We start from the raw sequence: 47,731 nt of genomic DNA, 5'->3' as shown, positions 1-47,731 counted from the left end.
CGCAAATGCCTTGGATGGAGGACCCCGGCCGAGGTCTTTCGAGAAAAGATGATGGAGGAAATCGGCCGACGCCCCTACTCTCGCAGGTCATGGGAGTCGCGCTTCGGGTAGCGCACACACGAACAGCGTAAGATCATCAAGGCCCTGAGGCAGCGCGCGGCGCTGGGACAGAAGACGGGCGGTCTTCTCGCGTCCTTTCCGAGCAAGCCGAAAGGCATGCATCAACGCACCTACGACCGGCTTCGCCGCGATGCAAAGGTTCTGGAAGCCGAGATCTGGAGAGACACCGGGGCATTCTTGGAGCGGCTGACCGGGCAGGAAAGCTGAGGTCGTTCGGAGCTGGCCAGAGCAGTTCGGCGACATCGCTGCATCCAGACCGCTCCGAGAGCCACCGGCCTCCGGCCCGCCGACCGACCTCAGCCGAACAGGACATGCCCCGCATCCAGAAAGCCCGACGGGGAGATCCCGTCATCGGCCAGCCCGTCGAGAATGATCCGTCCCCCCGGCAGGTCGATGATCACATCCCCATCAGAGCGCGACATCATCAGATCACCGGGGCCGAGATCCGGCGTGCCGATCCTGATCCGGTCCAGCCCCGGCTCGAAATCGGCGACCCGATCGATCCCGATATTGCCAGCAAAGACGAAGAGGTCCGCGCCATCGCCGCCATGGAGCAGGTCATCGCCGCGCCCGCCGCGCAGCTCATCCTCCCCGGCCTCGCCATCCAGCGTGTCATTGCCATCGAACCCGGCAAGAAGATCGTCGCCCTCCCCGCCGCGGCCGCTGTCATCCCCGGTATTGCCCCAGATGCTGTCATTGCCGTCTCCGCCCTTCAGAGTGTCATCACCGGTGAACCCTCCGACGGTGTCATCTCCATCCCCGCCCATGAGGCTGTCGCCCGCATCGCCCCCCCAGACGACGTCGTTGCCGGCCTCGCCCCGAAGGGTATCGCTGCCGGTTCCGCCGCCGAGCCGGTCGTTGCCCTCCCCGCCCCAGCCCAGATCGCTGCCGGCATTGCCCCAGAGCTCGTCATCTCCGTCCCCGCCATAGAGCAGGTCGTCGCCGAGATAGCCGCCGAGCCGGTCGTCTCCGTCACCCCCGTCCAGCCTGTCGTCGCCCTGCCCTCCGCGCAGCGTGTCCGCACCGTCGCCGCCATAGAGTTCGTCGTCACCGTCGAACCCGGCGAGGAAGTCGTCGCCCTCCCCGCCCCAGGCGGTGTCATTGCCGGTGTTGCCCCAGATCACATCATCCCCGGGACCGCCGCCCATCCGGTCGTCGCCGACATAGCCGCCGAGCGTGTCGTTGCCCTCTTCCCCCCAGAGCCCATCCGAGGCTTCGCCGCCGTTCACCCGGTCATCCCCTGGGCCTCCCAGGAAGGTATCGGATCCCTCGCCGCCGCCCATCAGGTCATCCCCGGCACCGCCCCCGGCAAAATCCGCACCGTCATGCCCCCAGATCTCGTCCGCGCCATCGCCCCCGAGCAGGCTGTCATCCCCGATGAACCCGCCCAGCGTGTCGCTGCCGGCACCGCCCTCGAGCGTGTCCGCCCCGGCAGCACCCCAGATCGCGTCATCTCCGCCCATGCCCGACAGCCGGTCATCGCCGCCAAGCCCGATGAGCGTATCGTTGCCCTCGCCGCCGGTCAGCCGGTCGGCGCCGTCCCCGCCGCGCAGGACACGCCCGGGCACCGGTGGTGGTGCCGGGTCGTCTTCGGGCTCAGGCTCGGGATCGGGAAACTCGCCAACGACCGGCAAGCTCCGGTCGGCCCAGTCGAACCGCTCTGCGAAGATATCCGCCAGGGTCAGCGGCGCGGCGGTGGCAGAGGTCACCACGATCACCGTGTCCCGGTAGCTCAGCCGGATCCCCGTCGCCGTTTCCCGCGCCTCGATCTGTGCCGGGTTGCGCAGCCACGGCACGTCCGAGAGATCGAGCCTGTCGCGCCCCGGCTCGAAATCGCGGATCCGTACCGTGCCCGACGCGGCGCCGAGGACGAAACGGTCGGCCCCGTCCCCGCCCCGAAGGTCGGCATTGGAGCCGGCGGCGACGAGAATGTCGTCTCCCCCGCCCCCGGAGGCGGATCCGTCCGGGCCGGAGAGCGCGATCAAGTCACCGCCGGCGCCCCCGAAAAGGCTGCCCCTGCCCCGGATCACCCGGCCCAGCCCCACCAGCGGAAGCGAGAACTGCCCCAGCCCGGGTGCCCCCTCGCCGGCGACGAAGATCTGCCCGGCCTCCCCGGCTCCGATCGCCGCGAGCGCAGTGACATTGCCGATGTCCTGACCTGCCTCGAACGCCAGGTTCTGCAGTGAGAGCAGCCGCCCGTCAGGCAGCAGCGTGAACAGGCTGAGACCGCCATCGCCACCGCCCGCAACCACGAAGACCCAGCCTTCCGATTGCAGCACGGACAGGCTCTGAACCTGCCCGAAACGCGTGACGGCGGTGTCGAGCACGTGATCGGCGACCTCCATCGTCCCGTCGGCGGCGAGCCGCAGCACCGCGACCGAGGAGCTGCCCGCCGCGGCCGCGAGCACGAAGGTCGTGCCGAAGGCCGAGACGGTCTCAAGCGCGGTGGGCTGCCAGATCCCGAGCCCGGTCTCGGCGCCGACCATGCCGGCGGGCAGCAGCGCCCCGGTCTCGGGCGAGATCCGGTAGCTGACGATGCGCGAGGCCTCTGTCTCCGCGACCAGCAGGAAATCCTGGCCGCCGATCCTGGCCGCGGCCAGTGCGCGGGGGCCATCGAGCGACATCCGCCCCTCCGCCCCGGCCGCCCGGTAGCTGCTGCCCTCCGGCAGATAGGCCACCACCCGACCGGGCGCGGTATCGGCGACGTAGAGCGCCTGCGCCTCCCCGAGCGCGACGCCGAGCAGCGCGCTTGGCGGACCGGATCCTGGCAGCAGCCGCCCCGCCGCCTCGAGGTCACCGAACCGGCCGCTGCCAGTCAGCCCGTATCCCGCCAAAAGGCCGCCTGCCGCGGCGCCGGTCAGCAACAGCGGCCCCCCGGGAAGGTCGAGGAGTTCCAGCATGCCAGCCGCCGCGGCGGGCGCATCGCCCGGGAAATAGACCCTGTCATGGAGGCTGGCGGCGCTGTCGGCGGTCACCCGGTAGGCCGTGATGCCGCCATTGCGCCCGGTCCCCGCGTAGAGAAACGGGCCGTCCGGCAGGGCGGCAAACGCCAGGTCGCGGATATCCACATCGAGCAGATCCTCCCCGGCGGCGAGCCGCCCGACCCATTGCACCTGCATCAAGCCGCGCTCCATCCAGTGGTTCCGCTCGGCACCATAGCCCCCAGGTCCTAAGGGCGGTTAAAGGCCCGGCTTGGCTTTCACCGGCAGGACGGTTGCAGTAAGAGGGTCCAAACGGCCCGGCCACCCCGGCACGGACCGGACGGGGCAAGACGAAGGCAGGCGACGACATGCGGATTTTGATTGTGGGCGCCGGGCTCAGCGGCGCGGTCGTGGCCCGGCAACTGGCCGAGGCCGGCCGGCAGGTGACGGTGCTCGAGGCCCGGTCGCACGTGGCGGGCAATTGCCACACCGAGCGCTGCCCGGAGACCGGGGTCCTGGTGCATGTCTACGGCCCCCACATCTTCCACACCGCCGATGCAGGCGTCTGGGACTATGTCAATCGGTTCACCCGCTTCCAGCCCTATCGCCACCAGGTCCGCAGCCGCTCGGGCGACGCGGTCTACTCGATGCCGATCAACCTCCACACGATCAACCAGTTCTTCGGACGCTGCTTCCAGCCCGACGAGGCCCGGCGCTTCATCGAGGAGGACCAGGCAGACCGGAGCATCTCCGAGCCGCAAAATTTCGAGGAGCAGGCGCTGCGGATGGTCGGCCCGGCGCTCTACGAGGCCTTCTTCAAGGGCTATACCGAGAAGCAGTGGGGCTGCTCGCCGACCGACCTGCCCGCCTCGATCCTGAAGCGCCTGCCGCTGCGCTTCAGCTACGATGACAACTATTTCGCACATCCCTTCCAGGGCATGCCGGAGGCGGGCTACACCGCCATGGTCGAGGCGATGCTCGACCACCCGGCGATCGACGTACATCTCGACACCCCGTTCTCCCGCGAACAGGCCGACCGGGCCGACCATCTGTTCTGGTCCGGCCCGCTCGACAGCTATTTCGGCGAGCGCCTCGGCCGGCTCGGCTACCGCACGCTGGATTTCGAGCGCTTCACCTATGATGGCGACTACCAGGGCTGCGCGGTGATGAATTATGCCGACCGCGACACCCCGTGGACCCGGATCACCGAGCACAAGCATTTCGCCCCGTGGGAAAGCCACGCGGGCTCCGTCTGCTACCGCGAGGTCTCCCGCGCCTGTGCCCCCGGCGATACCCCCTACTATCCGATCCGTCTGGTGCGCGAGATGAAGATGCTGGACGCCTATGAGGCTCTGGCGCAGGCCGAAGAGGGCGTCAGCTTCCTCGGCCGGCTCGGCACCTATCGTTATCTCGACATGGACGTGACCATCCGCGAGGCGCTGGACCGCGCCGCCGCCTTCCTCGACCGCACCGCCTGACCGAACCACCAAATGGCAGGGATGCAACCGGCAGCGCACGCTGCCGGAAGGATTTGGCAATCCTCTTTCAGAAGAGTCTGGGCAGACGTTCCTCCGGAGGTTTCCATGTCGCTCTCTGCCCGGCTGTCCCTGCCCTTTCTTCTGCCCTCGCAGGCGCAGAAGCATGTCACCCACAACGAGGCGCTGCAGCGGCTCGACGTGCTCGTGCAGTTGGTCGTCGAAGAGATCGGCACCCAGGAGCCGCCCGAGCTGCCGCAGGACGGCCAAGTCTGGGCGCTGGGGCCGGCGCCGACCGGGGCCTGGGCCGATCAGGGCGACATGCTCGCCGCCTGGCTGGACGGCGCCTGGCTGTTCATTGCGCCGCAGGACGGCTGGCAGGCGCTCGAACGGGCCGGCGGCAGCCTGCGCCTGCGCCGCGACGGAGCATGGCAGGCCCCGGTCCTGAGCGACCTGCCCGGCCTCGGGATCAACGCGCCCTCCGATACGATCAACCGGCTTGCGGTCGCCGCGCCGGCGACGCTGCTCAGCCACGAGGGCGCGGGCCATCAGCTCAAGATCAACAAGTCCGCCGCCGGCGACACCGCCAGCCTGCTGTTCCAGACCGGCTGGTCCGGCCGGGTCGAGCTGGGCACCGCGGGCTCGGACGATTTCGCCATCAAGACCAGCACCGACGGCAGCAGCTGGACCACCGCGCTGAGCGTCGACGCCGCCAGTGGTCAGCTCGGTGGCAGCGCGGTCACCCAGAGCGCCACCGACACCACCGCCGGGCGGCTTCTCAAGGTCGGGGATGGCGGCCTGCTTGGCGAGGCCCCGCTGCTGGCCGGCCCCACCGGACTGACCGAGCGCGGCCTGCAGGGCGGTCAATATGCCGCCGATGCCGGCACCACCGCCGGGCTGCCGGAGACCGCCGCCCATGTGCATGCCCTGTCCTTGCTGCAGCAGAGCGGCCAGTATTCCGCGCTCTCGATCCGCGCCGTCGACACCGCCGCGGCGCAACGGATCTGGTTCGGCTCCGGTGGCAGCGCCGCTGCGCCGATCCACTGGACCGAGCTCTGGCACCGCGCCAATACCACTGTGGACACCAATGGCTTCGTCAAGGAAGCGAGCCCGATCGTGCGGCTGTTCGACGACCATATCGAGGAGCCGGCGGAGCCGGTGGGCGCGGCATTCGGCAAGACAGGTCTTGGCCATTACACCCTCGATGGTGTTCCGGGCCTTGCCTGCGCCGGCTGGCAGATCGAGCTGCCCCGGGATGACACCGGCACGCCGCTGGTGCTGATCGCAACCGATCATGACGAGGATGCCGCCCGCCTCACCCTGCGCTGCCACCGCCCGGTCTGGGACGGCGGCTGGACGCAGGGGGCGCCCTGCAACATCCCGTCCGACCGCTGGATCGATCTGCGTCTTGCCGCTGGCTGACAGCCGCAACCGAGCTTCCACCTTGCATAGAGGCCCTGTTTCCCGCAGAACCTTCGGGCAATTCCGCGGAGGCGTTTATGAAGATTGCAATGCTCGGCACCGGCTATGTCGGTCTGGTTTCCGGAGTCTGTTTCTCCGATTTCGGCCACGAGGTGGTCTGCGTCGACAAGGATCCGCGCAAGATCGAGATGCTCGAGCGCGGCGAGGTGCCGATCTTCGAACCGGGGCTCGACGCGCTCCTGGCGAAGAATGTCGAGGCCGGCCGCCTCTCGTTCACGCGCGATCTGAAATCCGCCCTCGACGGCGCCGAAGCGGTGTTCATCGCCGTCGGCACGCCGACCCGCCGCGGCGATGGCCACGCCGATCTGACCTACGTGATGGCCGCCGCCGAGGAGATCGCGAAGACCGCCGATCACTACATCGTCGTGGTGACCAAATCGACCGTGCCGGTCGGCACCAACCGCAAGGTCCAGGAGGTGATCGCCGCGGCCAATCCGGCGCTCGAGTTCGATGTCGCCTCGAACCCGGAGTTCCTGCGCGAAGGTGCGGCGATCGATGATTTCATGAAGCCCGACCGCGTCGTGGTCGGGGTGGAATCCGAGCGTGCGACCGGGGTCATGGAAGAGATCTACCGCCCGCTCTATCTCCGCGATTTCCCGATCGTCACCACCGATCTGGAATCCGCCGAGATGATCAAATACGCGGCCAACGCCTTCCTCGCCACGAAGATCACCTTCATCAACGAGATCGCGGCGCTCTGCGAGAAGGTCGGCGCCGACGTGAAGCAGGTCTCCAAGGGGATGGGGCTCGACGGCCGCATCGGCAACAAGTTCCTGCATGCCGGGCCGGGCTATGGCGGCTCCTGCTTCCCCAAGGACACCAAGGCGCTGGCCCGGATCGGGCAGGAATATGCCAGCCCGATGCGGATCACCGAGGCGGTGATCTCGATCAACGAGGAGATCAAGCGCCGGATGATCGAGAAGCTGCGCGATCTCTGCGACGGATCGTTCAACGGCAAGGCCATCGCGGTGCTGGGCGTGACCTTCAAGCCGAACACCGACGACATGCGCGATGCCCCGGCCCTGACCATCGTTCCGGCGCTGGTCGGCGGCGGCGCAACGGTCACCGTGGTCGACCCGGAAGGCCGCCGCGAGGGCGAAGAAGCGCTGCCCGGCGTGCACTGGGAAGAGGATGCCTATGCCGCCGTCGACGGCGCCGACGCGGTGGTGATCCTCACCGAATGGAACGAGTTCCGCGCCCTAGACCTGAAACGCATGGCCGGCAGCATGCGCCACGCCCGCATGGCCGACCTGCGCAACATCTACAGCGCCTCCGCCGCCCGCAGCGCCGGGTTCGAGAGCTACGCTTCCATCGGCCGCGGCCGCGAAGACGAGATCCTGTCCTCGTAATCGCCCCGAGGCGTCCTGCCGGAGCGATCCGGCAGGTCAGGAAGGCTCGAAGAGCGGCGGCGACTTTGCGGCGGCCTCTGCCAGGGCCGTCCGCGCTTCGGAGATATTGGGCACCGAGGACAGGATCCGCGCGGAGTTCTGCCCCCGGTTCAGCAGCGCATCGGTGAGCCGCGCCTCGTAATCCGGGTGCTCCGCCGGATCGATGCCGAGGAAGGCAAGCAGGCGGCCGACCCGCTGCCGACCCTGTGCGGGATCCGAGTAGATGTCCTCGAAATAGACCACGAACGGGGTCTGCCGGCTCGCCGCCAGCAGGCGCTCGAGCGCCTCGCGATGGCGGCGGCACTCGTGCAGATGCGCCACCGCGCTGCCGACCTCCACCGGGGCGAGCTCCTGCTCGCCGGCGGCGATCCGGCCATAGATCCGCTTGGCATCCTTGCCGCCCCAGGCCCCGGTGATCCGGGCCAGCTCCAGCGACAGGATACGGTCGCTCTCGGCCCGGCGATCAAGCACGATATGGCGGTATCCCAACTCCGTCGCCACCTCCATCAGCGTGCGGTTCAGCTCCGGCGGCATGATCTCGTAGCAATGCTTGATGACCGGCCGTTTCTCGAGCGCGGCGGCGATGTCGGCGCGCAGTCGACGCCGGTTCCGCCCCTCCCGCCAGGCCGCGGTCACCGCTCCGAAGACACGCCCCTGGTTGAAGGGCTCGTGCTCGACATTGGGATGCTCGGACAGAGAACTCAGAAGCGCCGCGAGGGTGGTCCCCCCGGTCCGGCGCATGGCCCAGATGATGTAGGGGTCACTCAAGTCTTTCGATCCTCGCATGGCTCGGGGCTGAAATGCAGCTAGCACCTTGCCCCAAAGCGGACAAGGGACGCCCCCCGGGCGACAGGCAGGGGTTTACCCCGGCTACCAGCTGCGAAACAACAGGGCATGTTTTCTCCCCTGCCCTGTCCAGGACCCAAATGCCCGCTTCCGACACTCCGCTGATCTCGGTCATCGTCCCCGTCTACAACGTCCGTGATCACGTCGCCGCCTGCCTCGCCAGCCTGCGTGGCCAGACCCTGGCGGATTTCGAGCTTCTCGTCATCGATGACGGCTCCACCGACGGCAGCGGCGCGCTGGCCGCCGAGGCCATCGCCGGGGATCCCCGGGCCCGGCTGATCCGGCAGCAGAACCGCGGGCTTTCGGGAGCACGCAACACCGGGCTGGAGCATGCCCGCGGCACCTTCATCGCCTTCGTCGACAGCGACGACCGGGTCAGCCCCGACTACCTGATGCGGCTCTGGCAGGCCCTGGAAGAGAGCGGCGCCGACTGGGTCTCCTGCGCCCTGCGCTCGGTCTTTCCCGATGGCGGCTCGCATGTGCACTCGACGATCCACGATGCCCCCGACCTCGCCAGCCACCCGGTGCGCCGGCGCTTCGCCCTGCGCAGCTGGCCAGAGGTCATCCGGCATTTTCCCTCGGCCTGGAACAAGCTCTACCGCCGCAGCCTGATCGAGGGGCTGCGCTTCGACGAGGGCACCTGGTTCGAGGACCACGCCTTCTTCTACCGGGCCGCGGCGCGCACCGATCACCTGCTCTACCTGCCCGAACCCCTCTACCTGCAGACCCGCGGACGGCCCGGCCAGATCACCGCCGCCGATGACGACCGCGCCTTCCAGCAGATCGACGTGCTGCGCAGCCTGCGCCCGCTCTTCGACGAGGCCCTGAAACCGCAGGCCGGGATCGGTTACTCGCGGATCGCGACGCGGCTGCTCTACGAGCGCAGCACCGCCCTGCGCGAGCCCGCGAGACGGGCGCGCTTCGCCGCCGCCGCCGCGGCTTTCCTGCAGGAACAGGGTCTGACTTTCGATGCCGAATGGGATCCGGGCATCGCCCGCAGCTGGGCGCTGGAACTGGCCGGGGAGCTGCCGCTCAGCCTGGTGATCGCCTGGGATGGCAGCGTGTCCGGGGCGCTTTCGGCCACGCTCGAAAGCCTGGCCGCGCAGCACGGGCCCGGCCGCGAGGTGCTTGTGGCCTGCAGTGGCGCGGAGAGCCTTCGGACCGCCAGTGATCTGCTGCAGCGGCATCCCGACAGCCGCGCCTTCGCCGCCCCCGCTGCGGACATCGCCTCACGCTTCGAGGCCGGTCTCGGAGAGGCCCGCGGGCGCTTCGTGGTCTTTCTGCAGCCGGGAGACCTGCTGCGCCCGGTGGCGCTGCATGACTGGTGCGACACCATGCTGGCGACGGGCGCCGAGACCGGCATAAGCCAGTACCGGGTCGGCACCGGGCCCGACGGGCATCCCCATACCGGCTTCGAACTGCACCCGCTGCCCGGCGGCACCCCGGCCACCGGCGCGCTGGAGGTCGATGGCCACACGGCCCTGACGCTGGCCTCCGAGCTCTCCGCGCGCATCTTCCGGCGCGACCTGCTGCAAAACCCGGCCCTCGGGTTCACCCCCGGCCCCCGCCCGCACTGGGCATTGTGCCTCGCCGCGCCGCTGCTTGCCGAACGCTGCGCCTACATCGCCTGGGACGGGGTCGCGGTGAACACAGCGCCCGACAGCGCCCGCGGCCAGCCGCTCTCCCTGCGCGCCTTCCTGCGCGGTCACGATGCGCTGGTGCGCGGCCTGCCCGCCAAGCTGGCCGCACAGTTGCCCGAGGGTTGGCAGCGCCGGCTCTTCGCCCGCGCCTTGCGGCTGCAGGTCGACCATGGCGGCATGTCCCGCACCATGCTGGCCGGGGTGATGCTGGGTGCGGCGCAGCGCGGTCTGACCGGCCCCGCCACCGCCCCTGCCGGGTTCGACTCGTCCTTCGGCCCGCGGCTCGCCCGGCTGCTCAACCCGCGCGGATTCCTGGGCGGCCCGGCGCTGCTGCCGCATCGGGCGCAGGATGGCGACGGCGCGCAGCGGCGCCATTTCTTCCCCCTGCACGAAGCGGGCCTGTTCCGCTTCCGCGCCGATTTCGAGACCGGCCCCTGCGCCAATCTCAGCTTCCTCGCCGCCGACGGGGTGCTCTGCCCGTTTCACCTCTCCCTGCGCCAGCCGGAACAGATCGCGGTCTGCAACGACCGCCGCAGCGACGGTGCCTGGCGCGCGGAACGGCGGATTCCGGTGGCGCTGCCCCATGGCGGCGTCGAGGTCACGGTCGAGATCCGGCCACCGCAGGTGCGGGTGCTGATCGACGGCACCGAGATCGTCCGGCTCGGCCGCCGCAGCCTTCTCGACCGCACCGGGCTGAGCGGGCTGGAACGCATCTCGCTGCTCGAGCTCGAGGGCGGCGTGCTGCCCGTCGACCTGATGCCCCGTCCGCCCGGCCCCGAGCTCGCGCTCGGTCCGCGGCTGCAGCTCCGGGCCGCCCGCCCGGCGGCCGGAGAGCGTCTGCGGGTCGCTCACAGCGGAGACGCCCTGCCGCTGGTCCCGTCTCCGGGTCTGGACGACCGGCCCGGTCTCCTGGCCGAGCTGTCGGGCCGCCATTGGCGGGGTCTCGCCCCCGAGGCGCCGCTGCGCATCATCGACGACGGCGACCTGCCCCTGCTCGACCTGACTCGGCAGGATATGGCCGCGCGCATCGGCCGGGTCACCGAGGCCGGGGTCAGCGCCGCCGACAGCGCGCTTGTCCTGCTCTGTCTCGAGCATGTCCGCCACGGTGCGCTGCAGCCGCTGCTCTCGCCCCTTGCCCTGTCGCGGCTGCAACGGCTTGCCGAGAGCTTCGGGCTGGACGACTACCTCACCGAGACCGCACCCTCCACGGACACAGCGCCTGTGGCACCGGCCCGCCTGGACGACGCAGGGATCCGCATCGATGCTGCGCTCGCCCGCATCGCGGACAGCCAGCAAAGCGCGCCCGCACCCGACCCGCTCGCGCTGCTGCGCGAGATGGCGCTTCCGGCCGACATCCGCCGCGGCACCTTCCTGGCGCTCACCGACAGCTTCTGCCGCGACGGGCAGAGCTTCGAGGGCCTTTACGGGCTCGCCCGCGAGCTCGGCTTCGAAGACTATCGCCCGGCGCAGGACATCTGGACCAACTCGGCCCTGCTGCCCTACCTGCTGCTGTCCGGCGGGGAGGAGACCGCCATCGCCCTGCTGCGCGGCATGGTCCGCCCCGGGCCCGGCTGGATGCTCACCCCGCCACTGGCCTGGACACTCCGTCACGCCGCCACGGTAGAGGACATGCCCGCAGAGCGAAAACAGGCTCTAATCCGCCTCGCAATGCTGGTGATCTCGCGACGCGCCGCCGATTATTGGGACCGTGCCCATTGCCGGGAGCTGACCCTCGCGGCGGTCACGCTGCTGCTCGCCCGCCCTGGTGACCTTCGTCTGCAGGGTAGGATCGAGCGCTTCTGCCTGAAGGTTTACGGACTGTCCCGGCTGTTCTGGGAGGCGCTGGAGACCCGCGCGGGAGACAAGACGCTGCCCCCTGCCCTCGCCGCCGCACGGCAGGATTTCCGCGTCGTAGCCGATCCCGGCGCCCCGTCCGGGCAGCGCGCCGCGGCGCTGGCCCGCTTCTCCCGTGCCGGCTGCTCCGACGCCTCCCGCCTGGCAATCGAGATCCTCGGCCCCGCCGGGCTGCCCCTCGCCCCGGGCGAAGGCCCTGCCCCTCAGGCCCTGGAGCATGCCCCGGAAGGCCCGGACCTCGCCGCGCTGCGCCACATGGCCTTTCCCGGCAGCGCCGCCGTGCCTCCAGAGACCGGACAGCTTGCGGCGAGCGCCCTGCCCGACCTCTACCCCTTCGTTCCGCAGTCACCGACCCTCGAGCTGCAACGCGCGGTGGCACGGCGGGCCTCCGCCCTGCTCTCCGGCGCACAATCAGGCGACGATCCGGACAGCCTCACCACCCTGCTCGACGATCTCGCGCCGCTGTCTGGCGCGGAGGCCGGGTTCCTGGGGCTCGGTCTCGCCGTCGCCCTGATCCCGGCGCTTGGCGACCCGGCCGCGCAACGCCTGGCGGAATGGCTGCGCGCCCGGCACGCCGCGATGCCCGCCGAGACGCGGCGCCAAGCCGCCGGGGCCGCGGCCCTGCGCGGCCCCCTCGCCCGGCTGCACCAGAGCGGCGGTCCGCAGGCCGAGAGCCTATGTGATGCCCTGCGTGGCGAGGTGCCCCTGCCGGCGCTGTCGCCCGCCGCGCCAGGCCTCGACGCCTCGCCGCTCTTCGACACGCTGGTCGTGGTGTTCTCCTGCAAACCCTATCTCGAGAGCCGCATCCCGGCCTTGCGGGCGGGCTGGCTCGACCTGCTCGCCCCGCTCGGCATTCCCTATATCGTGGTAACCGGGGATGGCGACGGGCAGCGCGACGGGGACATCGTCGCGCTCGACGCACCCGATGATTACGAAGGGCTGCCGCAGAAGACCCTCGCCGCCATCGCCTGGGTGCAGGAGAACACCGGCTTCGCCCACATGCTGAAGATCGACGATGACTGTTTCGTCAACGTCCCGCTGTTCTTCGAGAGCCTGAACTACCGCAAGTTCGACTATTACGGCCGCAAGCTGATCCGCCGCCCCGGCAGCATGGACCGGCTCTGGCACCAGGAAAAATCCGTCTCCGAGCGCGGCCGGCTCGAGCTCGACCGCTCCCCCGAGCCCGCCAGCTATGCCGATGGCGGCTCGGGCTACGCGCTCAGCCGCCGCGCCATGGAAGAGACCCTTGCCGCGGCGCAGAGCCCGGCCGGCCAGCAGCTCATCGCCCGCTCCTTCATGGAGGACAAGATGCTCGGCGATCTCCTCGCCCTGCGCGGCATCCACGTCGCCTGCGAGGATTACCGGGTGGCGATCCGGCGCCGCAGCCATCCCGGCGCCCTGCCGGTCTCGTCCTGGCTCAACGCCTTCTTCCCCGGCCCCTCCGCGCCGTTGCAGCTGATCCATCTCGACACCCACGAGGACCAGGCGCTGGCGCGCACCCGGCTTTCCGATCCGGCGCTGCACCCGGCCAAGATCTGGCCCAGCTTCCAGCCGCCCCGGCTCGGCTACCAGAGCAACGCCCTCGAGCTGTTCTCTCCGCCCGAGACCGTGACCCGGGCCCGTGAGGCCGAGATCGCAGTGGTCGCCGTGATGCGCAACGAGATGTTCATGCTGCCGCATTTTCTCGACCATTACCGCCGGATCGGGATCGAAAGCTTCCTGATCGCCGACAACGGCTCGGATGACGGCAGCCGCGAATATCTCGCGGCGCAGCCGGACGTCGCGCTGTTCTCGGTCGACACGGATTACCGGCAGTCACATTACGGCGTCGCCTGGCAGCAGGCGATGATGGCCTCCTTCCGCCGGGACAGGTGGTCGCTGGTGGCCGATGCCGACGAGCTGCTGGTCTGGCAGGACGAGCCTCGCCAGAGCCTGCCCGATCTGCTGCGACAGCCGGAGTTCCGGGAGGCCGAGGCGGTGCGCCTCTTCATGCTCGACATGTATCCCAAGGGGCCGCTGGAGCAGGCAGATTTCACCCGGGGCGGTCCCTTCGCCGAGGCCGGCTACTGCGACGCCGAGCCGTTCCTGACCAACACGCTCGCCCGCGGGCCCTATTCCGACGCGCCGATCTGGACCTCGGCCCTACGCCACCGCCTGATCCCCGGCTCGCGCGGGACGCTGTTCGTGGCGCAGAAGCTGGCCCTCTTGCGCTATCACCCGTTCATGCGGCTCTCGGACGGTCTGCATTTCGTCGGCGACGCGCGGATCGCCGAGCGCGAGCTGATCTTCGCGCATTTCAAGTACAACGCCGCCTTCCGCGAGAAGGCCCGCACCGAGGTCGCCCGCCGGCAGCATTTCAACGATGCCGAGGAATACCGGAAATATCTTGCGCTGGCCTCCGAGGGGCGCAGCGTGATCCATGACCCAGACCTGTCGGTGCCCTGGACCGAGTGCGCCTTCGTGCGGCGGAGGCTGGACTAGCATGGCAGAAACGGCGATCAGGATCCGCAATTTACCGCAGCACGGTCGGGGTTGCCTGCCTCGACCTCGGGTCGCAGGACGTGCGGCGCATGACGACAGCGCGACGAGGGGATAGCGCCAGATGATCTTTCGCAACAGACAGGCCTGGCCGCCAAAAGCCCTGAAGGGGACGATCTTCATCATCACCTATGGCCGCTCCGGCTCCACCTTGCTGCAGACCATCCTGCAATCGATCCCCGGGGCCCACATCACCGGGGAGAACGGCGGCGCCCTGCACGGGCTCTACCAGTCGGCATCGAGCCTGCGCCAGGCGATCCGCAACCACGGACAAAAGCCGCATCCGCAGAGCCACCCTTGGCACGGCCTGCACGAGGTCTCGGCCGAGACCTATGAACAGCGCCTGGCCCAGACCTTCATCGAGGAGATCCTGCACCCTCCCGCCAATGCCCGCTGGATCGGGTTCAAGGAGATCCGCTATCCCAGCCTGGGACAGCGACTGCCCGGGTTTCTCAACTTCTGCAGCCGCAGCTTTCCCAACCCGGTCTTCGTGTTCAACTCGCGCGACGCGGAGGCGGTGCGGAAATCGAAATGGTGGGCCGACCAGCCGGCACAGACCGTGATCGACATGGTGCAGGAGTCAGACCGTCTGTTCGAGAGCTACACGCGCCGTCACCCAGACCGCGCGCATCACGTGAGATACGAGACCCTGCTTGCGGATCCCGCCTCCCTGAAGCCGCTTTTCGACATGCTCGACGAACCCTTCGACGCGGCGCACGTGACGGCCGCGCTGGCCCGCAAGCTGACACATTGAGCCGAGGCCGAGATCACTGCGCGGCACGGGCCGACGCGGCCTCGGCATCCGCGTCATAGCAGCCCAGCAGCGCCTCGAAATGGGTGCTCATGTCCACCGGCTGCATCGCCCCCTGCCAATAGGCCTGCATGTCCACCCGGCCGTCGAGCAGCGCCGCGATCCGGTCGTGGAACGCGGCCACGTCTCCGGCCTTGAAGACCATCTCGGGGCAGTTGCCCAACTCCTGCGCCCCGCCCATGTCGGCGCAGAGCAGCGGGATGTGGCGCGCGTGCATCTCGATCGCGACCTGGGGCAGGTTGTCGTGCCACAGGACCGGGATCAGACCGACATCGACCTCGGCCAAGAGCCGGTCGAGATCGTCATGCGAATAGCCATCGGCATAGGTGAGCTCGGCCAGGTGCGGCGCGAGGTCGGAGAGCCGGTCCATGGTCTCGCGGTCGCCGCGGCGGGCCGCCACCTCGAGGCGCAGGCGCCCGGCCATCTCCGCCGGCATCTCCTCCAACGCCTTGAGCAGGAAGTAGAACCCCTTGTCGCGGCGCATGTAGCCCAGGTAGGCGAGGCGCAGCGTGCCGTCGTCCCGGCGCGGAAACGGCCTCGGCTCGGTGCGGGCGAAGGCACCGGCTTCGCGGCTGCCGATATAGGAGGTGCGGGCGATCTCGGGCGTCACGCCATGCGCCACCGCCAGCTTTCGCACCGCGTCCGAGACGCAGAGCACCGCGTCGCAGTTGCGGTTGATCAGAGACACCATTTCCGCCCGGCGGGCCGCGAACGGCGCCCCATCGGGCGCGCTGATCCGGGTCAGTTGCCCCGGCGCTGCCCGGCGCGTTCGGCTGCGCCGCCCCAGCGCCTTCACGCCGGCGACCCCGCGGGCCGCGCGCACGCCGATCCGCAACGCGCCGGAGAACAGCACGTCGAACGCCCGGCTGCCCGGCCGCACGCCGAGCCGCTTCAGCCTGTAGGACAGACCGTTTGCCAACCGCACCAGGCGGGTGTCACGCCGGTGGGTCAGGCAATGCACGCATTTCCGGCCCTCATCGTAATCGCCGCAGGTCTCGCGCTCCTGATGCCAGAAATTCACCTGCGGACAGAACGGGTAGTAATTGTGAAGCGACAGCACCACGCGCGTGTCCGGCCAACGTGCCTTCAATCCCAGGACCGAGGCTGGCAATCCTTCGAGATTGTTGAAATGCACCACGTCATAAGGGCCGGTGGCCTCGAGGAACTCATGGAACACCGCTTCGGTCGCCGCATGCGCCACCTGGGCCGGGTCGCCATAGCTGTGATGCGAGGGGGAGAGGGTTCCGGAGTTGACGATCTCGTAGCGCCGCGCGCGATCCTGATCGGTGCCGTGCCGCATCCTTTCCCATCTCGGAGCGCCGCCGCGCAGATCATAGCTGATCCCCGAAGACAGGAAGACCGTCTCGACGTCACCGCGCCGGTCCGCCTCGGCGATCAGGTTGCGCTGGTAGACCGTCACGCCGCCGCCGCGCTTCTCGTCGTCGAGATAGTCGACCCAGTTGTAATACAGGACCCGCATCGGACGGCTCATTTGCGTCCCTCCAGGCGGCGTTCGAGCGCGTCGAGCCGCGCCTCGGTCTGATCGAGCCGGCTCGTCAGCTCCCTGTTGCGGGCCTGCAGCCGCTCGCGCAGGATCTGCTGCTCGCGCAGGGCGGTGGCCATCATCCGGGTCAGTTCTCCCTGCCAGTCCGGATCCGGGCTGGGCATGTCCGCGGCGAACGCCTCCGGCGCCACCTGGTTTCCGGGCAGGTCCCTGAGGGCGTCCAGCCCGCTCTGCGTCCGCTCCACGATCGTCGCGAACCCGGGCGCAGCGGCGAGATCCGGGAGCGCCTTCTCCGCCCGGGTCCCCATCCATTTCCGGAGCTCCGGCGTCAGCCCGGCCTCCTGCATGGCCCGGTTGAGTTCGAGCAGCCGGTCGTCGAGCCGCGGATTGACGTCGCCCTCGGGCAGCACCCATCCGCCCAGCTTCGGGCGGCAGTCGAAATCCACCCCCAGAGCGGCCAGGAAATCCCGGAACAGGCCGTTGTCCAGGCGCAGATCCTCACGGTAGGGCCGCACCATCACCGCCTCGGGGCCGAAGATGTCGACCCAGGGGCGCAGCGCCTGCCCGTAATCGTAATGCACCGGCTCCATCACGCTGCGCACCGCCGCGTTGAAATCCGGCGGCGCCGCGCTCATCTTGATCAGCTGGTTGTACCAGGACCGCAGATGCGCTCCCGGAGAGCGCAGGTAGGCGATGACGCGGATGTCGAAGCGGCGCATCTCGGGCGTGACGATGTCGCGCAGGATCTCGGCGGCGCGGGGATGGGCCCCCATGCGCATGAACTCTTCCGAACTGACCAGCACCGCCGGCGCCGGCGAGGCGGAGGCGTGGTCGAACAACCGGCGCCAGATCTTCTCCGGCGGGGTCGGGTCGGCATAGCCATGCATCAGGGTCGACACACCGGCCTTGCGATAGATCGAGAAGGCGAGGCTGGAATGCTTCGCATGGTTGCGCAGCTCTTCCGCGTAATCCACGCCGCGCCGGACCAGCCGCTTCTGGTTGTTGCTCAGGAAGACCTGCAGGGCCGTTGTTCCGGTCTTGTAGTGACCGATGTGAAGATAGATCGTCTTGCGCATTCTTTCCGGCCCCAACCTTTGCGCCGGTTATCGCCCGGCCATTTCGCGGATTCAAGCAACCCCGGCCGCGCTCCGGGGGCGGGATCCGGTCAGCGGGAGCGCTTTGCCTCCACCAGCTGGAGATGCACCCGGATGGCCTCTTCGAGATCCTCGAAATAGAGCAGCTTGCCCTCCGAGAGCACGATCCCCGCGTCGCAGAATTGCCGGACCTGGCCCATTTCGTGGCTGACCAGGATGGCGCTGGCATTCTTCACCCGGTCGGCGAAATATTCGCGGCTCTTCGCCCGGAACGCCGCGTCCCCGACCGAGGTGGCTTCGTCCACCAGGTAGGTGTCGAAGCGAATCCCCATCGAGGCTCCGAAGGTCAGTCGCGCCCGCATCCCCGAGGAATAGCTGCGCACCGGCATGTGGTAATGTTTGCCCAGCTCGGCGAAGTGGGCGACGAACGCCACCAGGTCGTCGCCGTCGACGCCGTAGATCCGGGCGATGAAGCGCACGTTCTCCGCACCGGTGAGCTGCGGGTGAAACGAGCCGGCGAACCCGACCGGCCAAGAGATCGTACCGTCGCTCACCACCCGCCCGCTATCGGGACGCAGGATGCCGGCGATGATCTGCATCAGGGTCGATTTCCCCGCCCCGTTGCGCCCCAGCAAGGCCAGGGACCTGCCGGTCGGAAGCGTGAGGTCGAGGTGGTCGATCACCACCTTGCGCTCGCCGCGCACCCAGTAGCTCTTGCTGAGATTCTCGAACCGGATCATCCGTCCGGTGCCTCAGGCCCGATCGCGGATCGAGTAGTAGACCAGCGCCAGGGTGCCCCAGGCCAGCAACAGGAACAGTCCGGTCAGACCGGCCAATGTGAGGCGGCGCGGGTACTCGCTCGTCTCCGCCAGCGTCGGCGCCAGATAGGTGGCGAGGTAGCGGCTCTGACGCAGCGCCTGCGCCTTGGCGACATCGAGCGAAGCCAGCGCCGCGCGGTAGCTCTGCTCGGCATATTCGCGATCGACCATGAGCCCTTCGTATTCCGCCAGAAGCTCGGGGTAATCCCGTCCGTCGGCGCCGGTCTCGGGGTTCTCGGTCGCGACATTGCGGCGCTCTTCGGCGATGCGGCCCCGGATCGCGGCGATGGTGCGCTGAGCCTGGGTCACGCGCGGGTCGCTCTCGCTGGCCTGCTCGCGCAGCAGGTCGTACTCGATGAGCGCCTGTGCGAGCTGCTGCTGCAGGCTGCTGAGCACCCCCATGCGGCCCTCCAGGTCGGAATCGGGATCGACGATCTGGGTGCGGGAGCGGAAGGCGGTCAGCGCCTCGCGGGCGGTCTTCAGCCGCGCCACCGCCTCGTCGAGATCGGATGTCGCGTAGCGCAGCGCATCGGCGCGGGCCTGATCGTTGAGCGCGTTGATCACCTTCTGGCTCTCGTCGAGAATCGCCTGGGCGATCTGCTGCGCGGTGTCGGGGTCGAAGGCCTGGACCCGGAGCTCCGTCAGCCCCGAGCTCTGGTCATAGGAGACCCGCACCACGCGCCGCCAGAACCACTCCAGGTCCTCGATGCTGGCATCGGGCCACAGCGCGAAGGCAGGGTCGGATCCCCAGTGCGCACTGTAATGCTCGCGCAGGCCGACCCGCTCCTCCACGGTGCGGATCAGAGGCTGACTGAGAATGAACTCGTAGAGGATGTCGCCATCGGAAGACACGCTGCCCCCGGCGATCTGCGCCAGCCCCCCGAGAAGCTCGGAAGCGCTGCTGCTTTCCTCCGAGCGAACGATGAAGCCGGCGGTCGAGCCATACTGATCCTCGGCCACAAGAGAGAGGTATGATGACACCACAACGAACGGAGCGATCACCATCAGCAGGAATGACAGGGCGAGCCCCCAATGGCGCCGCTTCATCCGCGCCGCGTTGACCGGAGGCTGCAGCTTGCGGGAGCCTTTCTGCGCTGCGGGGCGCTGAGCGCCGGGATGTGCTTTTCCCGTGTCGCCTCCGCCCGGGGTGTTCCCGGGCCGAGCGGACGTCTCGTTGGGTTTCGGAGCGCTCGGCTGCTGAACCGCATCTTCCATGGGTGCTGTCCTGCCTCAGGGTCTTCGAAGTGGACCATTTGAAATCCCCGCAGCTATTACATATGAGATCGGAGGACGCCAGTAGTGGGACGCCTGCCCGTGCCTTCTGAACCCGCCTCTTCCATGCCCCCGCTGTCCCCCCGTGTCGGCACCACCCGCAGCTTCGCCACCCTGCGGGCGGTCAGCGCGCTGATGCTCCGGGAAATGGCCACCCGTTACGGGCGCTCGCCGGGCGGCTATCTCTGGGCCCTTCTCGAACCGCTGGGCGGCATCATGGTCATGGCGCTGGGTTTCTCGCTGCTGCTGCGCTCGCCGCCGCTGGGCAACTCCTTCATGCTGTTCTACGCCACCGGCTTCCTGCCCTTCTCGCTCTACCAGGGGATCGCGAGATTCGTGGGCGGCTCCATCGAGTTTTCCAAGCCACTGCTGCAATATCCCGCCGTCACCTGGGTCGATGCGGCCATCGCCCGCTTCCTGCTCAATGCGCTGACCGGCATCCTGATCGCCCTGCTGCTGATCAGCGGCATCATGATCGTCAGCGAGACCCGCGCCCTGGTCGAGTTGCCGCCGATCGTCACCGCGATGTCGCTGGCCCTTCTCATCGGCCTCAGCATCGGCGTGCTGAACTGCGCCCTGTTCGGTCTTTTCCCGGTCTGGACACAGGTCTGGGGGATTTTCACCCGCCCGCTGTTTCTCGCCTCGGGCGTGCTGATCCTCTACGACGACCTGCCGACCAGCGTGCAGAACATCCTGTGGTACAACCCGCTGATGCACGTGACCGGACTGATGCGATCAGGCTTCTACCCGAGCTACCGGGCGGATTACGTCGATCTCACCTATTGTCTCGCCACCGGGCTGATCCCGCTCTTTCTCGGTGTCGTGCTGATGAGCCGCTACCACCGCGAGATCCTCGCCAACAAGTGATGGGCCTCAGCCCCGCCGCGCCCAGCCCACCACCTCCGCGTGGCTGGTGCCGGTGCGACGCAGGACGCCATCCCGCAGCGCCCGCAGCACGTAGCCCAGGAAAACCCTCTTTTCGCCGCCATGATCGCGCACCCTGGAGAGCCATTTCAGCGCCATCATCGGAAGCACCAGAGGAAAGAATGGCCCCGAGGCGATGCGATAGACCAGCAGGAGATTGCGGTAGTAGTAGTAGCTCTTCCACAGCGGGCGGAAGCGCCGATCTGCTCCGGTCATCGAGGAGAAATCATGCTCGAAGCGCAGCGAGGGGTCGAAGACGATGCGCCCCCCTGCCCGGGTCACGCCGAGCGTGTAAAGCACGTCATCCCCGTAGATGAAGAGGCTGCCATCGGGATACCCGGCGCGCGAAATCGCCGCCCGCGAAATGAACAGCCCGACGAAGGAGGTGCCGTCGATCTCGCAGAGATGCCCGGCATCATATTCCTCGCGCCCGAGATGGAAGCCGTCCCGCCCCTTGCCGAAGATCGTGCGCAGGAACACGTCGCGGTGCCAGAACGGGTTCAGCCAGGGACGGTTCATGTCGCAGATGCGGCCATCGGGATGGTAGACCGCCGCCGCCCAGACCTCGGCAGCGCTGCGGTCTTCGGCCTGGAAGCGCTCCAGCGCGCCGGGCTCGGGGCGCCCGTCGTCATCCATCACCAGCACCCAGTCGGGATCGAAGCGCGTCACCGCCAGCCGCATGCCGGTCTCGAACCCGCCTGCCCCGCCGCCATTGGTTTCGCAGCGATGCACCACCAGCCTTGGATCCGACTGCTCTGCCAGCCAGGACGCGGTCGCGTCGGTCGAGGCGTTGTCGACCACCAGAACGGCCTCGAGCGCGTCCGGACCTGACCGCAGCAGACGCGCCACGGTGACCTCCAGCTGCGCCAGCCGGTTATAGGTCACCACCACCGCCACCACGCGGCCTGCCCTACCTTCTGTCTGCGTCACGTCGCCTCTCCGTTTTTCGCTCCACGCAAAGGTCACAATGGCCCGGTGGTGTCAAACGCCCCGCCCCCTTACAGGATGACGCGTGCCGCCGCATGTGGCAGGAAAGATCGGGAACAGACCGGGAAAGCCCATGCAGATCCAAGACACCGCCCTGCTCGGGGTCAAAATCCTCACGCCCCAACGCTTCGGGGACAACCGCGGGTTCTTTTCGGAAAGCTGGAACAGGGCGCGCATGGCCGAGCACGGGCTCGACCATGACTTCGTACAGGACAACCATTCGCTCAGCGCCACGCAGGGCACCGTGCGGGGCCTGCATTTCCAGAGCCCGCCGCATGCGCAGGCCAAGCTGGTGCGCTGCGGCCGCGGCCGGCTCTTCGACGTGGCCGTCGACATCCGCAAGGGCAGCCCGAGCTACGGCAAATGGATCGGCGTCGAGCTGAGCTTCGAGAACGGCCACCAGCTGCTGATCCCGGAGGGCTTCCTGCACGGCTTCGTCACCCGCGAGCCCGATACCGAGATCATCTACAAGTGCAGTGATTACTACGCCCCGGATTGCGACGGCGCGGTGCGCTTCGACGATCCCGAGATCGGCATCGACTGGGGCCTCGACAGCTCCGAGGCGGTGCTGTCCGAGAAAGACGCCGCGGCGCCACTGCTGAAGGATTTCGACAGCCCCTTCCTCTTCGAGGGCACGCAGGCATGAAGCTCCTCGTCACCGGCGGTGCGGGCTTCATCGGCTCGGCGGTGGTGCGGCTCGCGGTCTCGCGCGGGCACGCGGTGGTCAACCTCGACGCACTGACCTATGCCGCCTGCCTCGACAATGTCGCCCCGGTGGCCGACAGCCCGCTCTATACCTTCGAGCACGCCGACATCCGCGACCGCGCGGCGCTCGACCGGATCTTTGCCGCGCACAAACCCGACGCGGTGATGCATCTCGCCGCCGAGAGCCATGTCGACCGCTCGATCGACGGGCCCGGGGATTTCATCGAGACCAACATCACCGGCACCTACAACACGCTGGAAGCGGCCCGCGCTTATTGGCTGGCCCGGGGCAAGCCGGAGCGCTTCCGCTTCCACCACATCTCCACCGACGAGGTGTTCGGCTCGCTGCCCGACGACCCGGAGGCAATGTTCACCGAAGACACGCCCTACGACCCGCGCAGTCCCTATTCCGCCTCGAAAGCCAGCTCCGATCACCTGGTGCGCGCCTGGCACGAAACCTATGGCCTGCCGGTGGTGCTGACCAACTGCTCCAACAATTACGGCCCCTACCACTTCCCGGAAAAGCTCATCCCGGTGGTGATCCTGAACGCGCTCGCCGGCAAGCCGCTGCCGATCTACGGGACAGGCGCCAACATCCGCGACTGGCTCTATGTCGAGGATCACGCCGACGCGCTGCTGCTCGTGGTCCAGAAGGGCGCACTGGGGCGCAGCTACAATATCGGCGGCGAGAACGAGCGCAGCAATCTCGAGCTGGTGAAGACGCTCTGCGGCATTCTCGATGCGAAACGCCCGAAGGCGACCGGCTCCTATGCCGACCAGATTACCTTCGTCGCCGACCGCCCGGGGCACGATGCCCGCTATGCCATCGATCCCTCGCGCCTTCGCGACGAGCTGGGCTGGCGCCCTTCAGTAACGGTCGAGGAAGGGCTCGAGAAAACCGTGCAATGGTATCTCGACAACGAGGCCTGGTGGCGCCCGTTGCAGGCCCGAAAAGGCGTTGGCGAGCGGCTCGGGGTGCGGGCATGAGCCTGCTGGTCTTTGGCCGCAGCGGGCAGGTCGCCACAGAGCTGCGGCGGCAGGCCGAGGTCACGGCGCTTGGCCGTGAAGATGCCGATCTCACAGATCCGGACGCCTGCGCCGCAACCATTCTCGCTGCCCGGCCCTCGGCGGTGATCAATGCCGCCGCCTATACGGCGGTCGACCGCGCCGAGGAGGAGGAAGCCCTCGCGACGGTGATCAACGGGGAGGCGCCCGGCGCCATGGCCCGCACCTGCGCAAAGCTCGCCATCCCCTTCCTGCACGTCTCCACCGACTATGTCTTCGATGGCAGCGGCGACGCGCCCTGGCACCCCGAGGACACCCCGGCTCCGATCAACGCCTATGGCCGCTCGAAGCTCGCCGGGGAAACCGCGATCCGCGATGCCGGCGGGCACTGGGCGGTGCTGCGCACCTCCTGGGTCTTCTCGCCTCACGGCGCGAATTTCGTGAAGACCATGCTGCGCCTCTCGGAGACCCGCGACGCGCTTTCCGTGGTCGAGGACCAGATCGGCGGGCCGACCCCGGCCTCCGGCATCGCAGCGGCGCTGCTGAGCATGGTCGGGACGATGCAGGCGGGGCAGGGCGGCGGGCTCTACCATTACGCCGGGGCGCCCGCGACGAGCTGGAAATGTTTCGCGCGCGAAACGTTTGAGCGCGCCGGGCGGCAGGTGTCCGTCACCGGCATCCCGACCGTCGACTACCCGACCCCGGCGCAAAGGCCGCTCAATTCGCGGCTCGACTGCAGCTGCCTCGAGGCGGATTTCGGCATCTCGCCGCCGGACTGGCGAGACGCGCTTTCGCAGACTCTGAAGGAGCTCACCTCATGACAGCACGCAAGGGCATCATTCTCGCCGGTGGCTCCGGAACACGGCTCTATCCCATCACCATCGGCGTCTCGAAGCAGCTTTTGCCGGTCTATGACAAGCCGATGATCTTCTACCCGCTGTCGGTGCTGATGCTGGCCGGGATCCGCGAGATCGCCGTCATCACCACGCCGCAGGACAGCGAACAGTTCCGACGCACGCTCGGGGATGGCAGCCAGTGGGGTCTGAGCCTCAGCTACATCACCCAGCCCAGCCCGGATGGTCTCGCACAAGCCTATCTGCTGGCCGAGGAGTTTCTCGCCGGCGCCCCGAGCGCGATGATCCTCGGCGACAACATCTTCTTCGGTCACGGCCTGCCGGAAGAGCTCGCGGCGGCGGATGCGCGCGGGCAGGGGGGTACCGTCTTCGGCTACCGGGTGGCGGATCCCGAGCGCTACGGCGTCGTCGACTTCGACAGCGCCGGGCGCGTGCGCGGCATCGTCGAGAAGCCCGAGGTCGCGCCCTCCTCCTTCGCCGTGACCGGGCTCTACTTCCTCGATGGCAGTGCCCCGGAACGGGCCCGCGCGGTCACCCCTTCGGCGCGCGGCGAGCTCGAGATCGTCTCGCTTCTGGAGATGTACCTGGCCGAGGACGCGCTGCACGTTCAGCAGATGGGCCGTGGCTATGCCTGGCTCGACACCGGCACCCATGCCAGCCTCCTGGATGCGGGCAATTTCGTCCGCACGCTCTCGGAGCGGCAGGGGCTGCAGGTGGGCTGCCCGGAAGAGATCGCCTATGGCAAGGGCTGGATCGATGCCGAAGCGGTGCGCAAACGCGCCGAGAGCTTCTCGAAGAACAGCTACGGCCAATATCTTCTGAGACTGCTGAAATAGGCTCTAAACCGCTGTCTAGAGCCTATTCAGTTCCTCAGTCGCGTTCCGCGATCCAGGCCAAGAGCGCTTCGCGCAGATCCTCGGTCAGCGCCGTGCCCGAGAGCTCGAGCCGGTTCTGGTCCGGATGGAACCTGGCCTGAAGGCCGGGACGGGGGCGCAGGGTCAACGGCTCCGGTTTCGCAGCACGCGCCGGTTGCCCGGCAGACCGTTCCGCCGCTTCGGCCCGGCTGACCCAGCGCGTGAGCCAGGCCAGCTCGTCCTCGGCAGTATCGCGGGGTGCCGCGGCGCAGATCTCGGCCAGCGCCGCGGCGCGGCCGGGATCGCTCTCGATCTGCTTGGCGAGCCGCAGCCCAAGCCGCTCGCCGATGGCCTGCGGAAAGCGCAGGTGCTCGCCCAGCAGCGAAACCAGCGAAACGAAGCTGCCGATCTTCGAGCGCTTGGCCCGCGAAGCGGCCGCGAACAGGCTCTGCAACGCCTGCTTTCGGGTCTCGAACACGCCCTGGGAGACCGCGACCTCGACGATGCGGGCGCGCTCGAAATAGCTCAGCCCGGCGCGGATCTCATTTTCCTCGACCATGGCGCGATAGGCATCCGAGGCGGTCTCGGGGCGGCGCTCCAGCGCCAGCACCGTACCGTCCCCGTCGCCCTCTTCCGAGAGCCGCATCAGCGCCTGGCAGCGACGCCAGCCCGAGATCAGCCCATAGCGCCCATCGGCCAGCGGCGTGACCTCGATCGGGGTCTGCTGGCCACGGTCACGCAGCGAGGCCACCAGCGCCGCCATCTCCTCGTCATCGGCCACCATGCGGTCGCGCACGAGATAGCCCATGTCGATGCGTTCGAGTGGCAGGCTGGCGATCATCCGGCCGGTTTCGCGGGCCCGTGACAGCTCTCCCGCGACCTCGGCCAGGGCAGCGCTGGCGGAACTGTCGGCAGCCACGTCGGCGATCGGCGCCCGGGTGATCTGCGCCGGGGCAGGGGCGGCGGCCACCGGCTCGGCGGGCTGCCCGAGAAACATCGGGTTGGCGGGTGTCAGGCGCTTGCGCTTGGCCATGATCTCTCTCCTGTGCTGGCGGGCGCGCGACCCAGGGTCATTCCGCGGCCGCCGCCGCTTCGGCCCGCGCGTCGCGGCGCCAGGCGCCCACGAGCAGCTGCTTAAAGGCGGCATAGGTGGCATCGAAGGTTTCGCGGCCACGCACGTAGGTCTCGCGGTTGAAATCGCGGTAATCGGCCTCGTAGATGCCCTGCACCTGCTCGCCGGCCTGGCCGATCAGCGCGGTGAAGCCCTGACGATGCGGCGACAGCACCTCGCCGAGATAGGCTTGCATGAGGGCCGCGAGCTCGGCCTGCTGGGTGCCGTCGTAGCGCGTCACCACGGCGCGCACCGCATCCCATTCGAAGTTCAGCTCCTCGCGCCCCAGCGCCCGCGCCGCCAGGTTCTCGGCCTCCTCGATCGAGCCGAAGGTGGAGTGCAGCATGTCGAAGAAGCGCCCGGTGCTGTCGAACTCGAGGAACGAGGCCCCGAGCGGCACCAGCAGGATGTCCGCCGCCGCCAGCCCGTTGATGGTCAGGTAGCCGAGCGCCGGAGGGGTATCGAGGAAGATGATGTCATACTCGTCGAGCAGCCCGCTCTCGTCGAGCGTGTCGGTCAGCGCGTCCCAGAGTTTCCAGCCGCGTGCGCCCATGCGCCAGACCGGGATCTGGAACTCGGCCCAGTAGAGGTTCAGCTGCGCCCCGATGAGATCGATATTGGGCCAGTGGGTCGGCTGCACCAGCGTTCGAGGATCGATCTCGAGCGCTTCGGCCAGGGTGTCGTCGAGCGGCTGGGGAGCCTCGTTCCGGTCGAGCCGGCGCTGGTTCTCGGCTCTCAGGTAGCGGGCGTAATGCCGGGCCAGCAGCGGGAACACGGTTTGCCATTCATCCTCGACCTTGCCGCCGAAGATCGAGGTCATCGATCCCTGGCTGTCGAGATCGATCACCAGCACCTTGTAGCCGTCGAGCGCCGCCGACATCGCCAGATGCGCCGCGGTCGAGGTCTTGCCGACGCCACCCTTGAAGTTGGCCACAGCCACCATCTTGGCGGGTTGTCCCTTCGGTCGGTAGGGGAGGTATTCCTTGGTCTTGGAGCCTTCCTGCCCGAAATGCGCCTTCAGCCGCAGCACCTCGTCGAGGGTGAACCACTTGGCACCGCCCTCGGTCTCCGAGCTGCCCTGCGGCAGCTCGGGGTTCTGTTTCAGCACGCGGCGGAAATGCCCTGTCGCGACCGGGATCAGGTACCGGGTGATCTCCCAGGTTGAGAACAGCCGCAATTGCCGGGAACCGCTTTCCTCCAGCCCGCGGCTGGCGAGGTCGGTGCGTCCGGCTTCGCAGGCCCGGGCGATCTCGCCGAAGCGCGCGGTGGAGGCCGGCGCCCCGAGCGCGGCCTCGGCCTGGTCGGGATCGATGTTGAAATAGGGGGGCAGGGTGCCCTTGCTGTCTGCTCGCATCAGACGCCTCATGTGCGCATTTTTTGCCAAGATAGCAGAAAACCGCTCACATGGAAGGAAAGACCGAACACAGAAAGGATTTCTAAGCAAATCCGGGTGTTTCGGGAGGCGTTGAGGCGGGGGAGGTCGGCGAATGCTGATTTTTGTTGTTAGAAATTTGTTAGTTTATTCGTTACGGGGCAAGCCTGTTTGGGCAAGGATTTGAAGATATGGGTTTTTTGGCTGCCTCTTCTGCTCATGGCGACTCTGATACCACGTTGATGCGACTCCGAACCCACGATCAGGCGACTCCAATCCGCCGAAGCCGCGCTGGACGGGGGCTGTGGATAAATCTACGCTGGTGTCACTGAAACCCCGAAAGGAATCGGGGGCAGGGCAGACCCGCCGAAGCGGGCAACGAGCACGGGCAGGACAATGACGGCAGCGACACGCGGGGCAGGGGGGCTGATGCCCGATCGCCACCCCACCGGGGATTTCTTCATCTGCGACATTTTCGGGGCCAGTCCGAAGGATGATCTCGGCACCATGGAGCATCCGGTGTTCTCGCTCTCGACCCGGCCCGACCGGCGCATCCTGAGCTACGAGCACAACGGCACCGAGGTGCAGGTGACGCCGAGCGTGCGGGGCCGGGCGACGATCCACGACAAGGATATCCTGATCTACTGCGTCAGCCAGCTGGTGGCGGCGGTGAATGCCGGGCGCGAGACCTCCCGCCACCTGGTGCTCAAGGCGCATGACCTGCTGGTCGCCACCAATCGCGACACCTCCGGCGACAGCTACGCCCGGCTGCGCGAGGCCTTCGAGCGGCTGGCCGGCACCCGCATCACCACCAACATGGCCACCGGCGGCGAAGAGACGACCAGCGGCTTCGGCCTGATCGAGTCCTGGGAGATCCGCCGCAAGACCCGGGGCGGTCGGATGATCTCGGTGTCGGTCACCCTGTCGGAATGGCTCTACCGGGCGGTGCTGGCGAAATCGGTGCTGACGCTGAGCCGGGACTATTTCCGCCTGCGCAAGCCACTGGAGCGGCGGGTCTACGAGCTGGCGCGCAAGCATTGCGGGCGGCAGCCGGAGTGGCAGGTGAGCGTGGCGGTGCTGCACAAGAAGGCGGGCTCGACGGCCCCGGTGCGGGTGTTTCGCGCGGCACTGCGCAAGATGATCGCCGCCGACAACCTGCCCGACTATGCCCTCACCGAGGAGCCGGGCGATCTGCTGCGGGTCACCCGCCGGGCGCAGGTGGTGGAGCCCGACGCACCGGGCGCGCCGCTGCTGCGCCCCGAGACCCTCGACACGGCGCGCGAGCTGCTCCCGGGCGCGGATGTCTACGCGCTCGAAGCGGATTGGCGGAGCTTCTGGGCCGATAGCGGCCGCCCGCGGCTGGGCGACCCGGACAAGGCGTTCCTGGGCTGGCTGCGCAAGCGTGGCGAGGGCTGAGCCGCGCCCGGCTCAGCTGGCGTAGCCGGCCAGGGTCACCGGCGTGCCCGCGGTCAGCTCCGAGTTCGGCAGGACGAACACGCCCATGTCGCGCAGGGTCAGCGTGCCGCTTTCCTTGGGCAGATTCATGATCAACGTGTGATAGACCGCGTCTCCGGTCAGCGGAGAGCCGGGCGCGGCGGTGTGCAGCAGCGTGCGGATGGCCGGGGACGCGCCGACGGCAAGCTGGTCCATCAGCCAGGTGTCGCCATGCCCACCGCCTGGAAAGGCGGAACGGATGAAGACCGGCAGGCTTGCCGGCTGATCGCCGCTGATCTCGGCCACGAGCCCCAGAACGTCGCTGTCCTGCAGGCCGGTCTCGCCGAGGGCGATGTTTAGGGTAAACCAGGCGGGAGATTTGGCGATCTCGATCCGGGCCGAGAACAGGCTGCCGGGGCTGCTGTCAAGCGTGACGGAGACGTCACCATCTTCGGTGTCCCAGCTGAAATACAGGCCGTGGCCGAGCTTCTCGCCGCTCTTCACCGGCTGTTTCAGGCTTGCGCCGCGCAGCTGCTCGAAAGCGGCGGCGGTGGTCAGTTCGATCGGATGCGTCACAGGGGCCTCGCAGTCAATTCGTCATACGCAAGATCGCGCGACCTCCGCGTTATGGCGCAGCCGGACTGCCCTGTCGAGAATGGCGGCGGCCCGGGTGTGACCGGAGGGTGACGCTTTTCCGACGCGCCGCTCTGGCACCCGGGGGGCGGTTGTGATTTCACTGCAACCGTATTTCACCTATCCATTGGCCGTCAGACCGCCGCCACCCATGCCTTCCCGGCCGCAAGGACTTCAGCCCGACCATGCCCCAGACCCCAGCGCTTTCCCCTGCAACCCTTCCGGTGGTGATCCTGGACCAGGGGCCCATGCCCGAAACGCTGGAGAGCCTGGCCAGTGACGCCAGCCCGAAGCTGACCCTGCAAGTCCAGCCGGATCTGCAAATGGCGCTGCAAGCCGGGACGGAGGCGCCTTTCGTGCTGGTCATCCTGAGCAGCCTGGAAACCGCTCTGGTGGCGGCGCTGGGCGCAGGGATGCCGCCTTCCGAAGCGCTCGCCAGGGAAACCGCTCAATTGGAAGAGCAGCTCGTCGGGCTGCGCCCGCACCGGCGGCAGATCCTGGTCCTCGAACGCTCGGCGATGCAGGCCGACCCTGCCGCCTGTGCCGCCTTGCTGTCGGATCGCCTCGGCTGCGCTTTCGAAACGGATGTTACGGCCGACCCGTCGCTGGATCTGCCACGAGAGCGCCCGCTGCAACGGTTGATGGCCCGGGTTCTGGTGCATGAAAACAGTCTGGCCCGCCGGTTGGAAGACGAGCTCGAAGCCAGCATCGCATTGGCCGCCGACGAAACCGACAAGGTGGCACAGCTTGATCGGCTGCATGCCGCCTTGAAAGAGGATCAATCTGCCCAGGCCATCGACCTCGGCTGGGAACTCGAGCAACGCGAGGCGGAGGTCCAGCTCCTGCTCGCCAATGTCGCCCAGCTCGAGGAGCAGATGCAGGAAGACAGTCTCGAACTCGGCCTGCAGCAGAGCCTCCAGTCCGGCATGGCCGTCGAGGGCGGCCGACGCACGGTGCGCGAGGAGATCCTCGGGGCGGCGCTGCTGCGCAGCCTGAGCGAGCTGCAGCGGGGGCGCGAGGCGGAGGCCTTGCTAGACGGGGTCTATCGTTCGACGTCGTGGAGACTCACCTCTCCGATGCGAACGGTGCGCCGCGGTTTCCGGAAACCCTGATCCGCGGTGCCGGTCGGCAGGCTCTCTCCCCGGCGTGTCGCGCTGCCCCGGCAGGCGCGGCTGTTCGTCGATGTGCAGCATGGCTTGTGCAACCGCCTGCGCGCGCTGGTCTCGGCCGCGGTGATTGCCCGACGCACCGGCCGCGAGCTGGTGGTGATCTGGCTGCCGGACCATCATTGCGACTGCCGGATCTCCGACCTGCTGGACTATACCGGGGCAGTGGTCGAGGAGCCCGGGTTGGCGGCGCTGTGCCGGCAAAAGGCGCGGCGGGTCTACAATTACATGGAGGTCGAGTCGGGCGCCCGGTTCGAGGAGCCGGTGCTGGCGGAGGATCCGGGCGGCGACATCTACGTGCGCTCGGCCTACACGCTGGTTAGCCCGCATCGCAGCATGGAGGAGGAGCAGGAGATCCTGCGCGGCCTCGTGCCCTCGGCGCCGGTGCGGCGTCTGGTCGAGAGCGTGCGGCGCCCGAACGCGGTCGCGGTTCACGTGCGCATGGGCACCGGGCCGGGCTTCGACCACCTGAGCTACGAGGCCCCGGGCAACTGGCCCGAGGCGCGCCACCGCGAACTCATCGAGTGGCGGCAGAAGAGCGACGCGCGCCACTTCATCGCGCGGCTTGATGCGCTGATCGCCGAGGGACGGGCGGAGACGATCTTTCTCGCCGCCGACCTGCCACAGACCTACGCGGCGTTCATCGAGCGCTACGAGAGCCGGATGGCCTACCTGCCGCGCGATCTCTACGACCGCTCGGCACGCCAGCTGCAATACGCGCTGGCCGACCTGCTCCTGCTCACCGCGGCGCCGCTGTTCCTGGCCAGTACCTGGAGCTCGTTCTCGGACCTGGCACAGCGTCTGGCCCGGCCGGGGCGGCCCTTCGAGCGCAGCGGCACGGATTTCTAGGCCGTGTGCGACGATTGTAAAACCAAGATCGATATGGCCTTGTCATGTCGGAATGCCGGAAGGGACACATACTGCACATGTCGGTTCTTGAACTAGTGAAGGGGGGCGAGCGCCCGACCGTGATCTGTATCGGTGCGCCGGAGCGGCATGCCTGGGCGGAGCTGCTACGCGCGGACCTGAGACGGTTGATCGTGCTGGAACCCGATCCCGACAAGGCAGCCGTCCTGCAGGCCTCGGCGGAGAGCGATCCGAGGGTCGATCTGCGTCCGGTCGCGCTGGGCCGGACGAGCGGTGCAGATCTCCTGACGGTCTATAACTTTCCCGGACTGCGGGGCTTTTCCGAGCCCCAAGAGGCGTTGCAGGCCTTGTTCCCGGGCCTGAAATCGCGCCGGAGTCATCATGTGCAGACGCTGGCTGTTGCCGATCTGCTGGCGGAAATCCGTGATCTGCCGGGGCCCCTGTGCTGGGCGATCGACGACCCTGCCAGGGGGCATGAGATCCTCCTGGGCCTGTGCGAAGCAGACGCGCTGAGCAGGATCGACCGGCTTTGGATGCGCTGCGGCGTGGAGCCGATGTTCGCAGGGGCCTGGGATGCCGGGGCGGTCTCGGAGTGGTGCCGGGGCGAGGGACTCACCCTGCTGGAGACCGACGCCTCCGATCCCGATTGGCCGGTGCTGAGGTTCGAGGTCGATCCGCTGGCCCGGAAGCTGAGAGCCCTGGAGGCCGAGCTGCGGCTTCAGCGCGGCCGCCTCGAGCAGCTCGAGACCGCGCTCGGGCAACGGGGTTGAGAGGCGCGCAGGCGGGGCCGGTCACCGGGCTTCGCAAAGCGAGATCGAATGACCGGGATCCCGATGCGGGGCCATGGCGATCCGCGCCATTCTGTGACGCGGGATGGGTCCGGGGGCCCTCGGTTTTCGAGCCTAACAGGCGGCAGAAGCCGGGGTTCGAAGGTCTCCGGGCCGCGCGGGGGCTCATCTCCGTGATGCGCACGGACAACCTTAAGCAGGGTTTTGCCGGTCCGGCCTTTACTTCGGGCGCATGTCGCTTAAACGGGTCATGGCATCATACGCAAGCGAGGCATTGAAGAAGATGAAGGTTGTTATCCTGGGTGGAGATGGGTTCTGCGGCTGGCCGAACGCACTCTATCTGTCGAACCGTGGCCATGACGTGATCATCGTCGACAACCTTTCTCGTCGGGAAATCGACCTGGAGCTGGAAGTTGACAGCCTGACCCCGATCCGCCCGATCGGCGAGCGTCTGCGGGTCTGGAAGGAACTGACCGGCAAGGAGATCAAGTTCCACAACTTCACCGTGGGCGAGCACTATCATCGCCTCCTGACCCTGATCCAGGACGAGAAGCCGGACGCGATCATCCACTTCGCCGAGCAGCGCGCCGCGCCTTATTCGATGAAGTCGTCGGCGCACAAGCGCTACACGGTCAGCAACAACCTCAACGCCACCAACGATGTGCTGGCCGCGGTGGTGGAATCGGGTCTCGACGTGCACCTGATCCACCTCGGCACCATGGGCGTCTACGGCTACGGCACCGCCGGCATGAAGATCCCCGAGGGCTACCTGAAGGTGAAGGTGCAGACCCCCGAGGGCGAGAGCGAGCAGGAAATCCTCTACCCGACCAACCCGGGCTCGATCTACCACATGACCAAGTCGCAGGATCAGCTGCTGTTCGCGTTCTACAACAAGAACGACGGCGTCAAGGTGACCGACCTGCACCAGGGCATCGTCTGGGGCACGCAGACCGAAGAGACCAAGATGGACGAGCGGCTGATCAACCGTTTCGACTATGACGGCGATTACGGCACCGTGCTGAACCGCTTCGTCATGCAGGCGGCGGTCGATTACCCGATGACGGTGCATGGCACCGGCGGCCAGACCCGTGCCTTCATCCACATCCAGGATACCTGCCGCTGCATCGAGCTGGCGCTCAACAACCCGCCGCAAGCCGGCGAGCGCGTCAACATCCTCAACCAGATGACCGAAACCCACCGGGTCCGGGATCTTGCGCAGATGATCCACGACATGATGGGCGCCGAGATCGCCTATCTCGACAACCCGCGCAACGAGGCTGCCGAGAACGATCTCCACGTGGCCAATGATCGCTTCCTCGGCCTCGGCCTGAAGCCGATCCGCCTGGAAGACGCCGGGGGCCTCCTCGAGGAGGTGAAGGACATCGCGCAGAAATACGCCGAGCGCTGCGACAAGACCAAGATCCCCTGCGTCTCGCTCTGGCGCTAAGCTGATCCGGACGGGGCGCCTAAAAATTATGCGCCCCGTCCGTCCAGATATTGGAATTGCACGCGTCACGTCTGCCCTTGCCGTGGACCTCGCGCGTCTGCGGCGGCATTTCGGTTCCTGTGCACATGTGTCAGCCTTCGGGAGTTCTTCGTGTCCACTTATGAAACCAATGCCCGCCTGGAGCAGCGCGACCGTGCGCTGGATCTCGCGTCCCGTTACGAGGCGCATTCGGCGGAAGAGGTGCTTCAGGGGGCCATCCGCAGCGAGTTCCCGGGCAAGATCGGGCTGGTGTCGTCCTTCGGCACGGAAGCCGCGGTGCTCCTGCACATGGTCTCGAGGATCGACCCATATGTTCCGGTGATCTTTCTCGACACCTGGAAGCACTTTCCCGAGACCCTGAGCTACCGAGATGCGCTGATCGAACGGCTCGGGCTGTGCAATATCCAGACTGTAACTCCGCGCCCGGCGGGCGTAGCTGCCGACGACCCCGACGGCGAGCTTCACAAGCGCAATCCGGATCTATGTTGCCACGTGCGCAAGACGCTGCCGATGTTCCAGGCGCTGCGGGGCCTCGATTGCTGGATCACCGGCCGTAAGCGCGGGCAGGCCAGCACCCGCTCCGAACTCGCGCTGTTCGAGGTCCAGGACCGCTGGCTCAAGGTCAACCCGCTGCTGAACTGGCAGGCGGAGCAGGTTGCGGCCTATTATGAGGCGCATGACCTGCCCGAGCATCCCTTGAAAGGGCAGGGGTTCCTGTCGGTCGGTTGCGCGCCCTGCACACGGGCCGTCCGCCCCGGCGAGGATGCCCGCGCGGGCCGCTGGGCTGAGAGCGAGAAGACCGAATGCGGCATCCACTTCGGCGGAGGCAAGGTCGTTCGGGGGAACGGATGAAAGTGAGGCTCGGCTGCTGTAAGAGGGGCATGGAAGACGCGGTCTCGCTCTGCCGCAGAGCAGACCGGGAGACTGAAAGACAACTCGGCAGGCCCGGGCAGGCCCGCGGCCCAAGCGAAAGAGGCACAACAACATGACGCACGCTTTGATCCTGGTCGGAGGGCTTGGCTTCGTCGGGCGCAACATTCTCGACATCGTTCGGGAGACCCCGGATTTTGCAGATTTCACCCCCGTGGTGATCGACGACCTGTCCAATGCGGTTCCCGGTCACGAGGCTCTGGACGTGGCGCTGCATGTCGGCCCCTACCAAGGCGCCGAGGCGGTGGAGTTCCTCGCCGCGCGGGACGATGTCGAGCGCACCTTCGTATTCCTCGCGGGCGAGACGCGCGTTGCCGAGTCCAAGGACCGTCCGCTCGACTTCATCGCCGCGAACATCTCCCATCCGGCCAAGTTCGTGACCGAGGCGGTGCGCCCGGGCGACCATTTTATCCTGATCTCGACCGCCGGGGCGCTGTTCGATGGCACCTTCGAGGTCACCGTCGATGCCGCCTATTGCCCGAAGAATTTCTACGGGGCGTCCAAGGCCGCCGAGGAGATGGTTCTCGAGAAGTTGGTCGAGCTGCGCGGTGCGCGCTTCTCGGTGGTCCGGCTGACCAACGTGTTCGGGGTGCATTCGGTGAAGAAGAAGAGCGCGATCCACGCCTTCACGCGCGCCGCGATTGCCGGCGACACGGTCACCATCAATGGTGACGGGAAGCAGAGCCGCGATTTCATCTTCTCGCGTGACGTGGGCTTCGGGATCGCCACCCAGGCCAACCGCGTGCGGCTCGGGCAGGAGGTGGCGAAGGTCAACATGCTTGGCTCCGGCACTTCGACCACGCTCTGGGATGTCGTCGAGGCCATCGAGGCGGCCACCGGCCAGACGCTGAACTACAACCAGATCCCGGCGGCCGACCTGATCGCGACGGAACCGCGCGACGTGATCGCGAGCCCGCGAGACGTGAAGGTCCTGCTGGAGGATCACATCACCCCGTTCCTCGATGGCATCCGCAAAACCTACGAATACTACCGCGTCTCCTAACCGGGCAGAAAGAGCATCCATGACACCGAAAACGAGCGTTCTGAGCATATCGATGCCCAAGGCAGGGAGCAGTATCTGTGATCTGATCCTTCTGGATTTCTACGCGGAAGCGGGGTTCGATATCGATCGCATTGCTGAGAGATCCCAGGAATCCTCGAAATCCGAGCCCGATTTCTTCAAGGAGTATCAGGGTAAAATGAAACTGGAGGGCGTGTATTACGGCGTCGCCAGGGGGATTTACGTTCGCGATATGCCTATCCTGGACAATATGCGCCTCGTTGTTCAGGTCAGGGACCCGAGGGATTGCCTGGTTTCGGCATATTTCTCATATGCAAAATCGCATAAAATTCCTGTTGATCCTGCCAAAAGAGCGGCTTTCGAGGAAATGCGCAGCAAGACTGCCGAGAAGAGCATAGATGAATATGTTCTGGGGTATGCTCATAGTTATCGCGACAGAATGAGACTCCTGAGGCAATTCGTCGATCGTGGCGAGGGTGTTCTATTCTTGCGTTACGAGGAAATGGTTCTCGAAACAGACGCATGGCTTTCGAAAATAATCGAGTTTTCCGGTCAGCCCATGACGGACTCCCTGAAAGAGCGCCTTGGGAACAAGATAGATTTCACCGTGGATCACGAAGATCCCGAAAAGCATAAGCGGCAAGTTATTCCGGGGGATCATGCGAGAAAGCTGAAGCCTGAAACGGTAACGGAGATTAATGAGATATTAAGGGATGAAATGCAGTATTTTGGATACTCCGTGTAATTGAAGCTCTGCCGAGGTTTCCAGAATACATGTCCCATCTGAAAAAGAATTTTCACGTAGGATGCTATGCGACCTACCCCGACCTGACAGGTTCCAGGCTGGCCGAAGGCGGCAGGCGCCTGAAAGGAATGGAGGGCCGTGCAGCTTCTGATATCCCTCTGGTCAGTATCGTGACCGTCTGCTGGAACTCGGCAGCAACGATCGAACAGACCATTCGTTCGGTGATGATGCAGGGATATCAGAACGTAGAGCACATCATCGTCGATGGCGGCTCTACGGACCGGACATTGGATATCCTGAAGAAATACGAGGATGCTCTAGAGTATTACGTATCCGAGCCGGATCGTGGCCTTTATTTCGCGATGAACAAGGGGCTTGAGCTGGCGCAGGGCGATTACATCCTGATCCTCAATTCGGACGACTGGTATTCTCCTCATTGCGTGGAAACCTTGGTGGCCGCGAAGTTCGAGTCGGGTGCGGATTTCGTCTCGGGAATGGCTAATTATGTCGATGGGCGTGGAAATTTCATAAGATGCCAGCCCAGTTTTCCATATGATGACGGGGTCTATTTCAGAATGCCGCTGCGGCACGAGACCATGCTGGTTTCGCGTGATCTCTACGAGCGGTTCGGTCCCTATGACACGAGGTACTTCATCAACGCCGATCGGGATCTGACGACCCGGATGTATGCTGATGGCGTCAGCCATTTCGAGGTCCCCAAGCCTGTCATGTTCTTTAGGGACACGGGTGTTTCGAGCACCAATATGGGGAAGCTCTACGGTGAGCGCGAACGTATGGTATCGCGCAACTTTCCCGGCATGGCGAAAGACGATGTCGCCATCCTGGCCAGGTTGCATCTGCTGCGCCCGCAGCGGCTCGAGACGATTGCACGACATTACAACCGGCCGCAGTTTCTTCGCGCCGCGTTGGCCTACGGGCTGCACCGCGCCGGCGGGAATGAGAGTGGCGGCTGGGCCGGGTATCCGTTCGACGAGCTGCGCCAACTTGCCGAGGACGCAAGCGTCGAAGTGGTGCAGGAACCGCGCCTTGAGACCATCGCGACGCTGACGACCTCGGATCATGGCGGCGCGGGGATAGGCAGCCAGCGCAGGGTGGAGGCTCTGCGCCGCAAAGGGCTGAACGCTGAGATCTATTGTCTCTTCCGCAAGAGCGGGCATGCCCATGTCGACACGGTGATCCCCGACCTGCCGGGCGCACCACGGCTGAAGGAGCCGGAGGTGCGGAAGGCCTGGAAGGAGGCCGCGGTGGTTACGGCCGATGATGTGCCGGACATGAAGGCGAGCGAGATGTTCTCGAAGGCCGGCAGCATTGTCGACTTCCGGGAGAACCGGATCCTGTTCGACCGCGCCGACATCGTGCACATGCACTGGGTCGTTGGCATGATCGATCTGGAAAATCTCGGTGACGTGGTGGGCGACAAGCCGGTGATCTGGACCCTGGCCGACATGAATGCCTTCACGGGAGGCTGCCACTACTCCGAGGGCTGCGAAGGCTACACCAGAGAGTGCCGGGACTGTCCGCTCCTGGGCGGCAAGAGCGAGATCGCGCATGAGACCTGGAAGGCCCGGCGCGAGGGCTACGCCAAGATCAAGAACCTGCATGTCGTGTGCCCTTCGCAGTGGTTGAGCGATTGCGCCCGCAATAGCTCGCTGCTCGGTGATCGCCCGGTTCACATGATCCCGAATGCGCTGCCCGTCGATCGTTTCCGTCCGACCAACAGGTTGGTCGCACGCCGCAAGCTCGGGCTGCCGCTCGACAAGAAGCTCGTGGTCTTCGGGGCGGAAAGCCTCGGAAATCGGCGAAAGGGGGGGGACATCCTGGCCGAAGCCATGGAGATCCTGAAGGCGCGTGGCGAGGCCGAGGGCGTCGAAGGCGTGTTCTTCGGCTCCAGCTCGCTGGATCTCGGCGTGCCATCACACAGCATGGGGCATGTTTCGGACGAAACGAAGATGTCGTTGATCTATGCTGCGGCGGATGTCTTCGCGTTTCCCTCGCGCGGCGACAACGCGCCGCTGACAGTCGTCGAGACCCTGCTTTCCGGTACGCCGGTCGTCGGTTTCCCGGTTGGCAACGTGCCCGAACTGGTCAGCCACAAGGAGACCGGCTACATCGCCCGCTTCGAAGACGTGCACGATTTTGCCGACGGCCTTTCCTGGGCGCTGGCGGATGCCGGCAGCCCCGAGGCCCTCCGCCGCGGTCTGCGCGGACATCTCAAGGCTCATAGACACAATGATCCTGAGACGGCGGTTGCGCGGCATATTGCCCTTTACCGTGCCGCCTTGAGAGAGGCGTTGGAGAACCGCGACACGCACACCAAACTGGAGGCGTTGAGTGTACGGGCCAGCTGAGGCAAGGAGCCAGGCGCGCATTTTCCGCATGGTCTCCAGCCCGCGCCTTCACAACGAGATTTTAACGGAGAGAACATGACCAAACGTGCCCTCATCACCGGCGTGACCGGACAGGATGGCTCTTATCTCGCGGAGTTTCTCTTGGCCAAGGGCTACGAGGTGCACGGGATCAAGCGTCGCGCCTCGTTGTTCAATACCCAGCGGGTCGACCACATCTACCAGGATCCGCATGTCAGCGATCAGAACTTCAAGCTGCATTACGGCGATCTGACCGACACCTCGAACCTGACCCGGATCATCTCCGAGGTGGCGCCCGACGAGGTCTACAACCTCGGCGCCCAGTCCCACGTGGCGGTCAGCTTCGAGGCGCCGGAATACACTGCCGATGTCGATGGTACCGGCACCCTGCGGCTGCTCGAGGCGATCCGCTTCCTCGGGCTGGAGAAGAAGACCCGGTTCTACCAGGCTTCGACCTCCGAGCTCTACGGGCTGGTGCAGGAGATCCCGCAGACCGAAACAACGCCGTTCCACCCGCGTTCGCCCTACGCTGTGGCCAAGATGTATGCCTACTGGATCGCGGTGAACTACCGCGAGGCCTACGGGATGTATGCCTGCAACGGCATCCTCTTCAACCACGAGTCCCCCCGCCGGGGCGAGACCTTCGTGACCCGCAAGATCACCCGCGGCCTGTCCAACATCGCGATGGGCCTCGAACCCTGTCTCTACATGGGCAATATCGACAGCCTGCGCGACTGGGGTCATGCCAAGGACTATGTCCGCATGCAGTGGATGATGCTGCAGCAGGACACGGCCGAGGATTTCGTCATCGCCACCGGCGTGCAGTACTCGGTGCGCGAGTTCATCACCTGGACCGCCGCGGAGCTGGGCATGGAACTGGAGTTCTCCGGCGAGGGTGTCGACGAGATCGCCACCGTAAAGTCGGTCGACAACGCCATCTCGCCGCTGGTCAAGACCGGCGACGTGGTGATGCGGATCGACCCGCGCTACTTCCGCCCCGCCGAGGTGGACACCCTGCTGGGCGATCCGACCAAGGCCAAGGAAAAGCTGGGCTGGGTGCCGGAGATCACCGCGCAGGAAATGTGTGCCGAGATGGTGGCGGATGACCTCAAGGCGGCCCGGCGTCATGCCCTGCTCAAGGAGCATGGAATGGCGCTTCCTGTCAGCCTCGAAAACGGGTGAGCCGATCGGCGCCGCGCGGAGGCTCTCGCATGAGATCTGCCCCTGTTGTGGCGCTGCCGACCCAGGAGAAAGAATGCCCGCTGCGTTCCTTGTGCCCTTGTTCGCGAAAAAGGCAGCCGATACCACGTGACTGCCGGTCGCGCGGGAGCGGCCAAGCTTGCGCCTGTGCTGTAGACATAACCGGATTGGAATTGGAAAAATGACGACGAACGAGACCCAGAAGCCGCCTTCCTCGCAGGCTGACGATGCTCAGCAGGCGCTGCGGGCGAGCGTATTGGCGGCAGCTCGTACCTATTTTGACGCGCTTCCGAAGCCCGAGTTCATCCCGGGAGAGACCTATATCCCGCCGTCGGGCAAGGTCCTCGATACCAAGGATGGCCTGAACCTGATCGATGCCAGCCTCGACATGTGGCTCACCGCAGGCCGTTTCGCCGATCAGTTCGAAACCAACCTGGCCAAGAGCTTCGGACGGAAGCTCTCGAAGCTGACCGTTTCGGGCTCCGCGGCGAACCTGCTCGCGTTCACGACGCTGACCTCGCCCAAGCTGGGGGACAAGCGGATCATGCCCGGATCCGAGGTCATCACCGTGGCGGCGGGCTTCCCGACGACGGTTGCCCCGATCATCCAGAACGGCTGTGTGCCGGTCTTCGTCGATGTCGATCTCGAGACCCACAACGTCGATGTCGACGCCCTGGAAGCCGCGATCACCGAGAAGACCAGGGCGGTGATGATTGCGCATAGCCTGGGGAACCCGTTCGACGTGATCCGGGTCGCCGAGATCTGCAAGAAGCACGACCTCTACCTCATCGAGGATTGCTGCGACGCCTTCGGTGCCACCATCGGTGACAAGGGCGTGGGAACCTTCGGCGATCTTGCGACCCTGTCGTTCTATCCCGCGCATCACATCACCATGGGAGAGGGCGGCGCGGTCCTGATGGACTCGATGCGGCTGGCCCGCATCTGCGAGTCCTTCCGGGATTGGGGACGGGATTGCTATTGCAAGCCGGGCAAGGACAACACCTGCGGCAAGCGCTTCGGCTGGAAACTCGGCGATCTGCCCGAAGGCTACGACCACAAGTATACCTACAGCCATATCGGCTACAATCTGAAGGTCTCGGACATGCAGGCCGCTGTGGGTCTGAGCCAGCTCGACAAGCTCGACCTGTTCGTCGAGCGCCGCCGCGAGAACTTCAAGGGGCTGACCGATCGCCTCAAGGCCGCGGGGCTGGATGAGTATTATCACCTGCCCGTAGCGACCCCAGGTTCGAACCCCTCGTGGTTCGGCTACCTGATGACGGTTCGCGACGGGTCCGGCCTGCAGCGGACCGCCGTCACCTCCCGCCTCGAGGAGCGCAAGGTCGGCACCCGGCTGCTCTTCGCCGGCAACCTGGTGCGGCAACCGGCCTTCAAGGATCAGAATTACCGCGTCCACGGCAGCCTGGACGTGACCGACAAGATTATGAACGATGCATTCTGGCTGGGTGTCTGGCCGGGTATCGACGATGCCCGGATGGATTACATGGTGGAAACCCTGTCCGACATTACGAAAGAGCTTCTCTCATGAAAGCAGTTATTCTTGCCGGGGGATATGGCACCCGACTGGCCGAGGAAACGGCGACCATTCCCAAGCCGATGGTCGAGGTCGGAGGCCGTCCGATTCTGTGGCACATCATGAAGATCTACAGCCAGCATGGCATAAATGACTTCGTGATCTGCCTGGGATACAAGGGCACGGTCATCAAGAACTTCTTCGCGAACTACGCGATGAACATGTCGAATGTCACCTTCGATTTCGAAGCCGGCACCACCACGCTTGAAAACCCTCGCGCCGAGAAGTGGAAGGTCACGCTGGTCGATACCGGCGAGGGGACCTTGACCGGCGGACGGCTGAAGCGGGTGGGGCACCTTCTCGACGACACGTTCTGCCTCACCTACGGCGACGGGGTCGGGGACATCGACATCACGGCCCTGGTCGATTTCCACAAGAGCCATGGCCGGAAGGCAACGGTGACCGCGGTGGCCCCTCCCGGCCGTTTCGGACTGCTGGACCTCGACAATCACAAGGTCAGCGGGTTCGTCGAAAAGCCGGTCGGCGATGGCGGCCGGATCAACGGGGGGTATTTCGTCCTCGAGCCGTCTGTGCTGGACTATATCGAAGGCGATCAGACCACCTGGGAACAGGAGCCCATGCGCAACCTGGTCGCCGATGGCGAGATGCAGGCCTATTTCCATAATGGGTTCTGGAGGCCGATGGACACCTTGCGCGACAAGCAGAACCTGGAGGCGCTTTGGCAGAGCCCCGACGGAGCGCCCTGGAAAAGCTGGTAAATTGCTCTTGGGCGCCCGTGGCGCCCGACCTCCAACTGCGCTGCTCTAGTTTGTCACCGATAAGGGAGCCTCATCATGCCACTGTTCGATCGCGCGCGAATGGACGAGGCCATCAAGACCTCCCGTATGGCGGCACTGGATTACCTCGCCTCGACCTACGAGACCCGCTGGTTCAAGGCGGAGCATATCAAGTCGATCGTCAGGCAGGTCTATCCCGGCACCATCTTCCGTGACTCGATGGGACTGTGCGCGCATTTGCAGAAAGAGTTCTCCGATCGGGGCATCGATGATTTCGGCTTCGCCGGAATGGAACCGATGCCCCTGCTGGACTTGTGGTCGACCACCTTCTCGCAAAATCCGAAATTCGTTCCGGAGCTGGTTCCCTACGAGCTCGAGCGCGAGCAGCTGGTCAGACTGCGGCAACAACAAGAGCTGGAAGTGCGCCTCAGGCACCAGAGGACCGTCAGCCCCGCGCCGATGATGGTCGATGCGGTTCGGCGGCACGCGGTCGACATTCCCCTAATGCGCAATGGGCGTTTGACCCGCGTGCCCCCCGACAGCTCCTTCCTCGCGCTGGACAGCAATGGGCATGCCGCCGTCGGATACGTCTTCGAACATCCGGGCGTCCAGCTGGCGTTTCTTTTCGGAGGCAATGCGGCGGAGCCGATCCTGCGCGCCACGGTCGCGATGTTCGACGACGGGCAATTGATCGCCCTTGTCGGCAAGGACAACGCCTTCATCAAGATCCCCAACACCCTGTTCCGCCTGCTGCGGCGTCTGGAAGAGCGGCGGGAAACGCCGCGGACCGTTTCCGCGCGCGGTAGCGCCGACAGGGACGAAAGGCCGATCGTCAGTGCCCTGGGGTTCAGCCGGAACTTCGGCCATACGATCATCAATGACCTGGCGGGCTGGGAGCTGACGGAGCAGTTCCTTCGTCAAGGCATGATCGACAAGGTGCTTCTCGATGAAGGCGGCCTGGCGGCCGCCGAGACCTTCTATCGTGGCATCCGCACGTCGGAAAAGACCGAGCGGGTCCAGGTCACGATCCCGTTCTTTCACGATTCACGCGACGAGCTCTTCGTCAAATTGAGCCACCAGCTGCCCCTGGACGAGACCACCCGAAGGGTGATCAAGAGCGGCCGGGCATTGCTGCGGAAGCGCCGGGGGGATGGTCATGCCGATCTGCTCGACCTGGCCCGCACGCCCGAACGCAAGAGGATGGTCCTCGGTGTCGGGCGGCGCCCCGGGAGCCGGAACCCGATCAACGAAAAGCAGTTCGTCCTGCAGCTGAGCGACAAGATCGTCGAGCTTTTCGGTCCGGACATGACCGTGCTCGTGGATGGGATGACATCGACCTATCGCCAGTTCCGAGACGGGCAGGAGATCGAGGACGCCTATTGCGACGAAATCATCGCCGCGCTGCGCGAGCGGCATGGGCCGCGCCTGAGCCTGGTGCGCATGGCCGGTCTGACACTGCCTGAAAAGGTGGTGGTTGCGGACGGGGCACGTCTTGGGATCTACCCCTATGGGAGCGGCATGGTCGCCGGGATCTTCCTTCTCGATCTCCATGTCATGCTGCATGGCCCGGCGGGCTTCACCGACAATCGGGCCTGGGATTGGCACATCGAGCCGGCCTGTCGGTTGGGCCGCTCTCACGGCTTCGATTTCCTGCCCCGGAAATCGGCTGAAAATCGTGGGTACCATATCGATATACCGGCTGCGCTGACCCTGTTCGAAAGCCGGGCGAGCGAGTTGGTCGGCGTCGAGCGCGACAGCCAGAACGGCGACGCTCGGATCTCTACATGCAACGAGGGCATTGGAACGTGATGATTGCACATGCACAGAGCCAGGTGGTCGCTCCGGATTTCTGGGCTGGCAAACGGGTGTTCATGACCGGCCACACCGGCTTCAAGGGAGGCTGGCTGTCGGAATGGCTTCTCGAGATGGGGGCCGAGCTTTGTGGCTACGCTCTGGCGCCCGTCTCCGAGGGGACCGTTTCCGGCTTCGCTCCGTTCTTCGAAGAGCTCGAACTGTCCGGCCGGATGACCCATGTCATCGGCGATATTCGCGACAGCGAAAAGATGACCAGGGCGTTGCTCGACTTTGATCCCGAGATCGTCATTCACATGGCCGCCCAGCCGCTGGTCCGCCTGTCCTACCGCGAGCCGGTCGAGACCTACGACGTGAATGTCATGGGGACAGTGCGCCTGCTCGAGGCGTGCCGTCAGTTGAAGAACCTCAAGACGATCCAGATCGTCACGTCGGACAAATGCTATGACAACCGGGAACAGATCTGGGGCTATCGGGAACACGACCCGATGGGCGGATTCGACCCGTATTCCAATTCCAAGGGCTGCGCCGAGCTCGTCACCAGCGCCTACCGCAACAGCTTCTTTCACCCCGACGCCTATGACGACCACGGTGTCTCGGTCTGTTCGGGGCGGGCCGGGAACGTGATCGGTGGCGGGGATTGGAGTCTCGACAGGCTGATCCCCGATGCCATGCGGGCCCATTGCACCGGCAACGCGCTGACGATCCGCGCCCCCCATGCCATTCGGCCGTGGCAGCATGTCCTTGAACCTCTCTCAGGGTACCTGACGCTGATCCAGGCCAGCTACGAACGCCCCAGGGACGTGGCGCAGGGGTGGAATTTCGGGCCGCGGGACAGCGAAGCGATGAATGTCCGCAAAGTCATGACCGTGCTTCAGGAACACCTGGGAGACGGGTTTTCCTGGACGGAACAGGTTGATCCGCAGGATCTGCACGAGGCGACCTGGCTCAAGCTCGATTGCACGGCGGCGCTGGAATGGCTCGGATGGGCTCCGCGCTTCACCACGTCCGAAGCTCTCGGCATGACGGCGCAATGGTATGGATCCAGCGATCCGGCGGCGCGGCGCCAGATCGTCAGCGAGCAGATTTCACGTATGCTTTCCCCTCTGGCAGCATGACACGGCTTGTTACGGGGGCGAGTGGTTTCCTGGGCGGCAAGCTTGTCCAGAAGCTCGTGCACGAGGGCGCGCGGGACATTGTCCTGCTTACCCGCACGGGCGCGGATCTGGGCAATCTTCCCAAGGAGGCGCGCACGCAATGCAAGGTCGTCGTCGCGGACGATACCCAGAGCATCATCGAAACCGTCCGCGATCTCGCTCCGGAGATCGTGTATCACTGCGCCAGCCGCGTGCTGACGGATTACCGCATCGAGGATGTCGACGATCTGATCCGCTCCAACCTGGGTCTGTTCACGGCCCTGCTCGAAGGGCTGGCACGCAGCGATCTGCAGCAGATGCGGATCGTCAATCTTGGCACCTATCTCGAACACGATGCCTCCGGCGCGCCGGATCCCAACTCGCTCTACGCGGCGACCAAGCTCGCCCAGGCGCAGATCGCGGCCTACTACGCCCGCGGTGACCGGTTGCGGATGATCACGCTCAAACCGTCCTTGATCTACGGCCCCGGAGAACGGCGACCCCGTCTCATGCGGCTGCTGATCGACGCGGCGCTCGAGGGGCGGCGTCTCGAGCTGTCGCCCGGGGAGCAGGTTCTGGATTTCATCCATGTCGACGACGTGGTTTCGGCCGTGCTGGCTGCCGGGTCCCGTATCGAAGCCGGGGCAGGGGCCCCTCAGGAATGCTACTTCGTGCTGTCCGGAGAAGCGGCCTCGCTGCGAAACATGGTTGGCCGGATCGAACGCGTCACCGGTCTTGAGCTGGATGTCGCCTGGGGCGCCAAACCCTACAAGGCGACCGAAGTGATGCATCCCTACCTGGACGGCCCTCGTCTGCCAGGCTGGACACCATCGATCACCCTGGAGCACGGCGTCCTCGAGATGTTGCAGGCGGCGCGCTCGGACAGGGAAACTCGGGAGATTTGAACGCCATGAAAATCTACGTTGCCGGTCATCGCGGCATGGTCGGCGGGGCCATCCTGCGTCAGCTTCAGGCGCGCCAGAGCGCCGGCGAGGCGCTTGAGCTCCTCACCCGCAGTTCTGCCGAGCTCGATCTGACCTCGCAGCCCGACGTGCGGGCCTTCATGCAGGCCGAGAAGCCCGACGTGGTGATCCTCGCCGCGGCGAAGGTCGGGGGCATCCATGCCAACAACACCTACCCGGCCGAGTTCATCTACGAAAACCTGATGATCGAGTGCAACGTGATCCACGAGGCCCATGCCGCCGGGGTCACGCGTCTCCTGCAACTCGGATCGTCCTGCATCTATCCCAAGGCGGTGCCGCAGCCGATGCGCGAGGACGCCTTGCTGACCGGAACGCTCGAGCCGACCAACGAGCCCTATGCCATCGCCAAGATCGCCGGGATCAAGCTCTGCGAGAGCTACAACCGCCAGTACGGGGTCGATTATCGTTCGGTGATGCCCACCAACCTCTACGGCCCCGGTGACAATTTCCACCCCGAAAACTCCCACGTTCTACCGGCCCTGATCCGGCGCTTCCACGAAGCCGCTCTGGACGGCCGCGACGAGGTGGTGATCTGGGGCTCCGGCAAGCCGATGCGCGAGTTCCTGCATGTCGATGACATGGCCGAGGCGTCGCTCTTCGTGCTGGAGCTCGACAAGACGATCTACGAGGCCAATACCCAGCCGATGCTGAGCCATATCAACGTCGGCTCCGGCAGCGACGTGACGATCCTGGAACTGGCGCAGATGGTCGCGAAGGTCACCGGCTTCCAGGGGCGCATCACCACCGATCCGAGCAAGCCCGACGGCACCATGCGCAAGCTGATGGACGTGAGCCGCCTGGCGCAGATGGGCTGGACCGCCCGCATCGGTCTCGAGGAAGGCATTCGCGAGACCTACGAGTGGTTCCTGTCGCAACCGGTCTCGGAGCTTCGGGCGAAGTAACACACCAGATCTTTCGCACCGGTTGGGGGCCTCACTCGAGCGCCCCTGACCGGGTAGTTGCGCGAACCGAGCTTCCCGGGGGCCTGCGATTGCGTGCCGGCCTCGTCTCCGGTCTTCCCCTCAGGGTTCGCCCAGAAAGAACTGGGCGCTTTCGCATGTCTCCGGCACGATGCATATATTATTACATAATAAACATTCCGTGACTTTTTAGCGAGCAAGGGTGCGCGCTACCCTCAAGTGCGACTCCCATTAGAAAACAGATGGTTATCTAATGGAGAGAGCCTGCCATGGGAGCGGTATACACGCAACTGAGCGTCAAGGAACGTGTTCAGATCGAA

Annotated in this window: 36 protein-coding genes; 26 read left to right on the top strand and 10 right to left on the bottom strand. The window is 66.2% G+C overall.

All coding sequences use genetic code 11. The annotated features are described in order from the left end of the window. Window positions 1-416: 416 nt before the first annotated feature. Window positions 417-3,254, bottom strand: coding sequence for a hypothetical protein (locus KUV62_RS22850; protein ID WP_222605927.1), 2,838 nt, complete (start codon window positions 3,252-3,254; stop codon window positions 417-419). A gap of 155 nt (window positions 3,255-3,409) precedes the next feature. Between KUV62_RS22850 and glf the strand changes: the two genes are divergently transcribed. The 3 genes from glf (at window position 3,410) to KUV62_RS22090 (ending at window position 7,347) form a co-directional block, all read left to right on the top strand. Continuing rightward, window positions 3,410-4,519 (top strand): UDP-galactopyranose mutase, encoded by a 1,110-nt coding sequence (gene glf, locus KUV62_RS22100; protein WP_222605926.1) that lies wholly within the window; start codon window positions 3,410-3,412, stop codon window positions 4,517-4,519. Between the two features lie 105 nt (window positions 4,520-4,624). Next, window positions 4,625-5,938 carry a DUF2793 domain-containing protein gene (locus KUV62_RS22095; RefSeq protein WP_222605925.1) on the top strand — a complete coding sequence of 438 codons (1,314 nt, stop codon included), beginning with the start codon at window positions 4,625-4,627 and terminating at the stop codon, window positions 5,936-5,938. Between the two features lie 77 nt (window positions 5,939-6,015). Further along, window positions 6,016-7,347, top strand: a complete 1,332-nt coding sequence (locus tag KUV62_RS22090; protein WP_222605924.1) for a UDP-glucose dehydrogenase family protein — start codon at window positions 6,016-6,018, stop codon at window positions 7,345-7,347. Window positions 7,348-7,383: 36 nt separating this feature from the next. Here the strand turns inward: KUV62_RS22090 and KUV62_RS22085 are convergent, their stop codons facing one another. Continuing rightward, window positions 7,384-8,154 carry a hypothetical protein gene (locus KUV62_RS22085; protein ID WP_222605923.1) on the bottom strand — a complete coding sequence of 257 codons (771 nt, stop codon included), beginning with the start codon at window positions 8,152-8,154 and terminating at the stop codon, window positions 7,384-7,386. A 158-nt stretch (window positions 8,155-8,312) separates the two neighbouring features. On the opposite strand from KUV62_RS22085, the gene KUV62_RS22080 reads away from it, so the two are divergent. Both KUV62_RS22080 and KUV62_RS22075 read left to right on the top strand, forming a co-directional pair. After that, window positions 8,313-14,207: a glycosyltransferase gene (locus tag KUV62_RS22080; RefSeq protein WP_222605922.1), complete on the top strand. Its 5,895-nt coding sequence runs from the start codon at window positions 8,313-8,315 to the stop codon at window positions 14,205-14,207. A gap of 121 nt (window positions 14,208-14,328) precedes the next feature. Beyond that, window positions 14,329-15,018 (top strand): sulfotransferase, encoded by a 690-nt coding sequence (locus KUV62_RS22075; protein ID WP_222605921.1) that lies wholly within the window; start codon window positions 14,329-14,331, stop codon window positions 15,016-15,018. A 13-nt stretch (window positions 15,019-15,031) separates the two neighbouring features. Here the strand turns inward: KUV62_RS22075 and KUV62_RS22070 are convergent, their stop codons facing one another. The 4 genes from KUV62_RS22070 to KUV62_RS22055 all read right to left on the bottom strand — a co-directional run bounded on the left by KUV62_RS22070 (window position 15,032) and on the right by KUV62_RS22055 (window position 19,538). Then, window positions 15,032-16,567, bottom strand: a complete 1,536-nt coding sequence (locus tag KUV62_RS22070) for a glycosyltransferase (protein WP_222605920.1) — start codon at window positions 16,565-16,567, stop codon at window positions 15,032-15,034. Then, window positions 16,564-17,655, bottom strand: a complete 1,092-nt coding sequence (locus KUV62_RS22065) for a sulfotransferase family protein (RefSeq protein WP_222605919.1) — start codon at window positions 17,653-17,655, stop codon at window positions 16,564-16,566. The genes KUV62_RS22070 and KUV62_RS22065 overlap by 4 nt, the downstream gene beginning before the upstream one ends. Before the next feature lie 89 nt (window positions 17,656-17,744). Continuing rightward, the gene (locus KUV62_RS22060; RefSeq protein ID WP_222605918.1) at window positions 17,745-18,413 is read right to left on the bottom strand and encodes an ABC transporter ATP-binding protein; all 669 of its coding nucleotides are present in this window, start codon (window positions 18,411-18,413) and stop codon (window positions 17,745-17,747) included. A gap of 12 nt (window positions 18,414-18,425) precedes the next feature. Further along, a complete protein-coding gene (locus tag KUV62_RS22055; protein ID WP_222605917.1) occupies window positions 18,426-19,538 on the bottom strand; it encodes a sugar transporter in 1,113 nt (370 codons plus the stop codon). Window positions 19,539-19,829: 291 nt separating this feature from the next. Here KUV62_RS22055 and KUV62_RS22050 point away from each other — a divergent pair, with 291 nt between their 5' ends. Further along, window positions 19,830-20,630, top strand: coding sequence for an ABC transporter permease (locus tag KUV62_RS22050; protein WP_222605916.1), 801 nt, complete (start codon window positions 19,830-19,832; stop codon window positions 20,628-20,630). A gap of 6 nt (window positions 20,631-20,636) precedes the next feature. Here KUV62_RS22050 and KUV62_RS22045 read toward each other — a convergent pair whose 3' ends face one another. After that, the gene (locus KUV62_RS22045) at window positions 20,637-21,617 is read right to left on the bottom strand and encodes a glycosyltransferase (protein ID WP_315901609.1); all 981 of its coding nucleotides are present in this window, start codon (window positions 21,615-21,617) and stop codon (window positions 20,637-20,639) included. A gap of 130 nt (window positions 21,618-21,747) precedes the next feature. Here KUV62_RS22045 and rfbC point away from each other — a divergent pair, with 130 nt between their 5' ends. From rfbC to rfbA, 4 genes are read left to right on the top strand one after another with little or no spacing between them, the layout of a single operon-like run. After that, window positions 21,748-22,320 (top strand): dTDP-4-dehydrorhamnose 3,5-epimerase, encoded by a 573-nt coding sequence (gene rfbC / locus KUV62_RS22040; protein WP_222605915.1) that lies wholly within the window; start codon window positions 21,748-21,750, stop codon window positions 22,318-22,320. Further along, window positions 22,317-23,366, top strand: a complete 1,050-nt coding sequence (rfbB, locus tag KUV62_RS22035; protein WP_222605914.1) for a dTDP-glucose 4,6-dehydratase — start codon at window positions 22,317-22,319, stop codon at window positions 23,364-23,366. Before rfbC ends, rfbB begins: the two co-directional genes overlap by 4 nt. After that, the gene (gene rfbD, locus KUV62_RS22030; protein WP_222605913.1) at window positions 23,363-24,205 is read left to right on the top strand and encodes a dTDP-4-dehydrorhamnose reductase; all 843 of its coding nucleotides are present in this window, start codon (window positions 23,363-23,365) and stop codon (window positions 24,203-24,205) included. The genes rfbB and rfbD overlap by 4 nt, the downstream gene beginning before the upstream one ends. After that, entirely contained in the window at window positions 24,202-25,074 is an 873-nt protein-coding gene (gene rfbA, locus KUV62_RS22025) for a glucose-1-phosphate thymidylyltransferase RfbA (protein WP_222605912.1), read from the top strand. Before rfbD ends, rfbA begins: the two co-directional genes overlap by 4 nt. A gap of 34 nt (window positions 25,075-25,108) precedes the next feature. Here the strand turns inward: rfbA and KUV62_RS22020 are convergent, their stop codons facing one another. Both KUV62_RS22020 and KUV62_RS22015 read right to left on the bottom strand, forming a co-directional pair. Continuing rightward, window positions 25,109-26,125, bottom strand: coding sequence for a ParB/RepB/Spo0J family partition protein (locus tag KUV62_RS22020; protein ID WP_222605911.1), 1,017 nt, complete (start codon window positions 26,123-26,125; stop codon window positions 25,109-25,111). Between the two features lie 37 nt (window positions 26,126-26,162). Continuing rightward, on the bottom strand, window positions 26,163-27,557 hold the full coding sequence (locus tag KUV62_RS22015) for an AAA family ATPase (protein ID WP_222605910.1): 1,395 nt from the start codon (window positions 27,555-27,557) through the stop codon (window positions 26,163-26,165). A 447-nt stretch (window positions 27,558-28,004) separates the two neighbouring features. Between KUV62_RS22015 and KUV62_RS22010 the strand changes: the two genes are divergently transcribed. After that, window positions 28,005-28,991, top strand: a complete 987-nt coding sequence (locus KUV62_RS22010) for a replication initiator protein A (RefSeq protein WP_222605909.1) — start codon at window positions 28,005-28,007, stop codon at window positions 28,989-28,991. 12 nt (window positions 28,992-29,003) lie between these two features. On the opposite strand, the gene KUV62_RS22005 is transcribed toward KUV62_RS22010, so the two are convergent. Further along, the gene (locus KUV62_RS22005) at window positions 29,004-29,585 is read right to left on the bottom strand and encodes a hypothetical protein (RefSeq protein WP_222605908.1); all 582 of its coding nucleotides are present in this window, start codon (window positions 29,583-29,585) and stop codon (window positions 29,004-29,006) included. Window positions 29,586-29,890: 305 nt separating this feature from the next. Here KUV62_RS22005 and KUV62_RS22000 point away from each other — a divergent pair, with 305 nt between their 5' ends. The 15 genes from KUV62_RS22000 (at window position 29,891) to KUV62_RS21930 (ending at window position 47,393) form a co-directional block, all read left to right on the top strand. Beyond that, window positions 29,891-30,754: a hypothetical protein gene (locus tag KUV62_RS22000; protein ID WP_222605907.1), complete on the top strand. Its 864-nt coding sequence runs from the start codon at window positions 29,891-29,893 to the stop codon at window positions 30,752-30,754. 6 nt (window positions 30,755-30,760) lie between these two features. Further along, window positions 30,761-31,657, top strand: a complete 897-nt coding sequence (locus KUV62_RS21995; protein WP_222605906.1) for a hypothetical protein — start codon at window positions 30,761-30,763, stop codon at window positions 31,655-31,657. A 77-nt stretch (window positions 31,658-31,734) separates the two neighbouring features. Further along, the gene (locus KUV62_RS21990) at window positions 31,735-32,445 is read left to right on the top strand and encodes a hypothetical protein (RefSeq protein WP_222605905.1); all 711 of its coding nucleotides are present in this window, start codon (window positions 31,735-31,737) and stop codon (window positions 32,443-32,445) included. A 301-nt stretch (window positions 32,446-32,746) separates the two neighbouring features. Then, the gene (locus tag KUV62_RS21985) at window positions 32,747-33,910 is read left to right on the top strand and encodes an NAD-dependent epimerase/dehydratase family protein (RefSeq protein ID WP_222605904.1); all 1,164 of its coding nucleotides are present in this window, start codon (window positions 32,747-32,749) and stop codon (window positions 33,908-33,910) included. Window positions 33,911-34,060: 150 nt separating this feature from the next. Then, window positions 34,061-34,801 (top strand): phosphoadenylyl-sulfate reductase, encoded by a 741-nt coding sequence (locus KUV62_RS21980; RefSeq protein ID WP_315901608.1) that lies wholly within the window; start codon window positions 34,061-34,063, stop codon window positions 34,799-34,801. 133 nt (window positions 34,802-34,934) lie between these two features. Continuing rightward, window positions 34,935-35,882, top strand: a complete 948-nt coding sequence (locus tag KUV62_RS21975) for an NAD-dependent epimerase/dehydratase family protein (RefSeq protein WP_222605903.1) — start codon at window positions 34,935-34,937, stop codon at window positions 35,880-35,882. Window positions 35,883-35,901: 19 nt separating this feature from the next. Next, window positions 35,902-36,645 (top strand): sulfotransferase domain-containing protein, encoded by a 744-nt coding sequence (locus tag KUV62_RS21970; protein WP_222605902.1) that lies wholly within the window; start codon window positions 35,902-35,904, stop codon window positions 36,643-36,645. A 29-nt stretch (window positions 36,646-36,674) separates the two neighbouring features. Then, the gene (locus tag KUV62_RS21965) at window positions 36,675-39,014 is read left to right on the top strand and encodes a glycosyltransferase (protein ID WP_222605901.1); all 2,340 of its coding nucleotides are present in this window, start codon (window positions 36,675-36,677) and stop codon (window positions 39,012-39,014) included. Window positions 39,015-39,089: 75 nt separating this feature from the next. Next, the gene (gmd, locus tag KUV62_RS21960) at window positions 39,090-40,214 is read left to right on the top strand and encodes a GDP-mannose 4,6-dehydratase (protein ID WP_222605900.1); all 1,125 of its coding nucleotides are present in this window, start codon (window positions 39,090-39,092) and stop codon (window positions 40,212-40,214) included. A 199-nt stretch (window positions 40,215-40,413) separates the two neighbouring features. Continuing rightward, window positions 40,414-41,778 (top strand): lipopolysaccharide biosynthesis protein RfbH, encoded by a 1,365-nt coding sequence (rfbH, locus tag KUV62_RS21955; RefSeq protein ID WP_222605899.1) that lies wholly within the window; start codon window positions 40,414-40,416, stop codon window positions 41,776-41,778. Further along, on the top strand, window positions 41,775-42,542 hold the full coding sequence (rfbF, locus tag KUV62_RS21950; protein ID WP_222605898.1) for a glucose-1-phosphate cytidylyltransferase: 768 nt from the start codon (window positions 41,775-41,777) through the stop codon (window positions 42,540-42,542). The genes rfbH and rfbF overlap by 4 nt, the downstream gene beginning before the upstream one ends. A 75-nt stretch (window positions 42,543-42,617) precedes the next feature. Then, window positions 42,618-44,369, top strand: coding sequence for a hypothetical protein (locus KUV62_RS21945; RefSeq protein WP_222605897.1), 1,752 nt, complete (start codon window positions 42,618-42,620; stop codon window positions 44,367-44,369). Continuing rightward, window positions 44,369-45,490: a CDP-glucose 4,6-dehydratase gene (gene rfbG, locus KUV62_RS21940; RefSeq protein WP_222605928.1), complete on the top strand. Its 1,122-nt coding sequence runs from the start codon at window positions 44,369-44,371 to the stop codon at window positions 45,488-45,490. Before KUV62_RS21945 ends, rfbG begins: the two co-directional genes overlap by 1 nt. After that, the gene (locus tag KUV62_RS21935) at window positions 45,487-46,413 is read left to right on the top strand and encodes an NAD-dependent epimerase/dehydratase family protein (protein ID WP_222605896.1); all 927 of its coding nucleotides are present in this window, start codon (window positions 45,487-45,489) and stop codon (window positions 46,411-46,413) included. Before rfbG ends, KUV62_RS21935 begins: the two co-directional genes overlap by 4 nt. Before the next feature lie 5 nt (window positions 46,414-46,418). Continuing rightward, entirely contained in the window at window positions 46,419-47,393 is a 975-nt protein-coding gene (locus KUV62_RS21930; protein ID WP_315901607.1) for a GDP-L-fucose synthase, read from the top strand. Window positions 47,394-47,731 lie beyond the last annotated feature (338 nt).

The sequence above is a fragment of the Salipiger bermudensis genome, from assembly GCF_019801965.1.
Lineage (GTDB): Bacteria > Pseudomonadota > Alphaproteobacteria > Rhodobacterales > Rhodobacteraceae > Salipiger > Salipiger bermudensis_A.
Note: the sequence above shows the minus strand (reverse complement) of the source record. Positions and strands in the feature narration are given on the sequence as shown.

Excerpts from the sequence above, each read along its gene's own strand:
- KUV62_RS22850 (WP_222605927.1), bottom strand. The coding sequence starts at position 3,254 with ATGGAGCGCGGCTTGATGCAGGTGCAATGGGTCGGGCGGCTCGCCGCC.
- glf (WP_222605926.1), top strand. The coding sequence starts at position 3,410 with ATGCGGATTTTGATTGTGGGCGCCGGGCTCAGCGGCGCGGTCGTGGCC.
- KUV62_RS22095 (WP_222605925.1), top strand. The coding sequence starts at position 4,625 with ATGTCGCTCTCTGCCCGGCTGTCCCTGCCCTTTCTTCTGCCCTCGCAG.
- KUV62_RS22090 (WP_222605924.1), top strand. The coding sequence starts at position 6,016 with ATGAAGATTGCAATGCTCGGCACCGGCTATGTCGGTCTGGTTTCCGGA.
- KUV62_RS22080 (WP_222605922.1), top strand. The coding sequence starts at position 8,313 with ATGCCCGCTTCCGACACTCCGCTGATCTCGGTCATCGTCCCCGTCTAC.
- KUV62_RS22075 (WP_222605921.1), top strand. The coding sequence starts at position 14,329 with ATGATCTTTCGCAACAGACAGGCCTGGCCGCCAAAAGCCCTGAAGGGG.
- KUV62_RS22070 (WP_222605920.1), bottom strand. The coding sequence starts at position 16,567 with ATGAGCCGTCCGATGCGGGTCCTGTATTACAACTGGGTCGACTATCTC.
- KUV62_RS22065 (WP_222605919.1), bottom strand. The coding sequence starts at position 17,655 with ATGCGCAAGACGATCTATCTTCACATCGGTCACTACAAGACCGGAACA.
- KUV62_RS22060 (WP_222605918.1), bottom strand. The coding sequence starts at position 18,413 with ATGATCCGGTTCGAGAATCTCAGCAAGAGCTACTGGGTGCGCGGCGAG.
- KUV62_RS22055 (WP_222605917.1), bottom strand. The coding sequence starts at position 19,538 with ATGAAGCGGCGCCATTGGGGGCTCGCCCTGTCATTCCTGCTGATGGTG.
- KUV62_RS22050 (WP_222605916.1), top strand. The coding sequence starts at position 19,830 with ATGCCCCCGCTGTCCCCCCGTGTCGGCACCACCCGCAGCTTCGCCACC.
- rfbC (WP_222605915.1), top strand. The coding sequence starts at position 21,748 with ATGCAGATCCAAGACACCGCCCTGCTCGGGGTCAAAATCCTCACGCCC.
- rfbB (WP_222605914.1), top strand. The coding sequence starts at position 22,317 with ATGAAGCTCCTCGTCACCGGCGGTGCGGGCTTCATCGGCTCGGCGGTG.
- rfbD (WP_222605913.1), top strand. The coding sequence starts at position 23,363 with ATGAGCCTGCTGGTCTTTGGCCGCAGCGGGCAGGTCGCCACAGAGCTG.
- rfbA (WP_222605912.1), top strand. The coding sequence starts at position 24,202 with ATGACAGCACGCAAGGGCATCATTCTCGCCGGTGGCTCCGGAACACGG.
- KUV62_RS22020 (WP_222605911.1), bottom strand. The coding sequence starts at position 26,125 with ATGGCCAAGCGCAAGCGCCTGACACCCGCCAACCCGATGTTTCTCGGG.
- KUV62_RS22015 (WP_222605910.1), bottom strand. The coding sequence starts at position 27,557 with ATGCGAGCAGACAGCAAGGGCACCCTGCCCCCCTATTTCAACATCGAT.
- KUV62_RS22010 (WP_222605909.1), top strand. The coding sequence starts at position 28,005 with ATGCCCGATCGCCACCCCACCGGGGATTTCTTCATCTGCGACATTTTC.
- KUV62_RS22000 (WP_222605907.1), top strand. The coding sequence starts at position 29,891 with ATGCCCGAAACGCTGGAGAGCCTGGCCAGTGACGCCAGCCCGAAGCTG.
- KUV62_RS21990 (WP_222605905.1), top strand. The coding sequence starts at position 31,735 with ATGTCGGTTCTTGAACTAGTGAAGGGGGGCGAGCGCCCGACCGTGATC.
- KUV62_RS21985 (WP_222605904.1), top strand. The coding sequence starts at position 32,747 with ATGAAGGTTGTTATCCTGGGTGGAGATGGGTTCTGCGGCTGGCCGAAC.
- KUV62_RS21975 (WP_222605903.1), top strand. The coding sequence starts at position 34,935 with ATGACGCACGCTTTGATCCTGGTCGGAGGGCTTGGCTTCGTCGGGCGC.
- KUV62_RS21970 (WP_222605902.1), top strand. The coding sequence starts at position 35,902 with ATGACACCGAAAACGAGCGTTCTGAGCATATCGATGCCCAAGGCAGGG.
- KUV62_RS21965 (WP_222605901.1), top strand. The coding sequence starts at position 36,675 with ATGTCCCATCTGAAAAAGAATTTTCACGTAGGATGCTATGCGACCTAC.
- gmd (WP_222605900.1), top strand. The coding sequence starts at position 39,090 with ATGACCAAACGTGCCCTCATCACCGGCGTGACCGGACAGGATGGCTCT.
- rfbH (WP_222605899.1), top strand. The coding sequence starts at position 40,414 with ATGACGACGAACGAGACCCAGAAGCCGCCTTCCTCGCAGGCTGACGAT.
- rfbF (WP_222605898.1), top strand. The coding sequence starts at position 41,775 with ATGAAAGCAGTTATTCTTGCCGGGGGATATGGCACCCGACTGGCCGAG.
- KUV62_RS21945 (WP_222605897.1), top strand. The coding sequence starts at position 42,618 with ATGCCACTGTTCGATCGCGCGCGAATGGACGAGGCCATCAAGACCTCC.
- rfbG (WP_222605928.1), top strand. The coding sequence starts at position 44,369 with ATGATTGCACATGCACAGAGCCAGGTGGTCGCTCCGGATTTCTGGGCT.
- KUV62_RS21935 (WP_222605896.1), top strand. The coding sequence starts at position 45,487 with ATGACACGGCTTGTTACGGGGGCGAGTGGTTTCCTGGGCGGCAAGCTT.
- KUV62_RS21930 (WP_315901607.1), top strand. The coding sequence starts at position 46,419 with ATGAAAATCTACGTTGCCGGTCATCGCGGCATGGTCGGCGGGGCCATC.